We start from the raw sequence: 55,106 nt of genomic DNA on the forward strand, positions 1-55,106 counted from the left end.
GCGGCGTCGAGCAGCTTCCGCTCGGTTCCTGGACGCATCGCCATGAGAGCACCCTAGGCTCTCAAAAGTGAAACGATCGTTTTTGTTACGAGAGTCGGTGTTCGTGGGGAGCGGCCTCGGTCTGATCGCTGCGACGTACGGCTTGGTCCGGCTGGCCTACGGCCTCTTCCTGCCCGACGTCCAGCGGGACCTCGGCCTACGCGCCGACGCTGCGGGGTGGGTCTCGTCCGGAGCCTCGGCGCTGTACTGCGTCGGCGCCGTGGTCGGGTACCGCTGTGCCGGCCGCGTGCCCCGGGTCCTCGTGGCGGTCGCCGCCGCCGTGGCTGGCGCAGGTGCACTCGGCATGGCTGCGGCCGGCGCCCCCGCGGCGTTCGCGATCGCGTCGGTCGTCGGTTCGGCGGGCGCGGGGCTGGCATCGCCCGCGCTCGTCAGTCTCGTGACGACCCTGGTGCCGCAGCCGGCGCAGCGCCGAGCGCAGGCCGTGGTGAACGCCGGGACGGGCCCCGGCCTCGTCGCCGCGGGCGTCCTCGCGCTCGCGCTCCTGCCCGACTGGCGGACCGCGTGGACGTGGTCCGGCATCGCGACCCTGGTCGTCGGGGCGGCCCTCCTCGCGTCCTCGTGGTCACCCCGCCGGACGGGGGCCGGCGGGCGGACCCGCTCCGAGCGGTCCCCGGCCGCGGGGCCGGACCCGGCGTGGTGGAGGGCACACCGTGCGGTCCTCGTGCTCGCCCTGCTCTTCGGCGCCGGGTCGGCGGTCGTGTGGACCTACGGCCGCTCGGTGCTCGTCGATGCCGGCGCACCGGTCGCCGTCTCGGTGTCCGCGTGGATCGCGCTCGGCGTGGGCGGCGCCGCGGTCGTGGTGACCGCCCGGTGGACGAGTCGGCTCCACGCCCGCACGCAGTGGGCACTCACCGGTGTCGCCGTCGCCCTCGGTGTGCTGGCGCTCGGCACGGTGCCGCAGTGGACGCCCGTGGCGCTCGTCGCGTGCGCCGTGTTCGGCTGGGGGTACACCGCGGCGACCGGGGCCCTGATCGCGTGGACCACCGAGATCGACCCGGAGCGGTCCTCGGCGGGCACCGCGGTGCTCTTCGTGGCGCTCGTCCTCGGCCAGGCCGGCGGTGCCGCGGCAGCCGGAGCGGTCGTCGAGCCGCTGGGGTCGCCCGGCACGTTCGGGGCCGGGGCGCTCGTGACGGCCGTCTGCGCCGTGCTCGGTGCCCGGGTCAGAGCAGCGGGCGCAGCTCGATCTTCCGGTTGCACGCCACCGACGCCTCCTGTGCGACCCGCAGCGCGGCCTCGGCGTCCGGCAGGTCCATGACCCAGAACCCGGCGACGAACTCGGCCGGGTCCCCGACGAGCCCCGGGACGGTGGTCGGCTCGGCACGACGGGCATCGACCACGACGGCGTCCGACGGCGCCGACACCCCGGCGGCGACGACGACGGCATCACCGAGCCGTTCGTTGAGCGCGTCGACCGCGTCGGTCTCGGCCCGTGTCGCGGACGCGGTCCGACCGGCGGCCTCGGCCTGCCCGTCGTCGATTACGTTGACGAGGAACTGCACGGCGCCTCCCCTGTTCGGTTGACCGCAGGCTACTCCGACCACCGCACCCGCTACCGTGGTGCCCATGGGGACGGCGGCGGAGTGGTCACGGCTGCCGGTGGGGCGCTGTGAACACCGGCAGGACGCCCTGCTCGCGGTCGTGCTCGGCGTCGGCCTGACGATCACGACGATGCTGTACGGCTCGGCCGGCACCTACGGCGACGACCAGGCCGCGTGGTGGGTCTCGGGCCTGCTCATCGTGGCGAACGCCGCGCCGGTCGCGTTCCGCCGTCGCTGGCCGATGACCATGGCGGTCGTCTCGGCCCTCGCGTTCGCGGCGACGCAGATCCTGCACGTGCCCGAGCTCTTCCTCGTGAACTTCACGCTGTTCATCGCGCTCTACACGGTCGGCGCGTGGTGCTCGGACCGGGTCCGCGCCGAGGTCGTGCGGTGGGTGGTCATCGGGGGCATGTTCGCGTGGCTGTTCGTCGCGATCGCCTTCGGGTGGGCCGTGCCGAACGCGCTGCCGAACGACGACGGCGGACTCATCCCGCCGTACATCGCGTACTCCCTGCTCAACATCGTGATCAACGTCATCTACTTCGGTGCTGCCTGGTACGCCGGCAACCGGGCCTGGGCGTCCGCGGTGGCGAAGCACGAACTCGACCTCCGCACCGCCGAACTCGCCGCCGAGCGGGAGCGCAGCGCGGCCCAGGCGGTCACGATCGAGCGCGTGCGCATCGCTCGGGAGCTCCACGACGTCGTGGCGCACCACGTGTCCCTGATGGGCGTGCAGGCCGGGGCCGCACGCCGCGTGATCGGCCACGACCCCGAGCAGGCGACGGCGTCGCTCGGCGTCGTCGAGCAGAGCGCCCGGACCGCCGTCGAGGAGCTCCGTCGGATGCTCGGCACCCTGCGGGCCGACGGGGACCTCGGCGACGACCACCGTGCCGCGCCGAGCACCGAGGGGCTCGCCCGCATCGGCGAGCTCGCCGACTCCGCCCGCACGGCCGGCCACCCGACCGAGTACGTGGTCGTCGGCTCCACCCGTGCCGTCCCGCCGACGGTGTCCGCCGTCGCGTACCGGATCGCGCAGGAAGCGGTGACGAACGTCCTCAAGCACGCGGGTCCGAGCGCCCGGGCGGACGTCCGGGTCCGGTACCTCGACGGCGGCGTCGAGGTCGAGGTCACCGACGACGGCCACGGCGACCGGGCACCGCGGAACACCGCGGGCAGCGGACTCGGCCACGTGGGGATGCGCGAACGCGTCGCCGCGGTGGGCGGACGGATCGAGATCGGGCCGCGCGCCCGGGGAGGCTTCCTGGTGCGGGCATGGCTGCCGACGACCTGACCATCGTGCTCGCGGACGACCAGGACCTCGTCCGGGCCGGCTTCCGCGTGATCCTCGAGTCCGAACCGGGTTTCCGGGTCGTCGGCGAGGCCGCTGACGGCGCCGAAGCGGTCGAGGCGGTCCGGACGCACCGACCGGACGTGGTGTGCCTCGACGTGCAGATGCCGAACGTCGACGGGCTCGAGGCGGCGCGCCGGATCGCCGCGCTCCCGGAGCCCCCTGCCGTGCTCGTCCTGACGACGTTCGACCACGACGACGCCCTCTTCCAGGCGCTCGAGGCGGGGGCGAGCGGCTTCCTGCTGAAGAACGCCTCCCCCGAACGGCTGATCGACGCCGTCCGCACGGTCGCTGCCGGTGACGCGCTGCTCGCCCCGGACGTGACCCGTCGGGTGATCAGCCGCGCGACATCGGGGCCGGCGGCGCCCGCGGCCGCGGACGGCCACGGCGAGGACGCCGTCCAGACCGCGGGGCTCACCGAGCGTGAGACCGAGGTCCTCCGGCTGCTCGCCCGCGGGCTGAGCAACGCCGAGATCGCGACGGAGCTGTGGGTCGGCGAGGCGACCGTGAAGACCCACGTGTCGAACGTGCTGCAGAAGCTCGGACTGCGCGACCGCATCCAGGCGGTCGTGTGGGCCTTCGAGCACGGCGTGGCCGGAACCCCCGCCTAGTCCCCCGCCCGGCCCGCGCTCCCCCACGCGGCGGAGGCCGCAGTGCTCCGATCCCCGTCGCCAGCCGGAGGCGCCCGTCGCACCGCGCGCAATAGCGTCGACGCAGGCGGACCGAACCGCCACGGGAGGGGAACGAGATGCTCACCATCGACGGGGTGACCAAGCAGTACGGTGACCGCCGCGTGCTCGACGACGTGACGTTCACGGTCGGCGACGGACGCCTGACCGGGTTCGTCGGCGGCAACGGCGCCGGCAAGACCACCACGATGCGGATCCTGCTCGGCGTGCTCCAGGCCGACGCCGGCACCGTGTCGATCGACGGCTCCGTGATCGGTCCGGCCGACCGCCGCCGCTTCGGCTACATGCCCGAGGAGCGCGGCCTCTACCCGAAGATGCCGGTCGCCGAGCAGATCACGTACTTCGCCCGGCTGCACGGCGTGGACAAGCGGACCGCCACGGACCGCACCACGGACCTGCTCGACCGCCTCGGGCTCACCCAGCACGCGACCGACGCCGTCGAGAAGCTGTCCCTCGGCAACCAGCAGCGTGTGCAGGTCGCGGCGGCACTCGCCCACGACCCCGAGGTCCTCGTGCTCGACGAGCCGTTCTCCGGCCTCGACCCGATGGCCGTCGACGTCGTGCTCGCCGTGCTGCGCGAATCGGCGGCGGGCGGCGTGCCGGTCCTGTTCTCGAGCCACCAGCTGGACGTCGTCGAACGACTCTGCGACGACGTCGTCGTGATCGCCGACGGCACGATCCGCGCCGCCGGCCCGCAGGAGGAGCTGCGCAAGCACGCCGGGCCCGCCGCGTGGGAGCTGCTCGTCGACGGCGACGTCGCCTGGCTCCGCGACGAACCGGGGGTCACCGTCCGCGAGTTCGACGGCGGCTACGCCGTGTTCGAGGCCGACGACGCCACCGCGCAGCGGGTGCTGCAGCGTGCCGTCCAGCACGGCACCGTCGGGTCGTTCTCGCCGCGTGTACCGCGCCTCAGCGAGGTCTTCCGGGAGGTCGTCCGATGAACTCCTCGTTCGTTGCGTCCGTACGGCTCGTCGCCGCGCGCGAGATCCAGGCCCGCCTGCGCAGCAAGGCGTTCGTCGTGTCCGCCCTGATCCTCGTCCTCATGGTCGTCGCGTCGATCGTCGTCGGCGGCATCGTCGGCAAGGCGACGTCGGGCGACACCACCCCCGTGGCGGTCGTCACGGGCGTCGACCTGCCGACCAGCAGGGGGCTCGACGTCACCGAGGCGCCGACCACGGCCGCGGCCGAGCGACTCGTCCGGAGCGGTGACGTCGACGCGGCGGTCCTGCCGTCCGACGACCCGCTCGGCTACCGCGTCGTCGGACTGGACGACGCGCCGACCGACGTCGTGCAGGCGCTGAGCGTCTCGCCCCGCGTCGAGCTCCTCGACCCGAGCGCAATCCCCGGCGGGCTGATCTACATCGTGGCGCTGGCCTTCGGCGTCGTGTACTTCGCCTCCGCCGTGACGTTCGGCCAGTCGATCGCCCAGAGCGTCGTCGAGGAGAAGTCCACCCGCGTCGTCGAGATCCTCATGGCGGCGATCCCGGCACGGGCGCTCCTCGCCGGCAAGGTGCTCGGCAACAGCGTGATGGCCTTCGCGCAGATCGTCGCGGTGGCGATCGCGGCGGCGGTGACGCTCGCGGTGACCGGTCAGGACAACATGTTCACGGTGCTCGGCCCGAGCATGCTCTGGTTCGTCGGCTTCTTCGCGATCGGCTTCGTGCTCGTCGCCTCGCTGTTCGCGGCGGCCGCGGTGCTCGTCTCGCGCCAGGAGGACGTCGGCAGCGTCACCACCCCCGTGATGATGCTCGTGATGATCCCGTACATCCTCATCATCGTCGCGTACAGCAACCCGACGATCCTCGGCGTGATGTCCTACGTGCCGTTCAGCGCCGCGATCGGCATGCCGATGCGGATCTTCCTCGGCACGGTCGAGTGGTGGGAGCCGATCCTGTCGCTCCTCGTCGTGGCGGCCTCGGTCGTCGTCGTCGTGCTCGTCGGCGCCCGGATCTACGAGAACGCGCTGCTGCGCACCGGCGGCCGCGTGAAGCTCGCGGAGGCCCTCCGCGGCTGACGCCGCAGCACCGGACGGGAGGCGGGGGGGGGGGGGGGGGGGGGGGGCGCCCCCCCCCCCCCCCCCCCCCCCCCCCCCCCCGCCCGACCGCCGACGCTCAGGCGCTCAGCGTCGCGAACGCGGAGCGGTGCCAGACCAACGGGCTGTGCGCGAAGTCCGACATGAGCCCGAGGACCCGGAGCACGACGATGTCGTGGTCCCCCGCCGGGTAGGTGTGCTCGACGGCGCACTCGAGCCAGATCGGTGCACCCTCGAGGAACACCGAGCCCGTCTCGGAGACCGTGGTCTCCACGCCGACGAAGCGGACCGACCGGTCCTTCGACGCGAGCTGCCGGGTGACCTGCGCGTGCCCTTCGCCGAGGATCGAGACGCCGATCGTGCCGGCCTCCCGCAGGACCGGCCACGTCGACGAGGTGTGCTGCACCGCGAACATCACGAGCGGCGGGTCCTGGGACACCCCGACCGTGAAGGACGAGGCGACGAGCACGGTGGGCTCGTCGTCGACGACCGCGGCGAGCGCGGCGACCCCGCAGGGGAAGCCGGAGAACGCCTGGCGGAGGGCGGTGAGGTCGGGTGCCTCGGGCGAGTAGGGGCTGATCATGAGCGGGTTCCTTCCTGGAGGCTCGCGGCCGCACCGAGGACGACGTCACGCCACCGGGCGAGCCAGACCTCGGTCGATGCGGGCTCGGAGTACTGCTTGTCGTTGAGGTACAGGGCCGGGGCCGGGACGGTCGCGCCGAGCTCGACGAGCACGGGCTTGAGGAAGACCTCGGGGGCGAGGGCGTGTGCGGGCCCGGCGCCGAGCATGAGCGGGACGGCGGTGACCCCGGCGAGCCCGTCCCCGGTGCCGAACTGGTCGAGGAACAGCTTGAGCACGCCGGTGTAGGTCGCCTTGAAGGTGGGCGAGGCGACGACCACGAGGTCCGACGCGGCGACGGTGCGCACCGCCTCGGTGACCCCGTCGTCGCCCCAGCCGAGCAGGCCCGGGCCAAGGTCGATCACGTCGACGACGTGGTCCGGCGCACGGCCGGTGAGCCGTTCGAGCACGACGGTGGCCGCGTCGAGCGTCCGTGATGCCGGTTTGGGGTTGCCGGCGACGACGGTGGTGATCATCGTGTGCTGCTCCTGCGGTCGGGGGCGGGGTGGTCGGCGACGGGGTGCGAGTGCAGTCCATCCGTCGTTCGTTTCGCCTCCGTGGCGCCGTCGTGTCGGGTGGGTTACGCCAGCGCGCCCCCGTCGACGCGACGGGGAATGTCCTGGTCAGCGGGCAGCGGTGCGGGCCGGTTCCGCGCATTCCGCCAGCGTCGGTCGCCTCCGGGAGCGCCGACTTGTGAGAGACGCGTTACCGGAAGTCGGCGCGGGTGCGTCCGGGGTGTTTCGCCCGGGCGTCGCCGCCGCGTGATCGCGCGGATCCGCGCCGATCCGGGTGCGGGCGGCGGGAACGACCGGCCCGGAACGGCGCGCCGCGGCGGGTCGTCGAGCGTGCCGTGTCGGTGGCCTAACACCGGCGAAACAAACGCCTAACAGGACCGTTACCCCGCGGGCCCCCTCGGCCGTCCACAGCCCGTTACATTCGCATCAGCCCCACCGGAGCGGCCCCGTCACCCACGACGCATCGCCGCCGGCGGAGCGCTCTCCCACATCCCGTGCCGTGACCGGGCCCCTCGCCGTCACGCCCACCCCACCCCGCGCCGCGGGGTGTTCGGCGTCCCCGCAGCACCCGCACCCGTCACCCGTCCCCGCACCACGTCCTGGAGGTCCTCGACCGATGTCGTCCCCCGCACCCACCCGAACCAGGCTCGTCCGACCCGCGGTCCTGGCCGCCGCGCTCTCCGGCGTGCTGTTCCTGTCCGCCTGCTCCGCCACCTCGACCGCCTCGACCGGTTCGGCGGACGACTCCGCCGGGGTCGAGCACGCCTCCAGCCAGATCACGGCAGCCAGCGTCGACCCGGAGTTCACGTTCGAGGGCAAGCCCTTCGACATGTCGAAGATCGCCGGCAAGACGATCTTCAACATCCCGAACTCGTCCGCGGTGCCGTTCATCGTGTCCGTCGACGAGGCGGGGCAGCAGCTCGCCGAGCAGTACGGCGCGAAGTGGATCGAGTACACGAACCAGGGCACCCCGACCGAGCAGTCCGCCGGCATCGACCAGGCGATCAGCCGGAAGGCCGACATCATCGTCCTCGCGCAGGGCGTCAACGGCGAGCTCATCGTGCCGGCGCTCAAGCGGGCGAAGGCGGCGGGCATCCCGGTGCTGATCAGCCACACCTACCAGACCGGCGAGTCGCTCCCCGACCAGCTGCAGCCGCTCGTCGCCGCGCAGGTCACGGCCCCGTTCCACGAGGCCGCGAAGCTCAACGCCGACTGGGCGATCAAGGAGACGAAGGGCGCGGGCGACGTGCTCATCATCACCTCGTCCGAGGTCCCGCCGTCGGACGGCATCGTCAAGGCCATGCAGGAGGAGTTCGACCAGTACTGCTCCGGCTGCAAGGTGAAGGTGACGAACGTGCCGGTGGCCGACTGGGCGACGAAGATCTCGTCGACCGTGCAGTCCGCGATCCAGTCCGACCCGAACCTCGACTACGTCCTGCCCGTGTACGACTCGATGGCCCTCTTCGTCGAGGCCGGGGTGACGGCGGCCGGCAAGACCGGCCAGGTGTTCACGTCCTCGTACAACGGGACGCCCGCGGTCATGAAGATCCTGCAGCAGGGGAACGTCATGACGATGGACATCGGCGAGAACATGGAGTGGCTCGCCTACGCCACGCTCGACCAGGCCGGCCGCGTCCTCACCGACACCCCGATCGTCGAGGACGGTGACGAGAAGACGCCGCTCAAGGTCTTCACGAAGGACAACGTCGACGAGGCCGGGACGCCGCCGGCGCCGAGCAAGGGCTACGGCGACGCCTACAAGTCCGGCTACGAGGCGATCTGGGGTCCGGCGAAGTGAGCGCCACCCGAGAGGCACGGCTCGGCCCCGCAGCGCACGCTGCGGTCGCCGACGCCGGTGCGGTCTCCGCACCGGTCCTGCGGATCAGCGGGCTCACCAAGCGGTTCGGCGGCCTGACCGCGCTGGACGGCGTCGACCTCGAGGTCCGTCCCGGCCAGGTCCACGCGCTGCTCGGCGAGAACGGCTCCGGCAAGTCGACCCTCATCAAGATCCTCTCCGGCACGTACGCGCCGGACCCGGGGGCGACGATCGAGGTCCGCGGCGCCCGCCTGCCCCTGCCCGTGCCCCCCGGGTACTTCCGCCGCGTCGGCATCAGCTTCGTGCACCAGGACCTCGCGCTGGTGCCGTCGCTCGGCGTGACGGAGAACCTCCGGCTCGCCACGGTCGTCGCCGGCCGCGGGCCGTTCGTCCGCTGGGGCGCCGAGCACCGGGCGGCCGCCGAGCTCTTCGCCCGGTACGGGGTGGACATCGACCCGCGGGCCCGGATCGACGAGCTGACCGACACGCAGAAGGCCCTCGTCGCGATCCTGCGAGCCGTCGCCGAGCTGGGCGAGCACCGTGCCCTGATCGTCCTCGACGAGCCGACGGTGTTCCTGCCCAAGGAGGACGCGGACCTGCTCTTCCGCGTCGTCAAGGACCTGGTGTCCGACGGTCGCACGTCCGCGCTGCTGGTCTCGCACGACATGTCGGAGGTGCTCGAGCACGCCGACCGCGTCACGGTCCTCCGTGCCGGTCGGGTCCAGGCGCACCGCGACACCGCGACCACGACGGCCGACGAGCTCGTCTCGCTCATCGTCGGACGGGGTCTCGACACGGCGACCGCCCGCAGCCCGCGTCCGGCGACCACGGGCGACGCGGTGGTGTCGGTCCGGGACCTCCGTGCCGGTGTCGTCGACGGACTCTCGTTCGACGTCGCGGACGGCGAGGTCGTCGGCATCACCGGACTCGCCGGCTCCGGCGTCGAGGACGTGCTGCCCGGCCTGTACGGCGCGCGGGCGGCGAGCGGTTCGCTCACGCTGCGGGGCACCACCGTCGAGGTCGGCGGGACCACCCCGGCTGCTTCCGTCGCCCGGGGCGTGGTCTACGTCCCCGCCGACCGGAAGCGCGAGGGCGGCGCCCTGACCCTGTCCGTCGAGCAGAACGTGACGCTGCCGGTCCTCGGGAAGCTCCGGGGCGTGCTCGGGCTCTCGCCGGCACGGGAGCGGTCGCACGTCCAGGGACTCGTCCGCGACTGGGACGTCCGTCCGGCGGACCCGTCGGCGCTGTTCGGCACGCTCTCCGGCGGCAACCAGCAGAAGGCCGTCCTCGCGAAGTGGATGCAGGACGACCCGACCCTCGTGCTGCTCCAGGAGCCGACGCAGGGCATCGACGTCGGTGCCCGCGCGGCGATCTTCTCGATGCTCCGACGGAGGGCCGACCAGGGCGTCCCGATCCTCTGCGCCTCGACGGACTACGACCAGCTCGCCCAGATGTGCGACCGCGTCGTGGTCCTCGCCCACGGCCGTGTCCACGACGTCCTCACCGGCGACCGGATCGACCGCGACGTCATCGCGGCGGCCGTCGTCGCGAGCCTCGTCGATCCCGCCCCCTCCTCCCCCGTCGACTCCTCCCCCGTCAAGGAGACCGCCTGATGTCCACCACCGCCGAACCCGTCCTCGAGACCTCGATCGTCCGTCCCTCCCGCCCGCGCTTCTCGTGGGGGCACACCGAGCGGTACGCGCTGCTCGGCGCCTGGCTCGTCATCGTCATCGCGTTCAGCGTGGCGCTGCCGGACACCTACCCGACGCTCGGCAACCTGCAGAACATCCTCGGGTCGCAGTCGGTGCTGCTCATCCTGGCGCTCGGGTTCCTCTTCCCGCTGACCGCCGGTGAGTTCGACCTGTCCGGTGCCTCGACGATGTCGCTCTCCGCGATGGCGATCGCCGTCCTGAACGCGAAGATGGACGTGCCGCTCGTGCCCTCGATCCTCGTCGGCCTGGCGATCGGCGTCGTCGTCGGGCTCGTGAACGGGCTCCTGACGGTGGCGTTCCGGATCGACTCGTTCATCGTGACGCTCGGCACCTCGACGTTCATGATCGGCATCATCCAGTGGATGAGCGCGTCCTCGTCGGTCACCGGGATCGACGCCGCGCTCGTGAACGCCACGGTCGGCTGGCGCGGGCTCGCAGGGCTGCCGCTGGCGTTCGTGTACGGGCTCGTCGCGACGGTCGTCGTCCTCGTCGTCCTGAGCGCCACGCCCGTCGGCCGCCGTCTGCTCTTCGTCGGCACCGGCCGCACGGTCGCCGAGCTGTCCGGTCTGAACGTCCGTCGGCTCCGGGTGGGCGCGTTCGTCGGCGCCGGCTTCACCGCCGCGGTCGCCGGGGTCGTCTACGCCGGCACCCTCGGCGGGGCGGACCCGTCGAGCGGACAGTCCTTCCTGCTCCCTGCGTTCGCCGCCTGCTACCTCGGGGCGACCGCGATCATCCCCGGGCGCTTCAACGCCATCGGCACGTTCATCGCCGTGTACTTCCTGTTCTCCGGCGTCGTCGGGCTGCAGATGCTCGGCGCCGACAACTTCGTCCAGCAGCTGTTCTACGGCGGCGCGCTCATCGTCGCCGTCGCCGTCTCCCAGACCATCCGTCGACACGCCGTCGCGAGCGCCGCCAAGGCCGCCGCGAAGCAGTCCTGACCCTCCACCACACACAGAAAGCGAGTCCCCCATGGACATCGGAGTCTTCATCCCGATCGGCAGCAACGGCTGGCTCATCTCGACCACCTCGCCGCAGTACAAGCCGTCGTTCGACCTCAACCTCGAGATCGTGCAGAAGGCCGAGTCGTACGGCTTCGACTTCGCCCTGTCGATGATCAAGCTGCGCGGCTTCGGCGGTCCGAGCGGGTTCTGGGACGAGAACCTCGAGTCCTTCACCCTGATGGCCGGGCTCGCCGCACGGACGGAGCGCATCCGCCTGTTCGCCACCACCGCGGTGCTGACCATCCCGCCGGCGATCGCCGCCCGCATGGCCGCAACGATCGACTCGATCTCACACGGACGCTTCGGGCTGAACCTCGTCGCCGGCTGGCAGAAGGCGGAGTACGACCAGATGGGGCTCTGGCCGGGCGACGAGGTGCACTTCAAGCGCCGCTACGCGTACCAGACCGAGTACATGCAGGTCATGAAGGAGCTGTGGGAGGACGGCGTCAGCAACTTCCAGGGCGAGTACTTCCAGATGGACGACTGCCGGATGCTCCCGAAGCCGACGTCGCACATCCCGATCGTCTCGGCCGGCCAGTCGTCCCAGGGCATGGCCTTCGCCGCGGAGTACTCGGACTACAACTTCTCGATGGGCGTCGGCGTGAACACCCCGACCGCGTACGCCGAGCAGAACCAGGCGCTCCTCGAGGCCCGCGCGAAGACCGGCCGCGACGTCGGCTCGTACGTCCTCTTCATGGTCATCGCCGACGAGACCGACGAGGCCGCGCAGGTGAAGTGGCAGCGCTACAGCGACGGCGTGGACGTCGAGGCCATCGCCTGGATGACCGGGCAGGCGCTCACCGACACGAACGGCGAGGACGGCAACACCGCGAAGCGGATCTCGCTCCCGGAGGGCGCCGTGAACATGAACATGGGCACGCTCGTCGGCTCGTACGAGCGCGTCGCGGCGATGCTCGACGAGGCCGCCGCGGTCGAGGGCACGAAGGGCATCATGCTCGTGTTCGACGACTTCCTGCAGGGCATGGACGACTTCGGCACGAAGATCCAGCCGCTCATGCGCACCCGCGAGGGCGTCGTCTCCTCCGCACCGAGCGCGGTCACCGCATGACGGCCGACACCACGGCGCCGGTCCTCGAGGTCGCGGTCGTCCAGGCCGGGCAGATCCCCGCCGACCACGACCGGGCGCTCGACGAGCTCCTCGCCCTGTTCGAACAGGCAGCGGCGGGCGCCGACCTCGTCGTCTTCCCGGAACTCACCACGACGCCGTACTTCTGCGGCGTCCGGAACGACACCCGCAAGGCATGGGCGCAGCCGGTCCCCGGTCCGGCGACGGCCCGGTTCGCCGCGGCCGCGAAGCGACTCGGCACCGCGGTGGCCTTCGGCCTCTACGAGGACGCCGGCGACGCGCAGTACAACAGCGCCGTCCTGATCGACGCGGACGGCACCCTCGTGCACGGCACCGACGTGCACGGCGACCGCGTGCCGGCCTACCGGAAGACGTCGATCCCGACGAACGCGATCTCCGACGTCGACGAGAAGCACTACTTCGCGCCGGGGTCTGGGCCGGTCGTGTTCGACGCGCTCGGCACCCGGTTCGGCATGCTCATCTGCTACGACCGGAGCTTCCCCGAGTACTGGCTCGCCTCGCGTGCGGCCGGCGCCGAGGTGATGCTCGTGCTCGTCTCCTCGATGGGCTTCCGCGAGACGCTCTTCACGCAGGAGCTGCAGGTGCGCGCCCTCGAGACGCAGACCTGGGTCGTCGCCCCGAACCGGGGCGGCGAGGAGACCGTCGACGGCAAGACCGTGAGCTACTTCGGTCGCTCGTCGGTCGTGTCGCCCCGCGGCGAGCTCGTGGTCTCCGCCCCGGCGCACGAGGCCGGGCCGATCGTCCGGGCGACGCTCGACGTCGCCGAGGTGGCGGCAGCGCGGTCGGACTTCCCGCTCGGGCGCGACCGGCAGCCCGGGGTGTTCCGCTACCTCGCAGATGCCCACGTGGCGGCGGTGCCGGCGTGACGGACGTCTTCGCCGTCGTGCGCGGGACGATCGCGCCCCAGCTGGAGCAGGCGCTGCGGGACAGCCGCGCCAACCCGCTCCCGGCCGCGCCGTCGTCGCTCCCCGCCGAGCCGGGCCACAGCCACGCGCTGTTCGCCCGGCTCCTCGGGGCGGCGGTCGACGCCGCGCCGGCACCCGCCGCGCCGACACCAGCCGCACCGGTCCGCGCGACGACGGACACCGCGTCCGACCCCGCCGCCGCGAGCGTCACGGAGCTCCTCGCCGCCTACCGCGACGGCGCCACCACCCCCACCGCGGTCGTCGCCGCCCTCGCTCCGCACTGGACGAGCGACGCCGTGTGGTCCGACGCGGTCCTCCGACCGGTCGACGGTGCCGAGCAGGCAGCGGCGGAGTCCACCCGGCGCTGGGCCGCGGGCGACGCCCGTCCGCTCGAGGGCATCCCGTTCGCGGTGAAGGACATCATCGACGTCGCCGACACGGTCGTCACGAGCGGGTCGCTGCAGACCGGCGACCGCGTGGCCCCCGCCGACGCGACCGTCGTGGCACGACTCCGTGCCGCCGGGGCGATCCCGGTGTTCATGGCCGCGACGACCGAGTTCGCCTGCGGCGGCCCGCACAACGCCCGGTACGGCGCGGTCCGGAACCCGTGGGACCCCGAGCGGTGGACGGGCGGGTCGTCGACCGGCTCCGGCTCGGCGCTCGCCGCGCGGATCGTGCCGCTCGCCCTCGGGTCGGACACCGGCGGCTCCATCCGGGTCCCCTCGGCGCTGTGCGGCACGACCGGCATCAAGCCGACGTACGGCCTCGTCCCCCGCACCGGCGTCGCGAGCCTGTCGTGGACCCTCGACCACGTCGGCCCGATGGCCCGCACGGCCGAGGACCTCGCGCTCGTGCTCGCCGTCGTCGCCGGCGGCGACGGCGAGGACCCGACGACGCACACCGCGGTCCCGCTCGTCGAGGCCGCGCCGGACCGCGTCGTCGGACTCCGCATCGGTGTCCCGCGCGGCTGGTTCACCGAACGGGTGGACGGCGCCGTGCTCGACGCGCACGCGGCCGCGATCGACCGGTTCCGCGGCCTCGGGGCGACGATCGTGCCGATCGAGTTCGACGACCTCGAGGCGATCGACGCCGAGTGCTGGACCGTCTTCTACGGCGAACTCGCCGCCAACCAGGAGGCCAACGCCGACACCGCCGACCTGTTCGACGCCGGCACCCGGGCACGCTTCGACGTGGCGTTCACGCCGACGGCCGCGGACTACCTCCGTGCCCTCCGTCGCCGTCCGCTCGTGCAGGCCGCGATGGTCCGGCGGATGGACGAGGCCGGGGTCGACGTCGTGCTGACACCGGGGATCGGCGCCACCGCGCCGCGCCTCGACGACCTCACGATGTCGGTCGACGGGGTGCCGTACAACCTGCACGACGTCGTCCCCCGGAACACCCGGCTGTTCGACTACGTCGGCTTCCCCGCGCTCATGATGCCCGCCGGGACCGCGCCGGACGGTCTGCCGGTCGGGGTCCAGCTCGTCGCGCGCCCGTGGGACGACCGGCTCGTGCTGTCCGCCGCCGCGGCGTTCCAGGCCGTCACCGACCACCACCACCGGGTGCCGCCCGCATCCGCCACGAGAGGGTCGACCGATCAGTAACCGCACCACGGACGAGGGCGGCGCCCGCCGACGCGCGTGGCAGGTGCTCTGCGCCTCGAGCCTCAGCGTCGTCCTCGTCTTCATCTCCTCGAGCGCCCTGCTCGTCGCCCTCCCCGACGTCAGTCGCGACCTCGACGCCACCGCCCTGCAGTCCAGCTGGGTCCTGCTGAGCTACATGCTCACCACCACGACGCTCATCCTGGTGTTCGGCCGGATCGCGGACCTCGTCGGTCGCCGTCGGCTGTACATCGCCGGCATCCTCGTCTTCCTCCTCGCCTCGCTCGCGTGCGGGATCGCGCCGGACGCCGCCGTCCTGCTCGCCGCACGACTCGTGCAGGGGGTCGGTGCCGCCGCCATCGTGACGAACACCACCGCGCTCCTCACCGACGTGTTCCCGGAGTCGATCCTGTCGCTCGGCCTCGGGCTGAACGCCACCGTCGCCGCCGTCGGGCAGGTCATCGGCCCGGTCGTCGGCGGCCTCGTCGCGGAGTCGTTCGGCTGGCGCTGGATCTTCCTCGGCGGCATCCCGATCTCGCTCGCCGGCCTGGTGTGGTCCCTGCGGCTCATCCCCCGAGCGGCCCGCCCACGCTCCGGCGAGCGCCTCGACGTCCCCGGCTCGCTGCTGTCCGTCGCGGCGGTCGGCCTGCTCGTCGGTGCCGTGTCGGTCGGCGGCTCAGCCGGGTGGGCGGCGACGCCGGTCGTGGCGATGGCCTCGGGCGCGGTGCTGCTCGGCGCCGTGTTCGTGTGGACCCAGCGCCGTGTGGCGCACCCGCTCGTCGACCCGGCGATCTTCCGTGACCGGGCGACCATCACGCTGTTCTCGGCCGCCGGACTGTGCGCGCTGTCGAGCTACGCGCTCGTGCTGCTGGCGTCACTGTCGTTCCAGGCGGTCTCCGGCAAGGACGCCGTCGAGGCCGCCCTCTGGGTCCTGCCGACCCCGATCGGCACGACGGTGGCCGCCGCGAGCGCCGGGGTCCTCGCCAGGCGGGTCCCGGCCCGGACACTGTCGACCATCGGCATGCTCCTCATCGCGGTCGGTGCGGCGGTCCTTGCGGGCTCCCTCGCCGACGACGGCGACTACGCGGTCACGGCCGTCGGACTCGGTGCCGTGGGCGTCGGCACCGGCGTGTTCATGACCCCGAGCACGTCGGCGCTGATGACCCGGGTGCCGGAGCACCGCCGGGGCATCGCGAACGCCATCCGGTCCGCGCTCCAGAACGCCGGCTTCCTGTTCTCGACGGCGCTCGGCCTGGCGATCGCCACGAGCGGCCTGTCCGCGGCGCAGCAGGCCGCGGCCTACGACGGCAGCCTGCTCGGCCTGCCGGCGACCGACGTCCAGGCCTTCGTCGACGGGGTCCGCGCGGCGGCGCTCACCTTCGCCGGGTGCGCGGTCGTCGGTGCGCTCATCGTCGCGTTCGGTCCGTTCGGACCACCGGACCGGGAGGCGCCGCTCCGGCCCGGCACGTCGAGTCCCGTCCCCGGGCCGGGGACGACCGCATGACCGCCACGACGCGTGCGCGCCGCTCCGTCCGCACCGGCCGCCGGAGCGGCGGCCGACCCGACGGGGCCGCACCGCGCCTCCTGGACCACCACCGCCCCACGCACGACGGAAGCAGGACCGCATGAGCGACGACCACGACGACTACGCCTCGGCCGGGTACACCGGCGCCCTCGAACCCGGCCGGCGGGCGGCGCTCGTCGTCGTGGACCCGGTCCGGGCGTACGTCGACCCGGCGTGCGGGCTGTACGCGGGGGTCGAGGAACCCGTCGAGCGGATGCGCGAGCTCACCCGGGCGGCGCGGGCGGCCGGCGTGCACGTCGCCGTCACGACGATGGCGCTGTCGGCCGACGGGTCGAACGCCGGGGTGTTCTTCCGGAAGGTGCCCGCGCTCGCCGCCTACCTACCGGGGACCTCGACGGGCGCCTTCATCGCGGGGCTCGCCCCGGTCGACGGGGACACCCTGGTGCCGAAGCAGTACCCGAGTGCGTTCTTCGGGACCTCGTTGGCCGCGGACCTCGTGGCCCGCGGGGTGGACACGCTGTTCATCGCCGGGCTGTCGACGAGCGGCTGCATCCGGGCGACCGCGACCGACGCGATGCAGCACGGGTTCGTGCCGATCGTCGTGCGCGAGGCCGTCGGCGACCGGCTGCCGAGCGTGCACGAGGCGAACCTGTTCGACATCCAGGCGAAGATCGGCGAGGTCTGGGGCATCGACCGGGTGCTCGCGCACTGGAGCGCCGCGTGAGCACCGCGGCACCGGTCCGCGGACGGCCGCGGAGTGCGGCGGTCGACGAGGCCGTGTACGTGGCGTGCGTGGCGATCCTCGCCGAGGGCGACCCGCGGGCGTTCACGATCCGGGCGGTGGCCGACGCCGCCGGCGTGGGGGCGGCGACGATCTACCGGCGGTGGCCGAGCCGGGACGTGCTCCTCACCGAGACCGTCATCCGCCTGATGGAGGAGACGATCCCGACGGAACTCGACGCGCCGATCGACGAGGGCGTGCTCGGGCTCACGCGCGGCTGGGTGCACGCGCTCGTCGCGACCCCGGTCGGACGGGCGCTTCCGCTCATCGTGGAGGCCGCCTCGCACGAGCCCCGGGTCGCCGAGGCGGTCGCCGCGTGGCACCTCGACCGACGCGTCCGGGTGAACGCGATGCTGCAGCGCGCCATGGACGCCGGCGACCTGCGGCCGGACGTCGACCTCGGGATCGCCGTCGACCTGCTGGGCGGCCCGACCTTCTACCGCCGGGTGTTCGTGTCCATCGACATCCAGGCACCCGACTACCCGGTGCGTCTCGCCCGGGAGTTCCTCCGGTGGGCCGGGTGGACCGGCGACACCACGACCGTGGGGGTGGTCTCGTGACCGACGTCGCGCCGGACGACCGGCTGGACGAGCCGACGGGACGCCGTCCCGTGCTGCCGTGGACGGACATGGGCGTCGGCGACGTCGCGCCCGGGCACTGGATCGGGTTCAACCGACGCTCCGACGCGGCCCGGCAGGTGTCCGACCTCATCCGCGCCGACATCGTCGCCGGTCGGTTCGCCGGACCGCTGCCGTACGAGTGGGAGCTCCTCGACCTGTACGGCACGACGCGGAACGTCCTGCGCGCGGCACTGACGCTGCTCAAGGAGCAGCGGCTGCTCACCCGGGCCCCGCGCTCCGGCACGTTCGGGGTGCGCCCGGTGGCCTCGGTGAGCCTCGCCCGCACCACCGAGGAGGTCACGATCTACGGCGAGACCGCCGGCGGCAGCATCTTCGACTCGCCCCGCCTGAGCATCGTGCACCTGTGCGTGCAGCTCGTCCCGGCGCCGGAGACCGTGCGGCGGAACCTCGAGATGGACGGCAGCGCTGCGTACTTCGTCGAGAGCCTCATCTCGTTCGACGGGGAACCGAGCCGGGTGCGGACGAGCTGGGTGCCGCGCGAGCGGTTCCCGGACCTCGTGTCGGAGCCCCTCACCGAGTACGTGCCGGACGTGCTCGTCCGTCGGGTCGGGCAGCGGCCGGTCGCCCGTCGGCTCCTGCTCAGCACGGTGAACGCGGACCAGTGGACCGCCGACCTGCTCGACATCGACCCCGGTCAGGCGATCTTCCACATCGAACGGCTGATGTGCCTGGCCGACGGCACCCCGGTGGAGTACGGGTTCTCGCGGTACCGGGGCGACCGGGCGGTGATCGACTCGCGGGTGGTGTGACCGGTCGGCTAGGACCGTCGCACGGAGAACACGTCGCCCGGCTGGCAGTCGAGCGCCTCGCACAGGGCCGTGAGCGTCGAGAACCGGATCGCCCGGGCCCGGTTGTTCTTCAGCACCGACAGGTTCACGACGGTCACGCCGACCCGGTCCGCGAGCTCGGTCAGGGACATCCCACGGGCGACGAGCAGGTCGTCGAGGTGGCAGACGACCCGGTGGCCGTCCTCCTCCGGCGGCATCAGACGAGTCCGGCCTGGTCGCGCACCATCCGCTGCGACGCGGTGAGGGCGAACCGGAAGCAGGTCACCAGGAGCACGCCGAGGTAGACGGGCACGTACTGCGGGTCGACGAGCGGCGTGGGGAGCCTGCCGTCCCACCCGAGCCCGGCGACCACCCAGTTCCAGCCCATCCGGCGAACGAAGTCCGGCAGGAAACCGGCCACGATGGTGAGCCCGGCGACCCAGTCGAGCAACCGCGTGGTCCGACGGTCGAAGAGCCCGCCCCGGCTGATCTGCCACGCGACCGCGGCGACGGCGGCGATGAGGGCCGCGACGGCGACCACCTCGACGGCGTCCCCCACGCGGATGAACCCGAGGGCCCCGGCCGGGACGTCGGTCGTCCGGACGCGCATCGTGAGCTCGGTCGCCTGGACCGTCGTGCCCCCCGGCGGCTGCGGGACCCGGGTCGTCGGGTCGATGCGCACCGGCACCGTCACGACACGGTCGCGGACCGAGTGGACGAGGTCCGCGACGTACCACCACACGACCCACGCGACGCCGACCGCGCACGCGACGACGTAGGCGAGGTAGGACCGCGAGCCCCGCGGCGGCTCGTAGACGGGTGCGCTCATGTCCTTCTCCCTTGTCGATCATCGATACCATCGAACATCGATAACAACGATAAACGATGGGTCGGATCGGGGCAAGGCCCGGCAGGGGACCCGTCAGAGGAGGCCGAACACCGCCTGCGCGCCGAGGCTCGTGCCCGCGACGAGCACCCACAGCGCGATACCGAGCAGCATCGGCCGGAACCCCGCCCGTCGGAGTGCGCCGAAGTCCGTCGAGACGCCGATCGCGGCGAGGGCCACCGTGATGAGGAACGTCGCGGCGGTCGAGAACCCCGGGGCCGCAGCGGCCGGCAGCACCCCGACGGTGCGCAGGAGCACGACCACGAGGAAGCCGACGAGGAACCACGGGACCAGGCGGAACACGCCGGCTCCGCGGACGCCCCCGGCGCGACCCTGGTCGTCGGCGGACGCCTGCTGCGCACGGGAGGTGCGCCGCGCCTCCAGGCCGGCCAGCCCCAGGACGATCGGGATGATCATGAGCGTCCGGACCAGCTTCACGACCACGGCCGTGTCGGTCGCCTGGCGACCGTAGACCGTCGCCGTGGCGACGACCGACGAGGTGTCGTTCACCGCGGTCCCCGCGAAGACACCGAAGGCGTGCTGCGACAGCCCGAGCGCGTGCCCGACGAGCGGGAAGACGAACACGGCCGCGATGTTGCAGAGGAAGATCGTCGACATCGCGTAGGCGACGTCGGCACTGACCGCGCCGATCACGGGGGTCACGGCCGCGATCGCCGAGGCGCCGCAGATCCCGGTGCCCACACCGATCAGCGTGCGGAGCGCACCGGACACGCGGAGCAGCCGACCGATCCCCCACGCGGCGGCGAGGCACACGACGAGGGTCGTCAGCATCACCGGCAGGGTCTCGCCGCCGATCCGGAGCACCTCGGCGATCGAGAGCTGTGCGCCGAGCAGGACGACCGCGAGCTGCAGGACCCGGCTCGACGCGAACTTCACGCCGGGCTGGAGGACGCCGAGGTCACCACCGGCAGCCGCGCCGGTGCCGGACGCGGGGCCGCCGACCTCCTGCTGCCGGCGCCGACGCACGAGCCAGCCGACGAGTGCGCCGAGCACCACCGCGGGGACGGGACCACCGACGACCGGGACCTCGCGGCCGACGACGGTGGCGGCGAGCCCGATGAGCACGGCGAGGGCGACACCGGGCCAGACGGTGCGGAGGAACGGCATGGCGTCCAGCATGGCAGCACCCGGCGGCGGCGCGCGCTTTGCGGTCAGCCCTCCGGCGGCGTCTGCCCCGTCATCACCACGCGCCCCGCGGCCTCGTCCCACCGGAAGGTCGCGTTCGTCCGGCCGCTCTCCTCGGCCGTCGTCTCGTCGGGCTTCGCGTAGTGGTAGGTCACCGCGATGGTCGACGCGTCGGTCCGGCTGATGTCGGGGACGAACCCGTACTGCTCCTTCGTGGCGGTGCCGAGGTACCGGCCGTCGTGGAAGAGCAGGATCGCGACGGGCGAGCTGCCGGTGGCTCGCTCGACGCTCACCGTCACCCAGGACAGCGCTGCGCAGGCGTCGTACCCGGCGGTGTCGGCGTTCGCCGCGTCCCACCTCGCGTCCTCGAGCCCGGCGGGCAGCGGCAGGTCGGCGATCGGGCCGGCAGCGGCCTCGGCACCGCTCGACGGACCGCAGGTCGGCGTCGGGGTGGGGGTCGACGACGGCGGCGACGACGGGCTCTCCGCCACGGCCGTCGGCGTCGCGGTCACGGTGCGGGTCGTGGTGGCGGTCGGGTCCGCATCCTCCCCGCCGCTGCACCCGGCCAGGACGACGGCCAGGACGGCGGCGAACAGGATCCCCCCGGTGGTGTGCAGAGTGCGCATCCGGTCAGGTTCCTCCTCGCCCCGCGCATCATTCTCGGCGTATTCTTGGGTTCGGGAGCAACGACGATTCCGGCCATGCCTCGTCGTGTCGTACTCCCCGACCCCGACGGGCCCACGACCCGACCAAGAGCCCGCGTGTCTGAACACCTCATCGAGTACGTCGCCCGTGACCGAACGGGCATCACCGCCGTCGTGACGACCACCAGCGTCATCGACGTCGACACCGTGATCCAGCACATCCACGCCGGCCACGCCGGGTACTACGTCGCAGCCGACTCGTGGAAGCGCACGCCGGTGCGGAGCCTGTCGTTCCTCGGTGGCGCGTACCTGTTCGCGAACTGGGACGGCTCGAAGCGGAACATGCTGCACGACCTCGCGCTCCGCGCCCCGACCCGCTCGATCGAGACGAAGCCCGTCCGCCCGCGTCCGCGGTTCGCCCGCGTGCTCGACGCGGTCCTCGGCCGCCGGCGGTCCCACCGCCTCTGACCGCACGGACGACGGACGGGAGGCGCGGTGCCGGCTGGCACCGCGCCTCCCGTCCGTCACCGGTCGCGGTGCAGGCCGCGATCGCCCCGGCGCGCGACCTCAGTCGTCGTCGCGCCGCGACCTCGTGCGGCGGAACCGCTTGCCGGTCTCCTCGTCGACCGCGATGCTGCCGGTCGGCAGATTCGAGAAGTCGGGTGCGATGACGGTCGGTTCCGGGACGGCACCCGGGACGTCGAGGACGAGGATGTTGCTCGTGCTCGTGAGGGTCCGCCCCCGGAAGAAGTCCGGCGACCGGACCCACCAGACGACCATCAGCACGACCCCGATGAGGATCGCGCCGACACCGACGACGGCGACGGCACCGATGCCGAGGATCGTGACGTCCTTCCCGTCGTCGCCCTGCAGCCAGTCGGGTTGGGCGAACTGCACGAGGCCGTAGACGAACGTGACCGCGAGGGTCAGCCCGCCGAGCAGCGGGACGAGGCCCCGCATGACGAAGTTCCGGACCGTGCTGAACAGCGTGCGCCGGTAGACCCAGACGCACGCGAAGCCGGTGAGCCCGTAGTAGAACGCGATCATCAGACCGACGGAGCCGATCAGGGCGGTGAGGAGGTTCGTCGAGATGACGGTGAAGAGCACGTAGAAGCCGATCGACGCGACGCCCATCCCGATGGTCGACCAGGTCGGGGTGAGGAAGCGGCGGTGGATCCGGGCGAAGTGGGACGGCAGGGCCTTGTAGACCGCCATCGAGAGCGAGGTGCGGGCGGTCGGCATGATCGTGGTCTGCGTCGAGGCGGACGCCGACGTGAGGATCGAGAACGACAGCAGCGCCATCGCCGCGTGCCCGAGGAACGAGTTGCCGAAGAGCGCCGGGCCGATCGCCGAGAACACGTCGTCGGCGTTGCCCTGTGCCCCGAGGCCGATGCCCTTCGTGCCGACGCCGGCGAACGCGATCGCCGCGATCGAGACGAGGGCGTAGATGACGAGGAGCAGGACCGTGCTGATGACAGCCGCGCGACCGGGGGTCTTCTCCGGGTCCTTCGTCTCCTCGTTGAGCGAGACGGCCGTGTCCCACCCCCAGTAGATGAAGATCGCCGTGAGCATGGCGGGCGCGATGACCGACCCGAAGTCCATGCCGCTCGGCCACAGCCACGACAGCGACGGGGTGATCGAGCCCTCGACGCCGTTGCCGGTGGCGACCCGGACGAGCGCGACGGCCGCGAACATCACCAGGACGAGCACCTCGACGCCGAGCAGCACGTACTGCAGGCGGGCCGACACCTCGACGCCGACGTAGCAGATGAACGTCATGATCGCGATCCAGGCCACCCCGGCCACGGTCGACCACAGCGTGCTGTTCCCGAGGGCGCTGATCGCCGGGTCGTTCGTCAGGACGCCGACGAACGAGTACCCGTACGAGCCGGCGATCTGGGCGAGGTTCGCCATCACGATGACGTCCGCGGCGATGATCCCCCACCCGCCGAGCCAGCCGGTCACGGCACCGAACGCGCGGGTCGCCCACGTGAAGGTCGTGCCGCAGTCGGGGTCCTCGCGGTTGAGCTCCTGGTAGGCCACCGCGATCATCCACATCGGGATGAACGCGAGCAGCATGATCGCCGGCGCCTTCACCCCGGCCAGCAGGGCACCGCCGCTCGCCACGACCAGTCCGAGACTCGCCGCCAGGCTGTAGGCGGGCGCGGTGGACGAGATGCCCATCACGACGCTGCCCACCAACCCGATGGCTCCCGGACGCAGCCCCTTCTCGGTACCGACCGTCTCGGTCGACACCGTCACGACCCGTTCGTCTCGCATGACCACCACGCTCTCTCGATGGCGGGCGACGGAAACCGTCGCCGTTGCTCCACGACTCTGTGGATACGAGCACTGAAACTAGACCCTGGCGACGATTTCCGCACCTGGCTGTGTCAATCTTGATCCAGTCCCGAGAGGAGCACCAGCATGGAGGAGACCGAGGTCGTCGTGATCGGTGCCGGCGTCGCCGGACTCACCGCCGCTCGGCTGCTCGCCGGAGCCGGGCGTCGGGTCGTCGTGCTCGAGGCCCGCGACCGGATCGGCGGACGCGTCCACACCGACCGGACCGACGGGCTCGTGACCGACCTCGGTGCGTCGTGGATCCACGGCGTCGAGGACAACGCGGTCGCCGACGCCGTCGCCGCGTTCGGGATCCGCACCGTCGAGTTCACGGTCGGCGGGTACCAGGTCGACAGCCGGCCGATCGCGTACCACGGGCCGGACGGCCGTCGGCTCGACGCCGGCGCAGCCGCCCGGTTCGCCGCCGACGTGCACACCGTCGACCGCGACCTGGTCGACGAGATCGAGCGGTCCGCTCCGGACGACTCGTACCGCGACGTGGTCGCCCGGGCGATCGCGGCACAGGGGTGGGACGGCGAGCGGGCCGAGCGGGTGCGCGAGCACCTCGAGCACCGGAGCGAGGAGCAGTACGGGGTCGCGAGCGACGAACTCGCCGCGCACGGGCTCGACGACGACACGATCGCGGGCGACGAGGTCGTGTTCCCGGACGGGTACGACGCCCTGCCCGCGCACCTCGCAGCGGGGCTCGACGTCCGGCTCGGACACGTCGTCGCGCGGGTCGACCACGGCGACGACGGCGTCGTCGTGACAAGCAGCCGGGGCACCGTCCACGCCGACGTCGTCGTGGTGACGGTCCCGGTCGGGGTGCTGCAGGCCGGTGACCTGGTGCTCGAGCCGCCGCTGCCCGGACGCCACCGCGAAGCACTCGGACGACTGCGGATGAACGCCTTCGAGAAGGTGGTCCTGCGGTTCCCGGAGCGGTTCTGGGACGAGGACGTCTACGCGATCCGGCAGCTCGGGCCGGCCGGGCACCGGTGGCACTCCTGGTACGACCTGACGCGGCTCGACGGCGTCCCGACGCTGCTCACCTTCGCCGCCGGGCCCGCCGCGAGGGCGATCCGCGGCTGGAGCACGGAGCAGGTCGCTGACTCGGTGCTCGAGCAGCTCCGCCGGTTGTACGGCGATGCCGTGGGAACACCGACCTCGGTGCTCGTCACGGCGTGGCAGGACGACCCGTTCGCCCGGGGCTCGTACGCGCACATGCTGCCGGGGTCGACGACGGACGACCACGACGACCTCGCGACACCGATCGCGGGGCGCGTGCACCTGGCGGGCGAGGCGACCTGGACGCTCGACCCGGCGACGGTGGCCGGAGCGCTGTACTCGGGGCACCGCGCGGCCGTGGCGGTGCTCGGCCACGACGTCCCGATCGACCGGCTCTGGGCGGACACCCCCGCCGGGTGACGTGTGCGAGGATCGTCGCGCACGCCGGGACGAGGGGTTCGTCCCGGCACGACAGGCCGGCGATGGGCCGGCGATGGTCCGGAGATGGTCCGGTACGAGGGGGAGCGCATGCTCGCGAGCAATGTGACGAACGTGCGGTTCGCACCGACGAAGTGGCGCGAAGGGTACGACCAGGGCGAGGTCGACGACTTCCTCGACCGGGTCCGGGCGACCCTCGCCGGGTACGAGTCCGGACGTCCGGTCGACCCCCTCACGCCCGAGGACGTCACCCTGGCGCGCTTCCGGCCGACCAAGTTCCGCGAGGGCTACCGCCAGGACGAGGTCGACGACTTCCTCGACCGTGTGGTGGTCGCCCTGCGGGAGCACGTCGGCCGCGGCTGACCGGCCCCGGCCGTCGCCGGCCGCGCTCCGGCGGCTGACCGGCCCCGTCAGGCGCTGACCGCGTCGGCCGCCTCGCCGATCCGCAGTCCGGTCTCCACCAGCCGCACGACCGCCGGGTTCCGCCGTCCCGCGGGCCACCCGAGCACCGTCGTGGCGACGGGCGCGTCGAGCACCGGCACCGCGGTGTGCTCCGGCCACTGCCAGGCGCGACTCGACCGGGGGATCACGAGCAGCGTCCGGCCGAGGGCGACCAGCTGCGCCAGCTGCGACTGCGAGTGCACCTCCGGGCCGGGCCCGGGCGGGTAGGTCCAGTCGGCGAGCGGCCACCTGGCCATCGGCAGGTCCGGGACCGACGACACCTCGGCCATCATGAGCGATCGACGATCGGCCAGCGGGTGTGATGCGGGGACGATCGCGACCTGCGGCTCGGAGTACAGGTCGACCGCGTCGATGCCCGCGAAGTCGTCGAACGGCCGGTGCATGAGGGCGACGTCGGCGGTCCCGTCGAGCAGGAGCCCGGCCTGCTCGCCGATCTCGCACAGGACCACGTCGATCGGCACGTCCGCCGGAGCGGCGTCGAGCAGCGCCTGCAGGAACTCGTGCGACGACCCGGCCTTCGTCGCGAGGACGAGGCGCTGCTCCGGCATCCCGGCGCGGCGGGCCCGTCGGACGGCCGCGCGCACGGCGTCGAGGGCGACGGGAGCGTCGCGCAGGAGCACCGATCCGGCCTCGGTGAGTGCCACCCCGCGGCGGTCACGGTCGAACAGCCGGACGCCGATCCGCTCCTCGAGCTGCCGGATCGCCCGGGACAGCGGGGGCTGGGCCATGCCGAGCCGGGCGGCTGCGCGACCGAAGTGCCGTTCCTCGGCGACGGCCACGAAGTACCGGAGCTCCCGCGTCTCGACGTCGTCCATGCCCGGATCCTACGCCGTCCGATACCCGGCGAGTATCACCACCCACCCGATCGGTGTTGGACGTCGCCGACGCTCCGGGCGGACGATCGAGCCATGGATGACGATGTGACCACCGCGCTGGTGACCGGCGCGAACAAGGGGATCGGGTACGCGATCGCCGAGCATCTCGGCGCGAGGGGGATGCGGGTGCTCGTCGGGGCACGGAGCGACGCCGGTCGCGACAAGGCGGTCTCCCGGCTCCGCGCGAGCGGCGTCGACGCGCACGGGGTCCGGATCGACGTGACGGACGACCGGAGCGTGGCGCAGGCGGCCGCCGAGGTCGAGGAGCGCTTCGGTCGACTCGACGTGCTCGTGAACAACGCCGGGGTCTCCGGCCCGTTCGACCCGGTGACGTGGACGCAGGACCCGACGACCCTCGACCTCGACGTCGTCCGGCAGGTCGTCGACGTGAACGTGTACGGGGTGGTCCGGGTGACGAACGCGATGCTGCCGCTCCTCCGGCGCTCCCCCGCCCCGCGGATCGTGAACGCGTCGAGCAGCATGGGCTCGCTCGGACGCCAGCCGGGCCCGGTGATGGCCGCCTACGCGCCGTCGAAGACGTTCCTGAACGGGATCACGACGCAGTACGCCCGTGCGTTCGCGGACACCCCGATCATCGTCAACGCGGCGTGCCCGGGACTCGTCGCGACGGACTTCAACGACTTCGCCGGCGACCGGACGGCGGCCCAGGGCGCGGCGACCGCGGTCCGGCTGGCGACCCTGCCGGACGACGGCCCGCGGGGCGGGTTCTTCGAGGACGCCGGCGTCGTCCCCTGGTGACGACGGACGGCGTCCGGTGACGGACCGGAGGCGCTGCTCGCGTTCCGCACGCAACGGAACGTGAGCAGCGCCTGCTGTCGCGCACCGGCGCGGGTCAGACGGCGGCCGGCTCCGTGGCGAGCGTGCGGGCGAACGGGTCGAAGTCCTCCGCCAGCGATGCGATCGGCGCCACGGTGGACGCGACCTCGACGAACGCACGGCGCTCGACGGACTCCTCCACCGCGACCATCGCGTCGAGCACGTGGTACCCGACCTCGCCCGTCGCGATGTGTGCGCCGCCGCCGCGGATCGCCCGCGCCATGTCGAGCACGCCGAGTCCCCGGCCGGCCGTGGGCTCGGCGTCGAGGACGGTCTCCCACTCCTGCTCGAACGGGAACGACACGTCCTTCGACAGCCGCCGAGCGATGCGGATCGGGTGGCCGCCACCGAAGGTGTTCGGGTCGGGCAGGACGATCGTGCCCTCGGTGCCGTTGACCTCGAAGACGCCGTGCCGGAACAGCGGGGTGTCGAACGAGAGCAGGGACTGCGCGTTGCCGCCGTGCTCGAACGACGTCAGCACGGAGAGGTGCGTGGGGACCTCGACCGGGAACTCCTGGCCGGCGTTCGGCCCGACGACCAGCTGCCGGGTGTCCCGCGAGCGGGAGCCGGTCGCGACGACCGAGGCGATCGGCCCGAGCAGGTGCACGAGCGCGGTGAAGTAGTACGGCCCCATGTCGAACAGCGGGCCGGCGCCCTTCGCGTACAGGAACGACGCGTTCGGGTGGAAGACGTCGGGGCCCTGCCACTGGAAGCTGGTGACCGCGGTCAGCGGTGTGCCGATCGCGCCGGCCTCGATCGCCCGCTTGGCGGTCTGCCACCCGGTGCCGAGCACGGTGTCGGGTGCGATGCCGAGCCGCAACCCGAGCGACTCGGCGAGTGCGACCAACCCGGCTGCGGACTCGCGGTCGACCCCGATCGGCTTCTCGCTCCACACGTGCTTGCCGGCGCGGAGCGCGGCGGTGGAGACCTCGACGTGCGTCGCCGGCAGCGTGAGGTTGATCACGATCTCGACGTCCGGGTCCGCGAGGACCTCGTCGCCGGTACCGGACGCTGCGACGCCCCACTTCGCGGCCGACGCCGCCGCGCGCTCGGTGTCGATGTCGCCGATCCGGACCACCTCGACGTCGGGGAACCGCGTGAGGTTCGACAGGTACTGCTCGCTGATCATGCCGGCGCCGATGAACCCGATGCCGACCGTGCCCGTGCGGGTCATGCGGAGACCGCCTCCGTGCTCAGGGTGGCGCGGAGCCACCGGTAGGACTGTTCGACGCCGTCGAAGACGTCGCCGTCGTAGCCGTCGAACTCGATGACGGCGTACTCGAGGGCGGGCGCCGCGGCCAGCGCCTCGGCGAGCCGGACGTCGCCCTGGCCGGCCGGGGTCTGGTCGGTGGGGATCGTCGCGGTGGAGATGCCCTCGCGCATCGGGCCGTCCTTGACGTGCACGGCGACGATGCGGTCGCCGAGCTCCTGGATGAACGCGACGACGTCGATGCCGGCGGCAGATGCCCAGTAGAGGTCGAGTTCGAGTACCACGCCCGGGTCGAGGAGCGAGGCGAGCACCTGCAGCGCGGGCTGGCCGTCGATCTGCGGCCGGAGCTCGTGGTCGTGGTTGTGGTAGCCGACGCGCAGACCGTGCTCGGCGGCTTCCACGGCGGCGGCGTTGAGTCTGGCAGCGATGCGTTCGACGCCCTCGCGGGTGGTCCAGTGGTCGGGCCCGACGAACGGGTCGATGACGATCTCGAGGCCGAGCTCCTTCGCGGCGGCGAACGTGTCGGCGTGCGACGGGGCGGTCATGACGCTGCCGTCCGGCAGCGGGATGGTCTCCTCGACGAGGAAGGCGTGCCCGGTCGTCGCGGTGATGCCGTGGGCGTCGAACGCCTGCTTGAGCTCGGCGGATCGACCGACGAACGCGAACGCCTCGACGGTGTCGAAGCCGATCTCGGCGAGGCGGCGGACGCCGCCGTCGAGGTCGGGCTCCAGCGCGGCGTTCACCGTGTAGAGCTGCAGGGAGATGACGGGAGCCATGGTGGGTCCTTTCTGCCCGCGTCGTCGCGGGGTGGCGGTGACGGCCTGGAGGCGCGGCTCGCGTTGCGGACGCGGGTCGCGCCTCCAGGCTGCTGACGCACTGAGTGCGCTACTTGACCGACTTGATGGGGAGGATGACGAGGGCCCCGAGCAGGACCGCGACGCCGGCGCCCCAGAGCATGAGCGTGTAGTTCTGTCCACCGCCGATGCCGAGGAGGAACAGGCCGACCGCGGGGGCGAGCGACTGGGGCAGGGCGTTCGCGATGTTGATGACGCCGAGGTCCTTGCCGGGACGCTCCGGGTCGGGCAGCACGTCGACGATGAGCGCGGTGTCGATCGCGGCGTAGATGCCGAAGGCGAAGCCCATCACGATCTCGGCGAAGTAGAACCCGCCGACCGTGTCCACGTGCGCCAGGATGACCAGGCCGACCGCGGTGAGGGCGGTGGAGCTCCAGACGAACACCTTGCGGCGGCCGACACGGTCGGACACCCAGCCGGAGAGCGCGGCGCTGGCGAGGAGGGCGACGGTGTAGAGGAGCACACCGAACGCGACGACCCCGACGGCCTCCTTCTGCGGGAGCCCGATCCGGTCCTCCATGTAGAGGAGGCGGTACGTCGTGAACATGAAGGTGCCGAAGGTGATGAGGAAGCGGCCCCACCAGGCGAGCCCGAAGTCGCGGTGCTTGATCGGGTTCGTCCAGAACGAGCTGATCAGGTTGATCCAGCTGAACGGCTTGATCGGCGTGGTGGGCAGGTCGTCACGGGCGATGACGGCGTAGACCACGATCGCGATGATCGCCAGGATGCCCGGAGCGATGAAGAGGACGGGCAGGTTGCCGACGAGGTAGACGGCCAGGTACAGCCCGGCGAGGATCGCGATGTTCTGGGCGAGGGCGATGACGCTCGACGCCTTGCCGCGCTGGAACTCCGGCACGTTGTCGGCGAAGCTCGCGGTCAGCGTGGCGAGCACGGCGTTGGCGGTGACCTGCGCGAGGACCCACGCCAGGGTGAGCTGCAGCTGGTTCGGCGAGAAGGCCAGCCAGGCGAGTGCGCCGACGAAGACGACGACGCCGCCGATCATCCACGGGCGACGACGACCCCAGCGGGTGCGGGTGCGGTCCGAGATGGCTCCGAAGAGCGGGTTCGCCAGCAGGGCACCGAAGGCGCCGAACGGCAGGACCGATCCCACGACCGACTCCGGGTTGCTCGGGTTGAGCTCGCTCGCCTTGATCGACATGCTCACGAACACCGGCGTGAGCAGGGCGACGAACAGGCCGAACTGGGCGAAGCTCAGGCCCCAGAGGTAGCCGCGGCCGACGCGCACGGAGCTGACGGCCTGGGTGATGCCCTCGACCGAGAAGGCGCGGGAGGCTGCTGCCTCGTCCGTCGCGGTGGCGCCGGCGGCTGCGGTGACCGCGGGGGACGCGGTCCCGGCGATGCCGCGAGTGGGTTCTTCCTTCGACGTCGGTGTCGACATGACTCCTCCTCGAGTCACAGGGGCTTCGGGGCCCGTCTGAATCCCTAGTCCTACTAGGTGATCGGGACAGTAGCACCCAAAACCTCCGACCGGAAGTTTTTGTTGCGGTACTTTCCGCTCGTTCTTCGGCAACGCAGGGCTGCCGGTAGGTTTGGCCGCGTGACCTCCACCGACGGAAGCAGCAGCCGCGGCCCGTACGCCAAGGGCGTGCAGCGTCGGCAGGAGATCCTCGACCAGACGCTCGAGGTCGTGGCATCCCGTGGCATCGACGGCACCTCGCTCCGGGCGATCGGCGAGGCGATCGGTGTCTCGCACGCCGCCCTCCGGCACTACTTCTCGTCGCGGGAAGCCCTGCTCGTCGAGGTGCTCCGGGAACGCGACGAGGCGTCGAACCGGGCACTCGGCGACACCGCAGGCGTGTTCACCAGGCTCGAGTTCGTCGCGCACCGCAACGTCGTCGAACCCGCGCTGGTGACGCTCTACACGACCCTCCTCGGGACCTCGGTCGAACCCGGGAACGAGACGGCACGGTCGTACTTCGCGGGGCGGTTCGCGACGGCCAGGGCCGAGCTCGCCGGCCAGCTCCGCGACGAGCTCACGGCGTCCGGCCGGCACAGCGACGTGGACCTCGACCAGGTGGCGTCACTCATCATCGCGGCGTTCGACGGCCTGCAGGTGCAGTGGTTGCTCGACCGGGACGTCGACATCGCCGGGACGCTCCGGCTGCTGGAGCGGGTGCTCTAGTCTCCGAGCGTCTCCGAGCTCACCGTCCGGTGCGGCCCGCACCTCGGGCCGTCAGTCGAGTCGGACCTCGGCGACACCGCTCCCCCGGCACTGCAGGGGCGCCCCGAAGCCGTAGTCCGTCCAGGCCAGGTCGACCCCGCGCTCGTCGAGCCTCGCACCGTGGGCGTCGAAGAGCGCCACACGGCCGCGTTCGTCCTGCGTCTGCTCGACCGGGACCGTCCAGGTCGTGCCGTCGACCTCGGACGTCGCCGACTCCCGCTCCGGCGTGCAGTCGGCACCGACGCACACGGCGACGGACTCGACGGCGGTCGCGAGGTGGTCGGGCACGACCACGTCCACCGTGTTGCCCTGCCCGTAGTCGGCGCAGGCCGACCCGGGCGAGGAGCACCCGGCGAGCGCCAGCACCAGCCCGATCCCGATCGTGGCGGTGACCAGCGTGCCCCGGCGATTCCCCATGCTCGATCGTCCCAGGTCACCCGCCGGTCGGCCACCCCGCGCCGCGCTCACTCCGTGCCGTCGTCCTCCTCGGGGTTGAAGTGCGAGTCGTCGCCCGCGTGTCCGGCGGCGAGGCCGTCGGGCTCGTTGGGGATGGTGCCGTCCTCGCCGAGGCCGTCCGGCTTCGGCGTGCCCTCCGGGTCGTTCTTCGGTGCGGTGCCGTCGGTGTCGCTCATGGTGTGCTCCCGTGCAGTGTCGGTGCGGGACCGCCGTGGTCCCGGTGGTGTCGGAACGTACCGACCCCGCCTCGGAGAAGCCCGCCGGACGCGGCCCCGACCACGCCTTCCGGATGCCCGCGCGGGCGGCCAGCGCCTAGGCTGACGGCGTGAACCCGGCGCGCCAGCAACTGTCCGCGCTCGTGGCTCCCGGTGCCGCCCCGCTCGTGACGGGCATGCCCGAGGCGAGCGCCTCACGCAACGCCGCCGTCCTCATCCTGTTCGGCGAGCTCGACGACGTCCCGAGCGACCGTCCGGCCGCCGACGCCGCGGTGTCCAGGGGACTCGACGTCCTGCTCCTCGCCCGTGCCGCCACACTCCGGGCACACCCCGGCGAGGTTGCGTTCCCCGGCGGCCGGGTCGACCCGGGGGACACCGACGCGGTCGACGCGGCGCTCCGCGAAGCGCGCGAGGAGACGGGTCTCGACCCCGCGGGCGTGGACGTCCTCGGCACGGTCGCCCCGGTGCCGCTCGCGTTCTCGAGGCACCTCGTCACCCCGGTGCTCGGTTGGTGGCGCGAGTCCTCCCCCGTCCGGGTCGTGGACCGGGCCGAGTCCGCCGCGGTGTTCCGCGCCCCGGTCGCCGACCTGCTCGACCCGGCCCACCGGGGTGTGACGGTGATCCGACGCGGCGGCCAGGAGTGGCGCGGCCCCGCCTTCACCATCGACGCCGACGGGACCGAGCACGTCGTCTGGGGCTTCACCGCGATGCTCCTCGACGCGCTCTTAGACCGCCTCGGCTGGGCCGAACCGTGGGACGACCGTCGCGAGGTCGCCCTGCCGCGCACGCGCGCCTGACCGCGTCGCTGCACGGGCGGTCGCGGGTGCGGCCGGGCCCGCTCCCGGACGGGAGGCGCGGTGCGGGCCCGACCCGCGCCTCCCGTCCGCCGTCGGCGCACGTCGACACCCTGCCCCTACGCTGGGGACGTGGGGGCACGCGAGGACTGGTGGGACGATCCCGGTGACGACCTGGAGCTGCACCCCGAGCGACCCGTCGAGCGACCCGCACGGCCGGCGCCGGGCGTGGGCGACCTCGTCGCCACCGTCCTGCTCCTCGGCGCGGCCGTCCTCGTGAGCCCGGCGGCGTGGTTCGCGGTCCTCGTCGGCCAGCTGGCGTTCGCCGCCTGCGCGCAACCCACACCGGGGTGCGCCGCCGGCGACGGGGACGTCGGCACGACCATCGAGGCCTGGCACCTCGTCCTCACGGCGGTCGTCCTCGTCGTGGGGATCGCCGGGTCGGTCGCACGCCGCGGCCGACGACGCACGGGGTGGCCCGTCGCGCTGACGACGCTCGTCGGCGTGCTGCTCGTCTTCGCCGGGGCGGTCGTCGCGCTGCAGGTCGCCAGCGGCGGCAACCTGTTCTGACCGACCCGGCCGACGGCGCTCGGACTACCGACGCGTCGCGCCGATCGCCCAGACACGCGGCGGCTCGACGCCGTTCACGGCGTGGTCGCCGATGATGCGCGCCTTGAACACCCACGGGTTGTGGCTGCCAGCGGTGCGGGCGTTGCGCCAGTGCCGGTCGAGGTTCTTCGTCGTGCTCACGCCGGACGCGGCGAGGGCGTCGAACAGGTGGCTCGTCGCCGTCGTCGCGAGGGAGGTGAGCGCGACCTGCGCCTGCGCCGTCGCGAGCTCCGCGCGGTCGTTGCGCCGCTCGTCCTCGGCGGTGTCGAGGGCGGTGCCCTCGTACGCGGCCTGCAGCGCCTCCGCTGCCCGGTCGACGATCGCCGACGCGGCGAAGCCGGCGGCGGAGACCTCACCGACGACCTGCAGGATCTGCGGGTCGGCCGCGAAGGTGTCGGCGTTGCCGTGCGAGAACACGCGGTTGCGGCTCCGGACCTGCAGGGCGATCTCGCGTTCGGCGGCGACGACCGAGCCCGCCAGCACCGTGAGGAGCACGGCCTGGTAGTAGGCGGTCTGGTACTTGAACCGGTCGTCGAACGGGATGACCGCGTCGGCGGCGACGACCGCGTCGGTGAAGGTGCTGGTGCCCGAGCCGGTGGTGCGCTGGCCGAAGCCGTCCCAGTCGTCGCCGTGGGTCACACCCGGCTGGTGGGCGTCGACGATCGCGATGACCCGTTCCCCGGTGTCGGTGCGCTCGGCGTACGTGTCGATCCAGTCGGCGAAGATGCTGCCCGTCGAGTAGTACTTCTGGCCGCTGATCCGGAACGTACCGTCGTCCTGCGGGGTCACCTTCGTGATGACGTCACCGATCTGGACGGCACCGACCTCGGTCCAGGAGTTCCCGGCGATCTCCCCGCGGCCGAAGCGCTCGAGCCACGCGTCGCGCTCCCCCGTGCGGGCGACGAGTCGGTCCTCGACGAGGGCGAAGTGGCCGCGGAGGGCCTGCGGGATGTTGCTGTCGGCGGCGGCGAGTTCGGTGAGCAGGCGGAACACCTGCGGCAGCGTCGCACCCGCCCCACCGAACCGGACGGGGACGCGCACGGCGCCGAACCCGGCGGCGGCGAGCTCGCGGATCTCGTCGAAGGGCAGGCGGCGCTCCTGCTCGCGGGCGCTGGCACCGGCGGCGATGCGGTCGAAGATCGGTCGGAAGCGGGCGGCGAGGGTCTCGTAGTCGACGGCGTCGTCGGTCGCGGGACGGGCAGCGGTGGTGTCGGTCATGGTGGTGTGCCTTCCGGTACGGGGTCGGGCGGTGGGGGCGGGGTTCGGGGTCGGGCGATGGGGCGGGCTTCGGGGTCGGGGTCGCTGTCGCGGCGCTGTCGTCAGACGGCGGCGGTCGGCGCGGCGACCACGTGCTCGACCGGGGTGGCACCGTCGACGCCGGCCGCGGCGGTCGACCGGGGCGATGCCCGTCGTGCGAGGACCGCGGCGCCGACGAACACGGCGATCGCGACCACGACCGCTCCGGTGGTCCACCAGCCCCCGGCGGGCCACCGTCCGGCGAGTCCGAGCAGCGCCGGCACCGTCGTGGTGGTCTGGCTCGCGAGGACGAGCGCCCAGGCGGTGAACCGGCCGACGTCACGACCCAGGGCGAGCAGCAGGAAGAACAGCGTCCAGAGCCCGGCCCACGTCGCCCAGAGGACGGCGAGCACCGGGTCGACCGCGACGTTCGTGGCGGCGAACGCGACGGCGACCGCCGCGACGAAGCCGCAGAACCAGCCCAGTCCGGTCGCCCCGAGGCCGGCGAGGGCATCGAGACCGACGTACAGGTAGGTCAGGCCGAACAGGAACGTCCCCGTGATGGACAGCAGGGCGGGGAGGGAGCCGTCTGCGGCGACGGCGACGGCGATGCACAGCAGGAGCTGGAGGCCGCCGATGAGGACGTTGAACACGCCGCTGTCCCGGCCGGGGACGCGTCCGAGGAGCGTGAGGCCGTTGACCAGGAGCGCTGCGCCGGAGAGGAGCAAGCAGATGTACGCCATGCGGAGAACCGTGGCACCGCGCCGTGCCCGCCGGAAGGGTTGTGTCGCACCGTGTCCGTCCGTGACGCGCGGTGACGGAGCGGCCGCGGCTCGTTGCTCCGCGTGACCGACGGGCCACCGGTGCCCCGTGCACGGACGGATCGAGGGACGGGCCGGAGCGGTGTGTCGGCGCGGTGAGCCGGTGCGGTGGGCCGGTGGACCGTGGGCCGGTGGACCGTGGGCCGGTGGACCGTGGGCCGTGATGTCAACCGCTGGACGGACGATCCCCGACCGTGCCCGCTCCTATCCTGGGACGGCCGCGCAGCGCACCGCGCAGCGCACCGCGACGAGGGGAGGACGACGTGCTCGAGAACCTGGGTGGGACGCACGTGCTGGTGGTGCTGGTCCTGCTGGCGCTGGACGTGATCGCGCTGGTGCAGGTGTGGCGGGACCGACGGCGGAGCGACGTCGTGAAGGTGCTCTGGACCGTCGTGATCCTCGCGCTGCCGGTCATCGGTGTGCTCGGCTGGGCCGTGAACTGGCTCCTGGGACGAGCAGCCGATCGGCTCGACCGGGCGAACGGCCCGCGCTCGTGAGCGTCGTCCGCCCGTTCCGTGCTCGTCGGGGCGCGTGACGCGGTGACGAGCGAGCGCCACGCCGAGCTGATCGCCGGCCTCGAGTCGGCCGCGTCGGACGAGTGGGGTCCGCGCGCACTCCTCGCCTGTCTGCGGAAACTGCGCGACGGCGGCCCGACCGAGGGCCGCTCCGTGGTGGTCCACGACGCCTGGGCGACCGAGGACGGGTTCCGGGTGGTCTACGAGGCACCGTTCGGCGGTCCGCGGGTCGGTGTCATCCGCGACCGCGGCACCTCGGTCGACTGGCTCGACGTGTACACGACCGGCGACGAGCCGACGCCCGAGGAGTTCGGGTGGGAGGTCGCGGACCACAACATCGGCGAACCGCTCGGTCGGCACATCGACGACCTCGACCTGGACGCCGACGGGCTCGGCTGGTGGGGTCACCGGCCGCTGCGCCGTCCCGGTCGGCGGGGCTGACCCACCGCACCGGGGCCGCACATGGGGCATGATGCAGGTCGACCCGAGGAGGCCCCGTGCACCAACCGTACGACGCCGTCCTGCTCGCCGGTGGGCGGGCAGCGCGACTCGGCGGCATCGACAAGACGGCGCTGCGCGCTCGCGGCACGACGCTCCTGGACCACGCGGTCGCGGCTGCGGCGAGCGCCGTCCGGGTCGTCGTGGTCGGACCGCGTGACGCCGACGCGCTGCCCCCGCGGGTGGTCCGTGCGCGTGAGGACCCGCCGTTCGCTGGTCCCGTGGCCGCGATCGCCGCCGGGCTGGAGGCGGTGTCGGTGCACGCGCCGCTCACCCTCGTCCTGGCGTGCGACCTGGTCCACCCCGAGGCGGCGACCGCACGGCTGGTCGAGGCGGCGGCCGCGCGTTTGATCGAGGCTGCGAGCGCGACGGCGACCGACGGACTCCGGGACGGCGTCGTCGCTGTCGACGACGACGGCCGACGCCAGCCGCTGCTCGCGTTGTACCGGACGGCCGCGCTCCGGGACGCGGTGGAGTCGGTGCGAGCGGACGCCGGGACGCTGGCGGGCACGTCGATGCGGCGGCTCCTCGCTCCGCTCGACCTGGTCGAGGTCGCCGTGCCCTCGGCGCTCTGCGCGGACGTCGACGATCCGGATGCCGCAGCCCGTCTCACCGATCCTGCTTGACTGGCCCCATGACCACAGACGACGTCCTGGCCGGATGGACCGCAGAGCTCGCCGCGGCGCTCGGGTTCCCCGCCGACTTCGAGCTCGACGTCGACGTCGTGCTCGACCTCGCTCGTGACGCGGCGCACGGGGTGGCGCGGCCGGCCGCACCGCTGACGACGTTCCTGGTCGGGTACGCGGCGGGGCTCCGCGGTGGCACGACGGCCGACGTCACCGAGGCCGCGGCCACCGCGACCCGGCTCGCCACCGCGCGGGGCGAGCAGTCGGACGCGTGACGGGCTCACTCCTGCCCTGGCTGGACGCCCGGGACGCGGCGCACCGGCAGGGCCTCCAGCTCCTCGGCGTGCCCGAGACGATCGCGCTCGACGGGGCCGTCGGTCGCACGCTCGCGGCGCCGCTCGACGCTCCCGGCGACGTCCCCGGGCACGACGGTGCCGCGATGGACGGCTGGGCCGTGGCGGGCGACGGACCGTGGCGGGTCGGTGCGCCGATCGTCGCCGGGGCTGCGCCGTCGGTCGAACCCCTGGTTCCCGGCACGGCGCGTCCGATCACCACGGGGGCGCCCGTCCCCTCGGGCACGTCCCTGGTGGTCCGCTCCGAGGACGCCGGACTCGACGCGACGGGGCTGCTCGTCCGGCACACCGCCTCGCACCGTCGACACGTCCGGCCCGCTGCGGAGGAGGTCGCACGGGGCGAACTGCTGTTCGGGTCCGGGCAGGTCCTGACCCCGCCGCGGATCGCCCTCGCCGCTGCGTCGGGCGTCGACGAGGCGCGCGTCGCCCCGGCTCCGACCGTCCGGGTGGCGGTGCTCGGCGACGAGGTCGTCGGGCGCGGCGTCCCACTCCCGGGTCGTGTCCGCGACGTCTTCTCCCCCACGCTGCCCGCCGTCCTCCGGTCGATGGGCGCCGATCCGACCGTGGCCGTCCACGTGCCGGACGGCGCGGACGAGACGGCCGCCGCCCTCGGCGACGCCCCGGAGCGCCTCGTGGTGAGCACCGGCGGGACGGCCGGTTCGTCGACCGACCACGTCCGCGGTGCGCTCGCACGGATCGGTGCGGAACTCGTCGTCGACCGCGTCGACGTCCGGCCGGGCCGACCGGTGCTGCTGGCTCGCCGGGGACGCACGCTCCACCTGTGCCTGCCCGGCAACCCGATGGCCGCCATGGTCGGGATGGTGCTGTTCGGCGGGCCGCTGGTGGCCGGGCTCCTGGGGCGCCCGGTCGATCAGCCATCGGTGGTCCGGCTCGGCGTCGACGTGCCGAACGAGCGGTCCGGCGCCCTCGTCCTGGCGTACCGGTCCACGGGTGCGGGTGCGGTCCCAACGACGCACCAGAGCTCGGCGATGCTGCGCGGGCTGGCCGAGGCCGACGGGCTGCTCGTCGTCCCCGCCGGCGGACGACGAGCCGGCGAGACCGCCGCGGCCGTCCCGCTGCCCTGGGACTGACGACCCGACGGGGTGACGACCCCGACGGGATGACGACCCCGAGGCTGGCCCCGATCCGCACTCCGACGGGCGAGCCCCTTGGTGGTCGCAGCCGCCGGTGGTAGACCCGAACCATGAACCGGATCACCGCCCGGAAACGCGTCACCCGCATCACCGTCGGAACGTCCCGGGCGGTCCGGGACGACCTGCTCGCCGTCGAGGAGCCCCTGGAGATCCGCGTCGGCGGCACCGCACTCGCGATCACGATGCGCACCCCGGGGAGTGACTTCGACCTCGCCGCGGGCTTCCTGGTGTCCGAGGGCGTCATCGCCCGGGGCGACGACTTCGCGGCCGCCCGGTACTGCGCGGGCGCCACGGCCGAGGGGTTGAACACGTACAACGTCCTCGACGTCACCCTCGCGCGGGGCGTCCCCGCGCCGGACCCGAGCCTCGAGCGGTCGTTCTACACGACGAGCTCCTGCGGGCTCTGCGGCAAGGCGAGCATCGACGCGGTCCGGACGCAGTCGCAGCACGCCGTCCTCCACGACGACCTCGTCGTCGACCCGGCGCTCCTGGCGACCTTCCCCGACCAGCTCCGCGAGGCCCAGGCCGTGTTCGAGAAGACCGGCGGGCTGCACGCCGCAGCGCTGTTCGACGGCCGCACCGGTCGCATGCTCGTCCTGCGTGAGGACGTCGGGCGGCACAACGCCGTGGACAAGGTCGTCGGCTGGGCCGTCAAGGAGGACCTGCTCCCCCTGACCGGCACGGTCCTCATGGTGTCGGGGCGCGCGAGCTTCGAACTGACACAGAAGGCGTCGATGGCCGGCATCCCCGTGCTCGCGGCCGTCTCCGCGCCGTCGTCGCTCGCGGTCGACCTGGCCACCGAGGTCGGCGTCACCATCGTCGGCTTCCTCCGCGGGCAGAGCATGGTGGTCTACAGCCGACCGGACCGCATCGCCGAAGCACGAGCAGCAGCAGCAGAAGCCGAAGCAGAAGCTGAAGCTGAAGAACAAGCAGCAGCAGACCCCGCCTCCCACCCCCGAACGACCGTGAGCGCCTCATGACCGAAGAACCCCCCGTCGCCGACGTGACCGACGCCGACCTCACCGTCGGCGAGCCGAAGGACTGGGCAGCCGGCGTCCCCGGGGTGCTGCACTCGATGGGTCCGGCGATCCAGCAGCTCGGCGTCGCACGCACGCTGAAGCTCATGACGTCCCTGAACCAGAAGGGCGGCTTCGACTGCATGAGCTGCGCCTGGCCGGACCCCGACCACCGCAAGGTCGCGGAGTTCTGCGAGAACGGCGGCAAGGCGGTCGTCTGGGAGGCCACGCCCGTGCTCGTGCCGGAGACGTTCTGGGCCGAGCACTCCGTGACCGACCTCGCCGAGAAGACGGAGTACTGGCTCGGCATGCAGGGTCGGCTGACGGAGCCGGTCTGGAAGCCGAAGGGCTCCGACCACTACGAGACGGTCAGCTGGGACCGCGCGTTCGAGATCATCGCGGACAAGCTGCGGAGCCTCTCGAGCCCCGACGAAGCGTCGTTCTACACCTCCGGGCGCACCTCGAACGAGGCCGCCTTCGTCTACCAGCTGTTCGTCCGGGCCTTCGGCACGAACAACCTGCCGGACTGCTCGAACATGTGCCACGAGTCGACGAGCCTCGCCATGGCCGAGACCGTCGGCATCGGCAAGTCCACCATCGCGTACGACGACTTCGAGCAGACCGAGCTCATCATCGTGATGGGCCAGAACCCCGGCACCAACCACCCGCGGATGCTCACCGCCCTCGAGGACGCCAAGAAGAACGGCGCCGAGATCGTCGCGGTCAACCCGCTGCCCGAGGCGGGGCTCCGCCGGTACAAGAACCCGCAGAAGGTCCGGGGCGTCGTCGGGACGGGGACGCAGATCGCCGACCAGTTCCTGCAGATCCGTCTCGGTGGGGACATGGCGCTGCTGCAGGCCGTCGCGAAGCGGGTCGTCCTCGCCGAGCAGGCGGCACCGGGCACCGTCGTCGACCACGCCTTCATCGCCGAGCACACGAGCGGGTACGACGCCTTCGTGGAGCACATCCTGCAGGTGGACGACGACGAGGTCGTCCGCGCCACCGGCCTGACGATCGACGAGATCGACGAGCTCGCCGACCGCTACCTGCGGTCCGAGCGCACGATCATCACCTGGGCGATGGGCATCACGCAGCACACGAAGGCCGTCGACACGATCAAGGAGATCATCAACCTCCTGTTGCTGCGCGGGAACATCGGCCGCCCGGGTGCCGGCGCCTCGCCGATCCGGGGTCACAGCAACGTGCAGGGCGACCGGACGATGGGCATCTGGGAACAGATGCCGGACAGCTTCCTCGACGCCCTCGCCGCCGAGTTCCACTTCGAGCCGCCGCGCGAGCACGGCGTCGACGCGCTCAAGGGCATCCACGCGATGCGTCGCGGTGACATCCGGTTCTGGATGGGGATGGGCGGCAACCTCGTCGCCGCGATCTCGGACTCGCAGCTGGCCGAACAGGCCTTCCGTGGCACCGAGATGACCGTGCAGGTGTCGACCAAGCTGAACCGGTCGCACGCGGTCGTCGGTGAGGAGGCGCTCATCCTGCCCACCATGGGCCGTACCGAGATCGACGTCCAGGCGTCGGGCCCGCAGTTCGTCTCCGTCGAGGACACGGTGTGCTCGGTGCACGGCAGCCACGGCCAGGTGCCGCCGGTCGCCCCCGGCCTGCTCTCCGAGGTCGCGATCGTGTGCGAACTCGCGAAGGCCACGCTGGGTGACCGGGTCGCGATCGACTGGCAGCGCATGCGCGACGACTACGACGTGATCCGCGACCACATCAGCCACGTCGTGCCCGGCTTCGACGACTACTCGCGTCGCGCCGGCAGCAAGGAGGGCTTCGTCCTGCCGAACGGTCCCCGGGACTCGCGCACCTTCGCGACGGCGACCGGCAAGGCGATGATCACGGTCAACGAGCTCGAGCACGTCGACCGACCGGCGGGCACGCTGCTCCTGCAGACCCTGCGCTCCCACGACCAGTACAACACGACGATCTACAGCCTGAACGACCGGTACCGGGGCATCAAGAAGGGGCGGCACGTGGTCTTCGTGAACCCCGACGACCTCGCCGAGCTCGGTCTCGAGGACGGCCAGCACGTCGACGTCACCACGGTCTGGGACGACGACGTCGAGCGCGTGCTGCGCGACCAGCGCATCGTCGCCTACCCGAGTGCGAAGGGCTGCGCGGCCGCCTACTTCCCCGAGGCGAACGTCCTCGTGCCGCTCGACAGCGCGGCGAAGGGCAGCAACACCCCCGTCTCGAAGGCGGTCCCGGTCCGGCTCACGCCGACCGCCGCCACCCGGTCCGCGTAGGTCGCCAGGCGCTCCGGACGTCGCGCCCGTGGGCCGGGAGGCGCGGTGCGGGCCCGCACCGCGCCTCCCGTCCCACGGACGGTCACGTCCGCTGCCCGCGGAACGTCACGACGAGCGCGTCGACCACCAGGAAGAGGAGCAGGCCGACCCCGAGGGTCGGCAGCACGGCGCTGAGCGCGAGCGCCGCCGCGACCACGGCCGCGACGCCCCACCACGGCGCACGGGCCAGCGCCCCGCCGGTCGGCGCACGCCCGACCCGACCACCGGGCGGACGGCGCTGCCACCACATGCCGTACCCGAACACGACCATCGCGGCGATGCCGAGCGCCGTGACGAACAGCAGGACCTGGTTCGGCAGGCCCCACATCGTGCCCATGTGTGTGTCGATGCCCCACCGGGTGAGCTTGGCGGGGACCGAGAACGTGTCGAAGTCCGTCCGGGACACCACGCTCCCGTCCCGTGGGTCGATCGCCACCGAGTCCACCGCCGTCGGGTACGAGCGCTTGATCTCGGCGACGGTCCAGGCCTGGTCGGCCGTCGTCGGCGGGGTGATCTGCACCTCGGCGGCGTCGATGTTGACGGCCTTCGCCGCCGCGAGCACCTCGTCGAAGCGCTCCGGGGTGACCGTCGGTGCGCCGGCACCGGTCGCGGCGGACCCGTGGTGCCCGGCGTGCTCGTCCGCCGGAGCGGACGACGGCCCGAGCGACGTGGTCAGCGACGGCGTCTGCCAGCCCCATGCGGCGCGCAGCGCACCGACGTTGGCGCCGCCGAACTGCGACCAGGTGATGCCGGTCGCGGACAGGAAGAGGGCGCCGACGAGCAGCCAGATGCCGGTCGAGGCGTGCCACGAAGCCAGGCGGCGGTGTCCGCTGACGCCTCGGGCGGGGCGCACGAGGTCCCGTCGGCGACGGGCTGTCCGTGCCCGGGCGATCCAGAGCGCCAGGCCGGCGAGCGCCACGACCCCCAGCCACGACGCCGCGGTCTCGCTGTACACGCGCCCGACGTCGCCGAGGAACAGCGTGCGGTGGAAGGTGCTGATCCACGTCCGGATCGGCAGGGCACCCGAGGTGCCGTAGACGAGCAGGTCGCCGCGGACCTCGGCCGTGCCGGGGTCGACGAACACGGCGCGGGACTGCGACTCGAGCAGCCCGTCCTCGGCGAACATGACGCGCGTCGTGTCACCGGCCGTCGGCGCCGGACGCACCGCGGACAGCGTGTCCTCGGGGTGGTGCTCGTCCGCGTACGCCTGCGCGGCCGCGACCTGGTCGGCGAGCGGCAGGGGTGCCGCACGCGACGGTGTCGTGAGCTCGTGCGCGTACACGGCCGACTCGATCGAGGGGGCGAGCGCGTACGCGGCGCCGGACAGCGCGGCGATCAGGACGAACGGCCCGACGAACACGCCGGCGGTGAAGTGCAGCCGGAGCAGGAGCTGCAGGAACCAGCCGCGTCGGCGGTCGGGCGTCGGCTCGGGTCGGGTGGGCGGGGTGACGGGACGATCGTCCAGGGCGGTCATCGGGTCCTCGGTGGCCGGGGTCGGGCCGGGTGCCGCGACGAGAAGCACTCTACAAGTTGTAGAACCGTTGATGCACGGACTCGCGGGGAGCCGTGCCGCCGAGCGCAACCGGCCAGCCGGAACCCGTACCGGAGCGCGACCTTGAACGGATCCGAATCGACTGCCGACGCCCGGGCCGGATACGGTCTGCCGCATGACGATCGACCCCCGGAACGGAAGCGGCGCCGGCGCCTCCTTCAGCGAGCTCGTCCCCGCCGTGGAGTGGCTCTGGTTGGTGGTCGGCCTGGTCTGGCTCGTCGTGGCGATCACCGGCGACCACCTCACCGACCGGCTGCGCGGCGCAGGAGCGCCGGGCAGCGGACGGCGCCCCGGATCCGCCCGGTCCCACTGATCCGAGGCCGTCGCCGCACCGGGGACTCGACGAGCCGGACGCCGGCTGACCACGCCGGAGCCCCCGGCGCGGCGAGCGTTGCCGCACCGGGGACGTCCGTCGATCAGTTGTAGGAAGCCAGCCGGTTGGGGGCGGTGTTCCCCGCCGGCGTCGGCACCGCTCCGCCGACCCCGTTGATCACGCTGGAGATCGTGCCCGTGTCACCGAGCGACACCGTGACGAGCCCGTGCGCGCGGACACCGGCGGTCTGCGGGACCTCGAACGCCCGGTCGGCGTGCACCGCGGGGTTCGTGTTGAAGAAGCAGTAGACACCGCCGCCCCAGATCTCGTGGCTCGTGACGTTCGCGGCGACCTTGTACGCCGCGTAGCCGGCGCCGGTCGGGCTCTGCCACGACGCGTTGTCCGGCACGTCGTACGGCATCTCGTTCTGGAAGAAGATCGTCCGTCCGTTGTTGCCGTTCCACCGCACTTCGTACTTCTGGTAGTGCTCGACGAACAGACCGGTCGCGAGGACGTCGTTGCCGTTCACCTCGACACCGGTCGCGCCGGTGTTGACCGCCCACCCGGTGGCGGCCCCACCGTGGTCGGCACGCCAGGCCCAGATGTGGTCGACCAGGGTGTCGTCCGCGTTGACCTGCAGGGTCGTCGTCGCCTTGCCCTGGATGCTCGAACCGACGCGGAAGAAGACGTCCTGGACGCTCTGCGGGTCGGCGGCGTGGTCGACGTGCGAGCCACTCGTGCCGAGTCGGACGAGCTGGGCGCTGTTCTGCGAACCGGCGTCGACGACGAGGTTCGACACGTTCACGCCGGCGACGTCGGTCGAGGTGAGCACCGCGTTGCCCTGCGTCGGCACGAGCGTCGGGAAGCCGATCCCGGTGACGACCGTGTCAGGACGGGTGATCGCGATGGGCGCGTTCAGCTGGTAGGTGCCGGGCGTGAAGAACAGGTTGAGTCCCTGCGACAGCGCGCTGTTGATCGTCGCCGCCGAGTCGCCCGGGTGGGCGACGTAGAAGTTCCGCATCGGGATGTCCGTGCCGGCGGTGTCCGGCCAGGTCACACCCGACGAGTTCTGCCGCAGCGACGGCACGAACACGTGGTACTTGTTCGACGAGTCGACGTACAGGTACGGCTTCTCGCGGGTCGTCGGCGTGGTCGCCAGGGTCGTGTAGCTCTTCGAGAAGTCGTTCGCCGGTGCACCCTGCACGCCCGAGAACGTCATGTTCCAGTTGCCGCCCTGCCAGGACCCGATGGACGAGTTGCGGGTGTACCACTGCTGCTGCGAGCCGGACGTGACCGTCCCGTCGACCTTCGTGTCGGCGATGTACCCACCGGACGAGTACCCCTGGCCGCCGTCCTGGTTCGAGGGTCCCATCGTGAGGTTCCCCTTGATGTGCACCCGGCGCATCGGCGCGGCCTGGGACACCGCCCAGCGATCGGTCCCGCCCTCCGGGACGATCGCCACGTTCTCGACCGACCGCCAGAAGTTCTGCGTCGCGTTCTTCTCGTCACCGGCGTTCCACCCGGAGTCGACGTTCACGGCACCGTTGATGGTGACGTCGTCGGGGTTCTTCCCGAGGCCGGCGACCGTCGTGTAGAACCCGAGGTTCGCCCACACCCGTCCGTAGGAGCCGGGCTTGAACAGGAACGCGTACCGCTGGCTCCCGAACTGCGCGCTCGTGCTCCGGAGCTGGGAGTCGAACGCTGCGTCGACGTCGGCCTGGATCGTGGACGTCGGCGTGGAGGAACTGTAGATCTTGACGTTGCTCCCGAAGTCCGGGGTGTCGCTCGTGGTGACCGCCTGGGCGGAGACCGAGGGCAGCACTGCCCCCACGACACCGACGCTCAGCGCGATCGCGACGAGGTGCTTCATCCGTCGTTGCATGATGCTCGATTCGTCATCGTGCGGCGTCGTTGCCGCACGCAACAGACGGTAGACCCGACCGCGCCCGGGAGCAGTCCGACGATCGGAGGACCAGGACGTGCCCCGGACAGCCCAGCGTGCGCCTTCGTGCTCGGCCCGCCCGGCGAGCAGCGATGTCAACCGCTGGACTGACGAACCGCCCGCCGCGCCCTCCTATCGTTGGACCGCCGCACAGCGCACCCCTGCGCCGCGGCGGACGAGGGGAGAACGACGTGCTCGAGAACCTGGGCGGCGCACACGTGACGGTCCTGCTGGTCGTGCTGGCGCTGGACGTCCTCGCGCTGGTGCAGGTGTGGCGGGACCGACGTCGGAGCGACCTCGTGAAGATCGTCTGGACCGTCGTGATCGTCGCGGTGCCGGTCATCGGCGTGGTCGGGTGGGCCGTGAACTGGCTCCTCGGACGTGCGGCCGACCGGCTGAACCGGACGAGCGGTCCGAGCGCCTGACGCGGAGCGTGGCCGAACTCGGAGCAGCAGCGTCGGACGAGTGGGGTCCGCGGGTCGTCGGCCCGGTAGCCGTGGACGCGACCACGGCTCGACCAGGAGGCGCGGTGCGGCACCGACCCGCGCCTCCCGACCCACGGTCGCTGCGTTTCAGAGCCGCTTCGCGTACCAACGGTCCGAGTAGGGGTCTTCGGTGAAGGCGGGCACGCGCTCGAACCCGAGCCGCTCGTAGAGCGCACAGGCCTCGGCGAGTTCGGCACGGGTGTCCAGCCGGAGCACGCCGATCCCGCGGTGACGGCACATCACCTCGACCTCGCGGACGAGCCGGGCCGCCGTGCCCCGCCCACGCGCTTCAGGCAGGGTGAAGACCTTCGTGAGTTCGGCGACACCGAGACCGAAGCGCGCTCCAGCACAGGCGACGGCCCGCCCCTGCTCGACGGCGACGAGGAACACCCCGGACGCGCCGTGCAGGTCGTCGTACGGCTCGTCGCGCAGCGCCTGGGCGACCTCGTCCTCGGTCGCCGGGCGTCCGTACCAGCGCGACGCGACCTCGGCGAGGTACGCCCGCACGATCCCGTCAGCCACCGGGTCACCGGGGTGGACCGCCTCGACGGCGACGCTCGACCCGTCTCTGATCCGTCCGTCCACGATCCTCCCTGAAGCCCACTGCGACCGTACCGGTGGAGCGGTGTCGAGCGCAGTCCAGCTCCGCAACGGAGGAACCTTGCGCGGTGCGATCAGTTAGGAGCGCGGGGCCGCCGGATGCGCACGATTCCGCCGGAGATGGGCAAGATTGCGTCCCCCGATCCTGCCTAGGCTCGATGCACCAGCGCACCCGCAGCCAGCCCAACGACGGGAGGTACGACATGTCGCAGTTCGTCCAGGAGTTCTCGAAGGACGCCATCGTCGGAGAACCCGAGGTCGTCGAGGACCGCCTGTCCGTCCGCGAGGTCGCCGCCCACCCGGCCTGGCTCCGGCTGAAGGACGCCGTCACCGCGCTGCAGACCGTCCAGGTGCAGGACGGCTCCGTGCCCGAGCCGGCCGACCACGCTGCCGCGACCGAGCACGTCGCGACGATCGTCCCGGCCATCGCCGAGCTCGCCCCGCACTTCCCGCACGATGCCGCGTTCCTCGACGCCGTGCAGGACGACTTCGCCCGGTGGCGCGACGAGGGGTTCGGGGTCCCCGACTTCCTCGACTCCCTGACCGCGTTCCAGCCGCAGCAGCACCGCGTCGACGGGATCGGCCACCTCGTCGTGTTCCCGATGGTGACGCAGAACGGCAGCTCCTCGCGGTTCGTCGAGGCCGTCCTGGTCGAGGTCATCTGGCCCGAGTTCATCGCCGAGCTCGAGGCCGGGGACTACGGCAACGCGCTCTTCGTCGCGCTGCGCTTCGTCGACTTCACCCCCGGGTACGACACCAACTCGGCCGTGCTCTTCCCCGAGACCGTCGCGATGCGCGAGCTGCCGACCTTCACCTGGGGCGCGATCTTCCAGGACCGCGAGGCCGCCCGCTACCGCCGGGTCGTCCGCGCAGCCGCCGAGATCACCAAGCTCGACCTTCCTGACGACGCCCGCGCGATGCTCGACGACCAGGAGCTCACCGAGCGGGTCTTCGTGATGTGGGACATCATCCACGACCGGTCGCACATGCGCGGGGACCTGCCGTTCGACCCGTTCATGATCAAGCAGCGCATGCCGTTCTTCCTCTACTCGCTCGAGGAGCTGCGCTGCGACCTCACCGCGTTCCGCGAGTCGGTGCGGCTGGAACGCACCCTCTCGGCGCTGCCGGATGCGAGCCTCCAGGACGCGCAGCGCGCGATCCGCGACCACGCGCGCCTCGTGCAGTACGCCGTCGTGTTCGACCGGATCTTCCGGTTCGCGATCACCGGCAGCCGCGTCCGGAACTACGACGGGCTCGGCGGGCAGCTCCTCTTCGCGTGGATGCACCAGCACGACGTCCTGCACTGGACGGACACGCAGCTCACCATCGACTGGGAGGCCGTGCCGGACGTCATCATCGCCCTGAGCGACCAGATCAACGAGCTGTACCGGCGCTCGATCGATCGGCCGAAGGCGGCGCACTGGCTCGCCGCCTACGAGATGCTCACCCGGACGCTCACCCCGCACCCGGCCTCGGCGTGGGCGCGCGGACTCCCGACCGAGACGCTCGCCGGGCCACCGAGGGGCTACACCGACGCCGTCCTCGACGACGAGTTCCCGCTGTCGATGTTCTACGAGGCGCTCGACAAGAAGATGGCCGCGGTGATCGAGTCGACCGCGGGCATCACCGGGACGAGCGACGACGCACGGGCCGCCGCCGCGTGAGCGACGGCAGCCTCGACGGCCGCACGGTGCTGGTCGCGGGGGCGACCAGCACCAGCGGCCTCGCCGTGTCACGGGCACTGGTCGCCGCCGGAGCGACGGTGGTGGCCGTGGGCACGAGGGCGGCGGGCCTGGAGGCGCTCCGCACCGCCGTCCCGGGCGTCACCACCCACGCGTGCGACCTGTCGTCGCGTGCCGACGTCGACGCGCTGGTCGCGCGGATCCACCGGGACACCGGGCCGGTCGACGGGCTCGTCCACCTGGTCGGCGGCTGGCGCGGGGGCGGCAGCATCGCCGGGCAGACGGACGCGGACTGGGACTTCTTCGACCGCGGGTTCCGCACCCTCCGCAACACCACCCGAGCGCTGGTCGACGACCTCGTCGCGTCACCGGCCGGGCGACTCGCGTCCGTGTCGTCCACCGCCGTCGACGCCCCCACCGCCGGCGCAGCGAACTACGCGGCCGCCAAGGCGGCGGCGGACGCCTGGGTGCGCGCCGTCGCCCAGGGGTTCCGGAAGGACGCCCCCGACACCGCAGCAGCGGCCGTGTTCGTCGTCCGGAGCCTGGACGGCCTCGAGGACCGCCTCGGCGACGAGGTCGTCCGCCTCTGGGACGTCGATCCGGCCACCGTGAACGGCACCCGACTCCCCCTCGACCCCTCCCTAGGATGAACCAGTGACCCTTCGACTCCACGACCTGGACCTGCGGGGCTTCGCCTCGGACAACTACGCCGGCATCCACCCCGAGATCCTCGACGCGATCGCAGCGGCCAACGACGGCCACCAGATCGCCTACGGCGAGGACGTCTACACCGCCCGCCTCAACGAGGTCGTCGCCGAGCACTTCGGCGCGCAGGCGCAAGCGTTCCCGGTGTTCAACGGCACCGGTGCGAACGTCGTCGGCCTGCAGTCGATGCTCCCACGGTGGGGCGCCGTCGTGTGCACCTCGACCGCGCACATCCACACCGACGAGGCCGGTGCCCCCGAGCGCGTGGGCGGGATCAAGCTGCTGCCGGTCGAGACGCCCGACGGCAAGCTCACCCCCGAGCTCATCGACAAGGAGGCCTGGGGCTGGGGCGACGAGCACCGCGCCCAGCCGCTCGTCGTCTCGATCACCCAGACCACCGAGCTCGGCACCGCCTACACGGTGGACGAGGTCCGCGCGATCGCCGACCACGTCCACCCGCTCGGCATGACGCTGCACATGGACGGCGCCCGCATCTCGAACGCAGCCGCGAGCCTCGGGCTCCCCCTGCGCGACTTCACCACCGACGCCGGCGTCGACGTGCTGAGCTTCGGCGGGACGAAGAACGGGATGCTCTACGGCGAGGCGATCGTCGTCCTGAACCCCGACGCGTCCGAGGGCCTGCACTACCTCCGCAAGCTCAACATGCAGCTCTCGTCGAAGATGCGCTTCGTCTCGGCACAGCTCATCGCCCTGCTCACCGACGACCTGTACCTCCGGTCGGCCGGGCACGCGAACGCCATGGCCCAGCGGCTCCGCGGCGCGCTCGAGGCCGGGATCGCCGACGGCAGCATCCAGGGCGTCGAGTTCAGCCAGGACACCCAGGCGAACGGGGTCTTCGCGACCCTGCCCGCCGGGGTGGCCGACCGCCTCCGCGAGCACTTCCGGTTCTACGACTGGGACGCCAGCCGGAACGAGGTGCGGTGGATGTGCTCGTTCGACACCTCGGAGCAGGACATCGACGCGTTCGTGGCGGCGCTGACGAGGGAGCTCGCCGCCGTCTGACGACCGTACAGCGGACGGGAGGCGCGGGGCGGGGCCGCACCGCGCCTCCCGACCGTCAGCCGGTCACGTGACGGTCCGCACCAACTCGACCAGGCGGAGCGACGGGGCGTCCCGCCCCTGCCCCAGCAGGCGGAATTCGCGGGAGCGACCGCTCGGGCGGAACCCGCGACGCTCGTAGAAGCGACCAGCAGGCACCGCCTGGTCGTACACCTCGAGTCGGAGCCGGTCCCCGTGCTCCGCTGCCCACCCGACCACGTGGTCGAGCAGCGCATCCGCGACACCGTTCGCCCGGCCGCGGGACGACGGCGTGACGTACACGCCGGTGAGCACGGGATCGTTGCCGGATGCGTCGCCGACCTGGCCGCTCATCATGCCGATCCAGCGGCCCGTCGGGTCGACCGCCACCACACTCGTCGTCTCGGTCCCCTCTCCACGTCGCGCGCGGAGCCGCCAGTCGTCCTCGCTCATCGCGAGCGTGTACTCGAGCGTCGCACCGTAGGAGATCGGGTCGTCGGTCGCGTTCTCGATGCGGAGCGACCGCACCTGCTCCCAGTCGCGCTCGGTCGTGGTCCGGATCGAGAACGCAGCCTGCACGACTCCACGGTACGACCCGCGCTCTGGGGTGTCCGTCACGGCCCACCCGACGGGTGCCTCCTTTCGAATCCTCGGCACGCATCCACCCGAGGATCGGAGTCCGTCGTGCCCCTGCACGCCCCCACCACCGTGTCGCCACCGTCCGCGGACCCCACGGCGTTCGCATCCGTCGTGCGGCGGCACACGCCGCTGGTGCGCGCGACCGCGATGCGCCTGCTGCACTGCCGGGCGGACGCCGACGACGTCGTGCAGGAGACGTTCCTCGCGGCGTGGACGCACCTGGAGTCGATCGTCGACCCGGAGGCGATCGGCGCGTGGTTGGTGACGACCGCGCGGCGACGGAGCTACGACCGGCTGCGTCGGGGCGGGTCGTCGGCGATCCGGTGGGTCGACGAGTCGACGCCGGCGACCGAGGACCACGCCCCGACCGGGGTCGCCGAGCGGTCGTCGCTGGCGGACGCGGCGAGCGCCGTCCTCGCCACGATGCCGGCCGTGCAGCGCCGGTGCTGGGAGCTCCGGCACCTCGACGAGCTGCCGTACCGCGAGGTCGCCGCCGCGGTCGGCCTGCCGGTCTCGACGGTGCGCGGGATGCTCGTGCGGGCCCGGTCGACGCTCGCGCGGGAGCTGGCCGGGTGGCGGTGACGTCGGGGCGTTGCTGTCGGCCGGCTCCGCCGTCCCGGGCGGGAGGCACGTGGCGGGCCCGCACCGCGCCTCCCGACCGGATCGGGTCGCGCCGGCGACCCTCGACCGCGCCGGGCTGCCCGCTCGCGTCGATCGGGTACAACGGCACTCGGCTCGCACGCCGACGCCGCGCGCAGGATGGCGCGGTGTTCATCCCCACGCGAGCCGCCGGCCTCGACGCACTCCACGAGTTCGTCCCGCGAGCCGGCGCGGACTACCGACGCGACCGCAACCACGACCTCGGACCGGCGCGGACGAACGTGTCCGGACTCTCTCCGTACATCCGGCACCGGCTGGTGACCGAGCAGGAGGTCGTCGCCGCCGTCCTCGACCGACACAGCCTGCACGCCGCCGAGAAGTTCGTGCAGGAGGTGTTCTGGCGGACCTACTGGAAGGGGTGGCTCGAGCAGCGTCCCGAGGTGTGGCGCCGGTACCGGACCGACGTGCGGGACCTGCTCGACGGCGACCTGCCGGACGGCTACGAGGACGCGGTCGCGGGTCGGACGGGGATCGACGCGATGGACGCCTGGGCGCGGGAGCTCGTCGACACCGGGTACCTGCACAACCACGTCCGGATGTGGTTCGCGAGCATCTGGGTGTTCACGCTCGGGCTGCCGTGGCAGCTCGGCGCCGACTTCTTCCTCCGGCACCTCCTCGACGGGGACGCGGCGTCGAACACGCTCTCGTGGCGGTGGGTCGCCGGGCTGCAGACGCGTGGGAAGACCTACCTCGCGACGGCGGACAACATCGCGCGGTACACGGACGGACGGTTCTCGCCGACGGGGCTCGCCACGCGTGCCGTCGCGCTCGACGAGGACCCCTTCCCGCCGGCCGCGCCGATCCCGGACGACGACGACCCGGCCGCGATCGGTCCGCGCTCGGGTCTGCTGCTGCACGACGAGGACCTCGAGCCGGTCTCGTTGCTCGCTCTGCTCGGGGGCTCGGTCCCGTCACTCGCCGCGACCGCGGTCGTCGGGGCCGCCGCTGCCCGGTCGCCCGCGGGGGCGTCGACGCTCGTCGAGGAGTTCACGGCCGGTGCCCTCGACGACGCGGCGTCACGGTCGCTCGACGCCGACGGGCGAGCGGCCGAGGTGCTCGACCCGTCCGACGTGGCCGCCGTCGTCGACTGGGCGACCTCGGAGCGGCTCGACACCGTCGTGGTGCCGTACGCCCCCGTGGGGCCGGCCGAGGAGCGCTTGGACGCCCTGCGGTCGGCACTCGCCGAGACGGACACGGGGCTGGTGACCGTGCGGCGTCCGTGGGACAGTCGAGCGTGGCCGTTCGCGTCGCGCGGCTTCTTCCCGTTCAAGGAGCGCATCCCGGGGCTCGTGCGCGGGCAGTAGCCGACGGGTCCGGCGGTGGCTACGGCAGCATCTGCTGGAAGGTCACGACGGCACGGCCGATCCCGACGACGAAGCCGAGCACGGTGACGGCGATGGCCACCCAGAGCGGCCACATCCCTCGCCCTGGTGCCACCTTGCGGACCACGACGTACCGGCCGATGACGTAGACGACCGGCGACAGGAACGCCCACGGCCAGGGGAACGGGCGGACCACACCGCGTCGGCGGAGCACGCGGTGGTCGAGGAACGCGAGCACGACGTTCGCGGCGTACAGGAGCACGCTGAACCCCTGCAGCGCGAAGTACCCGGCCGTGTAGATCGACCGTGGGTCGACCGTCCGGACGCCCGGTCCGACGACCTCGTACCGGATCTGCGGCTGGTACAGGAACGAGATCGGCAGCGCGAGGAGGGGAAGCAGCGCGAGGACCCAGACGAAGACGGTGTCGGTCGGCACGTGGTCGGCGAGGCGCGGGCGCGGCATCTGTGCCCGCGGCGGGCCGACCTGCGCGGTCCACCCGGTGCCGTCCCACCACCGACTGCCGTGCTCCCCCGAGGGGTCGGGGTACCAGCCAGGGGGCGTCGTGGACATCGGTGCTCCTCGAGGGTCGTCGGGAGCGGACCGCCCCCGCGTCCGACCGTAGGGCAGCGCGGCGCGGTCTGCTCCGATCCGGAGCTGACGAACCGTTCAGGAACGGTGTCACGCCCCCGACGGTGCGTGCTTGCGTTGATGGTCCGCCACCACGACGGACGGGAGGCGCGGTGCCGGTCGGCACCGCGCCTGGCGTCCCTGTGTGGTCGCGACGTCACCCCCAGATGGACCGCAGGGTCCAGGCCGTCAGGTCGTCCACCCGGGCGGTGCCACCCGTGGCGAAGGCGCTGACGCCGGTGCTGGTCGGGTCCGGGAAGACCTGGTCGGTGAGGACGACCTGCCCGTCGTCCGCGAACACCTCGATCGAGGACCTGTCGACCAGGATGCGGAGGTCCAGGCCGCCGCGGGTCAACGGCAGGGGTGCTTCGCTGCGCGAGGGGAAGGCGCTGCTGAACCCGACGTTCCCCGAGTGGGTCCGGTCGATGAAGACCTTCCCCGTCGTCGTGTCGTACCCGACCTGCGTGGACTGTCCGGCGCCGGTCCGCACGGCGAGCCCGAAGGTCTTCGCCGATCCTCGGGTGAGGTGGGCCCGCAGGTCGAGCGTCTCGCCCCGCACGGGGAGCACCGTCGTCGTGTTCGCGACCGGGACGTTCCGCGCCCGGACGGGACGACCGGAGTGCAGCCGGTCGATGCCGTCCACGGGTTGCTCGACGATGCGGACCTTCCCGTCGATGGTCCGCAGTGACAGGGAGCGTGGGAACGTCTCGGCGCCCTGCCACGGTGTGGTGGGCACGTTGGAGGCGTAGGCCCAGTTGTTCATCCACGCGATCGCGATGCGTTGACCGCCCGGGGCGTTCTCCCACGTGTTCTCCGCGTAGAAGTCCTCGCCGTGGTCGAGCCAGTCCGCCCGCTCGTACTGGTTCAGTGCCGGGGCGTCACTCTGGGTGAACGCGTCGGCGAGGATGTGCCCCCACCCACCGGTGCCCCGGTCGACGATCTGGACCTGCGCGTCCTCACCCCGGAACTCCGCGATGTCCCACGAGGTCCAGTCGAGGACCTCGCTGTTCGACCCGGTCGCGCTCCGGACGACCTTCCCGCCGACGAGGAGGTTCACCGTGGTCTGCGTGTCCCACGGCGCGGCCTCGTGGTCCGCCGCGATGATCTGCCCGACCATCAGGTGGCCCCAGCCACCCGTCCCGTCGTTGTCGTCGACGATCTGGACCTGGGCGTCCTCGCCCCGGTACGCGGAGGCGTCGAGGCTCGCCCACCGGAGCGTGCCGGTGCCGTCACCGGTGACCGACTGCACGACCTTCCCGCCGACGACGAGGTTGACCGCCGTCGGGTGCGACTGCCCCCACGGGTGGTCCCCGCCCGCGATCTGCAGGTCGACGTACGGCTTCGTGATCGTGAACGTCGGCGATGTGATCGTCCCCGTCCCGGTGTCGCCGGCAGGCGTGAAGG

At 72.5% G+C, this 55,106-nt stretch carries 58 protein-coding genes and 2 pseudogenes (2 of these 60 cut by a window edge); 37 read left to right on the top strand and 23 right to left on the bottom strand.

Annotated features, from left to right (window positions below; translation table 11 throughout):
- A protein-coding gene (locus ACIQUC_RS13635; RefSeq protein WP_402267828.1) for a TetR/AcrR family transcriptional regulator crosses the window boundary here: on the bottom strand, positions 1–44 show its 5' end (the start). Its footprint begins 547 nt before the window's first position; only the first 44 of its 591 coding nucleotides appear in the window; the start codon lies at positions 42–44; its stop codon lies off the left edge, out of view.
- A gap of 23 nt (positions 45–67) precedes the next feature.
- Here ACIQUC_RS13635 and ACIQUC_RS13640 point away from each other — a divergent pair, with 23 nt between their 5' ends.
- Positions 68–1,315 (top strand): MFS transporter, encoded by a 1,248-nt coding sequence (locus tag ACIQUC_RS13640; RefSeq protein WP_402267831.1) that lies wholly within the window; start codon positions 68–70, stop codon positions 1,313–1,315.
- On the opposite strand, the gene ACIQUC_RS13645 is transcribed toward ACIQUC_RS13640, so the two are convergent.
- On the bottom strand, positions 1,221–1,559 hold the full coding sequence (locus tag ACIQUC_RS13645; protein WP_402267834.1) for a YciI family protein: 339 nt from the start codon (positions 1,557–1,559) through the stop codon (positions 1,221–1,223). The genes ACIQUC_RS13640 and ACIQUC_RS13645 overlap by 95 nt on opposite strands.
- 64 nt (positions 1,560–1,623) lie before the next feature.
- On the opposite strand from ACIQUC_RS13645, the gene ACIQUC_RS13650 reads away from it, so the two are divergent.
- The 4 genes from ACIQUC_RS13650 (at position 1,624) to ACIQUC_RS13665 (ending at position 5,649) form a co-directional block, all read left to right on the top strand.
- On the top strand, positions 1,624–2,889 hold the full coding sequence (locus ACIQUC_RS13650; RefSeq protein ID WP_402267836.1) for a sensor histidine kinase: 1,266 nt from the start codon (positions 1,624–1,626) through the stop codon (positions 2,887–2,889).
- Complete coding sequence (locus tag ACIQUC_RS13655) at positions 2,871–3,557, top strand: response regulator (protein ID WP_402267839.1); 687 nt, start codon at positions 2,871–2,873, stop codon at positions 3,555–3,557. Before ACIQUC_RS13650 ends, ACIQUC_RS13655 begins: the two co-directional genes overlap by 19 nt.
- A gap of 137 nt (positions 3,558–3,694) precedes the next feature.
- On the top strand, positions 3,695–4,576 hold the full coding sequence (locus ACIQUC_RS13660) for an ABC transporter ATP-binding protein (protein ID WP_402267842.1): 882 nt from the start codon (positions 3,695–3,697) through the stop codon (positions 4,574–4,576).
- Positions 4,573–5,649, top strand: coding sequence for an ABC transporter permease (locus tag ACIQUC_RS13665; RefSeq protein WP_022906827.1), 1,077 nt, complete (start codon positions 4,573–4,575; stop codon positions 5,647–5,649). The genes ACIQUC_RS13660 and ACIQUC_RS13665 overlap by 4 nt, the downstream gene beginning before the upstream one ends.
- 97 nt (positions 5,650–5,746) lie before the next feature.
- Here the strand turns inward: ACIQUC_RS13665 and ACIQUC_RS13670 are convergent, their stop codons facing one another.
- Positions 5,747–6,250 (bottom strand): flavin reductase family protein, encoded by a 504-nt coding sequence (locus ACIQUC_RS13670; RefSeq protein WP_022906826.1) that lies wholly within the window; start codon positions 6,248–6,250, stop codon positions 5,747–5,749.
- On the bottom strand, positions 6,247–6,762 hold the full coding sequence (locus ACIQUC_RS13675; protein ID WP_402267846.1) for an NADPH-dependent FMN reductase: 516 nt from the start codon (positions 6,760–6,762) through the stop codon (positions 6,247–6,249). The genes ACIQUC_RS13670 and ACIQUC_RS13675 overlap by 4 nt, the downstream gene beginning before the upstream one ends.
- A gap of 655 nt (positions 6,763–7,417) precedes the next feature.
- On the opposite strand from ACIQUC_RS13675, the gene ACIQUC_RS13680 reads away from it, so the two are divergent.
- The 10 genes from ACIQUC_RS13680 (at position 7,418) to ACIQUC_RS13725 (ending at position 18,640) form a co-directional block, all read left to right on the top strand.
- Positions 7,418–8,599: a sugar ABC transporter substrate-binding protein gene (locus ACIQUC_RS13680; RefSeq protein ID WP_022906824.1), complete on the top strand. Its 1,182-nt coding sequence runs from the start codon at positions 7,418–7,420 to the stop codon at positions 8,597–8,599.
- A complete protein-coding gene (locus ACIQUC_RS13685) occupies positions 8,596–10,230 on the top strand; it encodes a sugar ABC transporter ATP-binding protein (RefSeq protein WP_402267849.1) in 1,635 nt (544 codons plus the stop codon). The genes ACIQUC_RS13680 and ACIQUC_RS13685 overlap by 4 nt, the downstream gene beginning before the upstream one ends.
- Positions 10,230–11,267 (top strand): ABC transporter permease, encoded by a 1,038-nt coding sequence (locus ACIQUC_RS13690; RefSeq protein ID WP_022906821.1) that lies wholly within the window; start codon positions 10,230–10,232, stop codon positions 11,265–11,267. The genes ACIQUC_RS13685 and ACIQUC_RS13690 overlap by 1 nt, the downstream gene beginning before the upstream one ends.
- Positions 11,268–11,298: 31 nt before the next feature.
- The gene (gene rutA, locus ACIQUC_RS13695) at positions 11,299–12,399 is read left to right on the top strand and encodes a pyrimidine utilization protein A (protein ID WP_402267852.1); all 1,101 of its coding nucleotides are present in this window, start codon (positions 11,299–11,301) and stop codon (positions 12,397–12,399) included.
- Positions 12,396–13,304, top strand: coding sequence for a carbon-nitrogen hydrolase family protein (locus ACIQUC_RS13700; RefSeq protein WP_402267855.1), 909 nt, complete (start codon positions 12,396–12,398; stop codon positions 13,302–13,304). The genes rutA and ACIQUC_RS13700 overlap by 4 nt, the downstream gene beginning before the upstream one ends.
- A complete protein-coding gene (locus tag ACIQUC_RS13705; RefSeq protein ID WP_022906818.1) occupies positions 13,301–14,947 on the top strand; it encodes an amidase in 1,647 nt (548 codons plus the stop codon). Before ACIQUC_RS13700 ends, ACIQUC_RS13705 begins: the two co-directional genes overlap by 4 nt.
- A 43-nt stretch (positions 14,948–14,990) precedes the next feature.
- Positions 14,991–16,448: an MFS transporter gene (locus ACIQUC_RS13710; RefSeq protein WP_402267858.1), complete on the top strand. Its 1,458-nt coding sequence runs from the start codon at positions 14,991–14,993 to the stop codon at positions 16,446–16,448.
- 121 nt (positions 16,449–16,569) lie between these two features.
- Complete coding sequence (locus ACIQUC_RS13715; protein ID WP_402267861.1) at positions 16,570–17,193, top strand: isochorismatase family protein; 624 nt, start codon at positions 16,570–16,572, stop codon at positions 17,191–17,193.
- Complete coding sequence (locus ACIQUC_RS13720; protein WP_022906815.1) at positions 17,190–17,810, top strand: TetR-like C-terminal domain-containing protein; 621 nt, start codon at positions 17,190–17,192, stop codon at positions 17,808–17,810. Before ACIQUC_RS13715 ends, ACIQUC_RS13720 begins: the two co-directional genes overlap by 4 nt.
- On the top strand, positions 17,807–18,640 hold the full coding sequence (locus ACIQUC_RS13725) for a GntR family transcriptional regulator (protein WP_402267864.1): 834 nt from the start codon (positions 17,807–17,809) through the stop codon (positions 18,638–18,640). Before ACIQUC_RS13720 ends, ACIQUC_RS13725 begins: the two co-directional genes overlap by 4 nt.
- An 8-nt stretch (positions 18,641–18,648) precedes the next feature.
- Here the strand turns inward: ACIQUC_RS13725 and ACIQUC_RS13730 are convergent, their stop codons facing one another.
- The 4 genes from ACIQUC_RS13730 to ACIQUC_RS13745 all read right to left on the bottom strand — a co-directional run bounded on the left by ACIQUC_RS13730 (position 18,649) and on the right by ACIQUC_RS13745 (position 21,316).
- Positions 18,649–18,876: a helix-turn-helix transcriptional regulator gene (locus ACIQUC_RS13730; protein ID WP_022906813.1), complete on the bottom strand. Its 228-nt coding sequence runs from the start codon at positions 18,874–18,876 to the stop codon at positions 18,649–18,651.
- On the bottom strand, positions 18,876–19,487 hold the full coding sequence (locus tag ACIQUC_RS13735; protein ID WP_402267867.1) for a hypothetical protein: 612 nt from the start codon (positions 19,485–19,487) through the stop codon (positions 18,876–18,878). The genes ACIQUC_RS13730 and ACIQUC_RS13735 overlap by 1 nt, the downstream gene beginning before the upstream one ends.
- Positions 19,488–19,580: 93 nt before the next feature.
- Positions 19,581–20,672, bottom strand: coding sequence for a YeiH family protein (locus tag ACIQUC_RS13740; RefSeq protein WP_402267870.1), 1,092 nt, complete (start codon positions 20,670–20,672; stop codon positions 19,581–19,583).
- 44 nt (positions 20,673–20,716) lie between these two features.
- Positions 20,717–21,316 (bottom strand): LppP/LprE family lipoprotein, encoded by a 600-nt coding sequence (locus tag ACIQUC_RS13745; RefSeq protein ID WP_402267873.1) that lies wholly within the window; start codon positions 21,314–21,316, stop codon positions 20,717–20,719.
- A 135-nt stretch (positions 21,317–21,451) separates the two neighbouring features.
- Between ACIQUC_RS13745 and ACIQUC_RS13750 the strand changes: the two genes are divergently transcribed.
- Positions 21,452–21,802 (top strand): hypothetical protein, encoded by a 351-nt coding sequence (locus ACIQUC_RS13750; protein ID WP_402267875.1) that lies wholly within the window; start codon positions 21,452–21,454, stop codon positions 21,800–21,802.
- Positions 21,803–21,901: 99 nt separating this feature from the next.
- On the opposite strand, the gene ACIQUC_RS13755 is transcribed toward ACIQUC_RS13750, so the two are convergent.
- Positions 21,902–23,614, bottom strand: a complete 1,713-nt coding sequence (locus ACIQUC_RS13755; protein WP_402267878.1) for an APC family permease — start codon at positions 23,612–23,614, stop codon at positions 21,902–21,904.
- 147 nt (positions 23,615–23,761) lie between these two features.
- Here ACIQUC_RS13755 and ACIQUC_RS13760 point away from each other — a divergent pair, with 147 nt between their 5' ends.
- From ACIQUC_RS13760 to ACIQUC_RS13770, 3 genes and pseudogenes are all read left to right on the top strand, one after another.
- Positions 23,762–25,099: a flavin monoamine oxidase family protein gene (locus tag ACIQUC_RS13760; protein WP_402267881.1), complete on the top strand. Its 1,338-nt coding sequence runs from the start codon at positions 23,762–23,764 to the stop codon at positions 25,097–25,099.
- A gap of 108 nt (positions 25,100–25,207) precedes the next feature.
- Positions 25,208–25,303, top strand: a pseudogene (locus ACIQUC_RS13765) (DivIVA domain-containing protein); the annotation flags it as partial.
- A gap of 66 nt (positions 25,304–25,369) precedes the next feature.
- Positions 25,370–25,459, top strand: a pseudogene (locus ACIQUC_RS13770) (DivIVA domain-containing protein); the annotation flags it as partial.
- A 68-nt stretch (positions 25,460–25,527) separates the two neighbouring features.
- On the opposite strand, the gene ACIQUC_RS13775 reads toward ACIQUC_RS13770, so the two are convergent.
- Entirely contained in the window at positions 25,528–26,394 is an 867-nt protein-coding gene (locus tag ACIQUC_RS13775) for a LysR family transcriptional regulator (protein WP_402267884.1), read from the bottom strand.
- A 93-nt stretch (positions 26,395–26,487) separates the two neighbouring features.
- Between ACIQUC_RS13775 and ACIQUC_RS13780 the strand changes: the two genes are divergently transcribed.
- Positions 26,488–27,213, top strand: a complete 726-nt coding sequence (locus ACIQUC_RS13780) for an SDR family NAD(P)-dependent oxidoreductase (RefSeq protein ID WP_402267886.1) — start codon at positions 26,488–26,490, stop codon at positions 27,211–27,213.
- A 94-nt stretch (positions 27,214–27,307) separates the two neighbouring features.
- Here ACIQUC_RS13780 and ACIQUC_RS13785 read toward each other — a convergent pair whose 3' ends face one another.
- The 3 genes from ACIQUC_RS13785 to ACIQUC_RS13795 form a co-directional block, all read right to left on the bottom strand.
- Complete coding sequence (locus ACIQUC_RS13785; protein WP_402267889.1) at positions 27,308–28,465, bottom strand: Gfo/Idh/MocA family protein; 1,158 nt, start codon at positions 28,463–28,465, stop codon at positions 27,308–27,310.
- Positions 28,462–29,277: a sugar phosphate isomerase/epimerase family protein gene (locus ACIQUC_RS13790; protein WP_402267892.1), complete on the bottom strand. Its 816-nt coding sequence runs from the start codon at positions 29,275–29,277 to the stop codon at positions 28,462–28,464. The genes ACIQUC_RS13785 and ACIQUC_RS13790 overlap by 4 nt, the downstream gene beginning before the upstream one ends.
- A 109-nt stretch (positions 29,278–29,386) precedes the next feature.
- Positions 29,387–30,754 carry an MFS transporter gene (locus ACIQUC_RS13795; RefSeq protein WP_022906503.1) on the bottom strand — a complete coding sequence of 456 codons (1,368 nt, stop codon included), beginning with the start codon at positions 30,752–30,754 and terminating at the stop codon, positions 29,387–29,389.
- 159 nt (positions 30,755–30,913) lie between these two features.
- Between ACIQUC_RS13795 and ACIQUC_RS13800 the strand changes: the two genes are divergently transcribed.
- Positions 30,914–31,498, top strand: a complete 585-nt coding sequence (locus ACIQUC_RS13800; protein ID WP_402267895.1) for a TetR/AcrR family transcriptional regulator — start codon at positions 30,914–30,916, stop codon at positions 31,496–31,498.
- Between the two features lie 51 nt (positions 31,499–31,549).
- On the opposite strand, the gene ACIQUC_RS13805 is transcribed toward ACIQUC_RS13800, so the two are convergent.
- On the bottom strand, positions 31,550–31,954 hold the full coding sequence (locus tag ACIQUC_RS13805; protein ID WP_402267898.1) for a hypothetical protein: 405 nt from the start codon (positions 31,952–31,954) through the stop codon (positions 31,550–31,552).
- Between the two features lie 47 nt (positions 31,955–32,001).
- Positions 32,002–32,169 (bottom strand): hypothetical protein, encoded by a 168-nt coding sequence (locus ACIQUC_RS13810; RefSeq protein WP_022906506.1) that lies wholly within the window; start codon positions 32,167–32,169, stop codon positions 32,002–32,004.
- A gap of 215 nt (positions 32,170–32,384) precedes the next feature.
- On the opposite strand from ACIQUC_RS13810, the gene ACIQUC_RS13815 reads away from it, so the two are divergent.
- Both ACIQUC_RS13815 and ACIQUC_RS13820 read left to right on the top strand, forming a co-directional pair.
- Entirely contained in the window at positions 32,385–33,005 is a 621-nt protein-coding gene (locus ACIQUC_RS13815; RefSeq protein ID WP_402268023.1) for an NUDIX hydrolase, read from the top strand.
- Between the two features lie 129 nt (positions 33,006–33,134).
- Positions 33,135–33,572, top strand: coding sequence for a hypothetical protein (locus tag ACIQUC_RS13820; protein WP_402267901.1), 438 nt, complete (start codon positions 33,135–33,137; stop codon positions 33,570–33,572).
- Between the two features lie 24 nt (positions 33,573–33,596).
- Here ACIQUC_RS13820 and ACIQUC_RS13825 read toward each other — a convergent pair whose 3' ends face one another.
- Together ACIQUC_RS13825 and ACIQUC_RS13830 are read right to left on the bottom strand one after the other, a co-directional pair.
- On the bottom strand, positions 33,597–34,829 hold the full coding sequence (locus tag ACIQUC_RS13825; protein WP_402267903.1) for an acyl-CoA dehydrogenase family protein: 1,233 nt from the start codon (positions 34,827–34,829) through the stop codon (positions 33,597–33,599).
- Positions 34,830–34,930: 101 nt separating this feature from the next.
- Positions 34,931–35,590, bottom strand: coding sequence for an AmiS/UreI family transporter (locus ACIQUC_RS13830; protein WP_402267906.1), 660 nt, complete (start codon positions 35,588–35,590; stop codon positions 34,931–34,933).
- 341 nt (positions 35,591–35,931) lie between these two features.
- On the opposite strand from ACIQUC_RS13830, the gene ACIQUC_RS13835 reads away from it, so the two are divergent.
- The 7 genes from ACIQUC_RS13835 (at position 35,932) to ACIQUC_RS13865 (ending at position 42,097) form a co-directional block, all read left to right on the top strand.
- Positions 35,932–36,165, top strand: a complete 234-nt coding sequence (locus ACIQUC_RS13835; protein ID WP_402267908.1) for a PLDc N-terminal domain-containing protein — start codon at positions 35,932–35,934, stop codon at positions 36,163–36,165.
- 42 nt (positions 36,166–36,207) lie between these two features.
- Positions 36,208–36,624: a hypothetical protein gene (locus ACIQUC_RS13840; protein ID WP_402267910.1), complete on the top strand. Its 417-nt coding sequence runs from the start codon at positions 36,208–36,210 to the stop codon at positions 36,622–36,624.
- 56 nt (positions 36,625–36,680) lie between these two features.
- The gene (locus ACIQUC_RS13845) at positions 36,681–37,307 is read left to right on the top strand and encodes a molybdenum cofactor guanylyltransferase (protein WP_402267913.1); all 627 of its coding nucleotides are present in this window, start codon (positions 36,681–36,683) and stop codon (positions 37,305–37,307) included.
- 8 nt (positions 37,308–37,315) lie between these two features.
- Complete coding sequence (locus tag ACIQUC_RS13850; protein ID WP_031262690.1) at positions 37,316–37,582, top strand: DUF6457 domain-containing protein; 267 nt, start codon at positions 37,316–37,318, stop codon at positions 37,580–37,582.
- The gene (locus tag ACIQUC_RS13855) at positions 37,579–38,751 is read left to right on the top strand and encodes a molybdopterin molybdotransferase MoeA (protein WP_402267916.1); all 1,173 of its coding nucleotides are present in this window, start codon (positions 37,579–37,581) and stop codon (positions 38,749–38,751) included. Before ACIQUC_RS13850 ends, ACIQUC_RS13855 begins: the two co-directional genes overlap by 4 nt.
- 113 nt (positions 38,752–38,864) lie before the next feature.
- The gene (gene fdhD, locus ACIQUC_RS13860; protein WP_402267918.1) at positions 38,865–39,794 is read left to right on the top strand and encodes a formate dehydrogenase accessory sulfurtransferase FdhD; all 930 of its coding nucleotides are present in this window, start codon (positions 38,865–38,867) and stop codon (positions 39,792–39,794) included.
- The gene (locus tag ACIQUC_RS13865; RefSeq protein WP_022907412.1) at positions 39,791–42,097 is read left to right on the top strand and encodes an FdhF/YdeP family oxidoreductase; all 2,307 of its coding nucleotides are present in this window, start codon (positions 39,791–39,793) and stop codon (positions 42,095–42,097) included. Before fdhD ends, ACIQUC_RS13865 begins: the two co-directional genes overlap by 4 nt.
- Before the next feature lie 82 nt (positions 42,098–42,179).
- Here ACIQUC_RS13865 and ACIQUC_RS13870 read toward each other — a convergent pair whose 3' ends face one another.
- Positions 42,180–43,610, bottom strand: coding sequence for a PepSY-associated TM helix domain-containing protein (locus tag ACIQUC_RS13870; protein ID WP_402267922.1), 1,431 nt, complete (start codon positions 43,608–43,610; stop codon positions 42,180–42,182).
- A 193-nt stretch (positions 43,611–43,803) separates the two neighbouring features.
- On the opposite strand from ACIQUC_RS13870, the gene ACIQUC_RS13875 reads away from it, so the two are divergent.
- Entirely contained in the window at positions 43,804–44,001 is a 198-nt protein-coding gene (locus ACIQUC_RS13875) for a hypothetical protein (RefSeq protein ID WP_402267925.1), read from the top strand.
- A 103-nt stretch (positions 44,002–44,104) separates the two neighbouring features.
- On the opposite strand, the gene ACIQUC_RS13880 is transcribed toward ACIQUC_RS13875, so the two are convergent.
- Positions 44,105–45,883 (bottom strand): hypothetical protein, encoded by a 1,779-nt coding sequence (locus tag ACIQUC_RS13880; protein WP_402267928.1) that lies wholly within the window; start codon positions 45,881–45,883, stop codon positions 44,105–44,107.
- Between the two features lie 251 nt (positions 45,884–46,134).
- Here ACIQUC_RS13880 and ACIQUC_RS13885 point away from each other — a divergent pair, with 251 nt between their 5' ends.
- A complete protein-coding gene (locus tag ACIQUC_RS13885) occupies positions 46,135–46,368 on the top strand; it encodes a PLDc N-terminal domain-containing protein (protein ID WP_402267931.1) in 234 nt (77 codons plus the stop codon).
- Positions 46,369–46,515: 147 nt separating this feature from the next.
- On the opposite strand, the gene ACIQUC_RS13890 is transcribed toward ACIQUC_RS13885, so the two are convergent.
- Entirely contained in the window at positions 46,516–47,013 is a 498-nt protein-coding gene (locus ACIQUC_RS13890) for a GNAT family N-acetyltransferase (RefSeq protein WP_402267934.1), read from the bottom strand.
- 218 nt (positions 47,014–47,231) lie between these two features.
- Between ACIQUC_RS13890 and ACIQUC_RS13895 the strand changes: the two genes are divergently transcribed.
- Genes ACIQUC_RS13895 through ACIQUC_RS13905 form a run of 3 tightly spaced genes read left to right on the top strand, consistent with a single transcriptional unit; the run spans position 47,232 to position 50,438 of the window.
- A complete protein-coding gene (locus ACIQUC_RS13895; RefSeq protein WP_402267937.1) occupies positions 47,232–48,692 on the top strand; it encodes a DUF6421 family protein in 1,461 nt (486 codons plus the stop codon).
- A complete protein-coding gene (locus ACIQUC_RS13900) occupies positions 48,689–49,360 on the top strand; it encodes an SDR family oxidoreductase (RefSeq protein WP_022907406.1) in 672 nt (223 codons plus the stop codon). Before ACIQUC_RS13895 ends, ACIQUC_RS13900 begins: the two co-directional genes overlap by 4 nt.
- Positions 49,361–49,364: 4 nt before the next feature.
- Complete coding sequence (locus ACIQUC_RS13905) at positions 49,365–50,438, top strand: low specificity L-threonine aldolase (RefSeq protein WP_022907405.1); 1,074 nt, start codon at positions 49,365–49,367, stop codon at positions 50,436–50,438.
- A gap of 63 nt (positions 50,439–50,501) precedes the next feature.
- Here ACIQUC_RS13905 and ACIQUC_RS13910 read toward each other — a convergent pair whose 3' ends face one another.
- Positions 50,502–51,032: a GNAT family N-acetyltransferase gene (locus ACIQUC_RS13910; RefSeq protein ID WP_022907404.1), complete on the bottom strand. Its 531-nt coding sequence runs from the start codon at positions 51,030–51,032 to the stop codon at positions 50,502–50,504.
- Between the two features lie 105 nt (positions 51,033–51,137).
- Here ACIQUC_RS13910 and ACIQUC_RS13915 point away from each other — a divergent pair, with 105 nt between their 5' ends.
- Both ACIQUC_RS13915 and ACIQUC_RS13920 read left to right on the top strand, forming a co-directional pair.
- A complete protein-coding gene (locus tag ACIQUC_RS13915; protein WP_402267942.1) occupies positions 51,138–51,674 on the top strand; it encodes an RNA polymerase sigma factor in 537 nt (178 codons plus the stop codon).
- A 185-nt stretch (positions 51,675–51,859) separates the two neighbouring features.
- The gene (locus tag ACIQUC_RS13920) at positions 51,860–53,056 is read left to right on the top strand and encodes an FAD-binding domain-containing protein (protein WP_402267945.1); all 1,197 of its coding nucleotides are present in this window, start codon (positions 51,860–51,862) and stop codon (positions 53,054–53,056) included.
- A gap of 19 nt (positions 53,057–53,075) precedes the next feature.
- On the opposite strand, the gene ACIQUC_RS13925 is transcribed toward ACIQUC_RS13920, so the two are convergent.
- Both ACIQUC_RS13925 and ACIQUC_RS13930 read right to left on the bottom strand, forming a co-directional pair.
- Positions 53,076–53,645: a DUF2510 domain-containing protein gene (locus ACIQUC_RS13925; RefSeq protein ID WP_402267948.1), complete on the bottom strand. Its 570-nt coding sequence runs from the start codon at positions 53,643–53,645 to the stop codon at positions 53,076–53,078.
- A gap of 214 nt (positions 53,646–53,859) precedes the next feature.
- Positions 53,860–55,106 carry the 3' portion of a GH32 C-terminal domain-containing protein gene (locus ACIQUC_RS13930; protein ID WP_402267951.1) on the bottom strand. Its footprint extends 1,240 nt past the window's final position, so only the last 1,247 of its 2,487 coding nucleotides appear in the window; the start codon falls outside the window, past its right edge — the gene reads right to left on this strand; its stop codon occupies positions 53,860–53,862.

Source organism: Curtobacterium sp. NPDC098951 (genome assembly GCF_044759965.1).
In the GTDB taxonomy this organism is placed as follows: Bacteria; Actinomycetota; Actinomycetes; order Actinomycetales; family Microbacteriaceae; genus Curtobacterium.

Coding starts and splice junctions, on each gene's coding strand:
- ACIQUC_RS13650 (WP_402267836.1), top strand. CDS start 1,624: ATGGGGACGGCGGCGGAGTGGTCACGGCTGCCGGTGGGGCGCTGTGAA.
- ACIQUC_RS13655 (WP_402267839.1), top strand. CDS start 2,871: ATGGCTGCCGACGACCTGACCATCGTGCTCGCGGACGACCAGGACCTC.
- ACIQUC_RS13660 (WP_402267842.1), top strand. CDS start 3,695: ATGCTCACCATCGACGGGGTGACCAAGCAGTACGGTGACCGCCGCGTG.
- ACIQUC_RS13665 (WP_022906827.1), top strand. CDS start 4,573: ATGAACTCCTCGTTCGTTGCGTCCGTACGGCTCGTCGCCGCGCGCGAG.
- ACIQUC_RS13670 (WP_022906826.1), bottom strand. CDS start 6,250: ATGATCAGCCCCTACTCGCCCGAGGCACCCGACCTCACCGCCCTCCGC.
- ACIQUC_RS13675 (WP_402267846.1), bottom strand. CDS start 6,762: ATGATCACCACCGTCGTCGCCGGCAACCCCAAACCGGCATCACGGACG.
- ACIQUC_RS13680 (WP_022906824.1), top strand. CDS start 7,418: ATGTCGTCCCCCGCACCCACCCGAACCAGGCTCGTCCGACCCGCGGTC.
- ACIQUC_RS13690 (WP_022906821.1), top strand. CDS start 10,230: ATGTCCACCACCGCCGAACCCGTCCTCGAGACCTCGATCGTCCGTCCC.
- rutA (WP_402267852.1), top strand. CDS start 11,299: ATGGACATCGGAGTCTTCATCCCGATCGGCAGCAACGGCTGGCTCATC.
- ACIQUC_RS13700 (WP_402267855.1), top strand. CDS start 12,396: ATGACGGCCGACACCACGGCGCCGGTCCTCGAGGTCGCGGTCGTCCAG.
- ACIQUC_RS13715 (WP_402267861.1), top strand. CDS start 16,570: ATGAGCGACGACCACGACGACTACGCCTCGGCCGGGTACACCGGCGCC.
- ACIQUC_RS13730 (WP_022906813.1), bottom strand. CDS start 18,876: ATGCCGCCGGAGGAGGACGGCCACCGGGTCGTCTGCCACCTCGACGAC.
- ACIQUC_RS13735 (WP_402267867.1), bottom strand. CDS start 19,487: ATGAGCGCACCCGTCTACGAGCCGCCGCGGGGCTCGCGGTCCTACCTC.
- ACIQUC_RS13740 (WP_402267870.1), bottom strand. CDS start 20,672: ATGCCGTTCCTCCGCACCGTCTGGCCCGGTGTCGCCCTCGCCGTGCTC.
- ACIQUC_RS13745 (WP_402267873.1), bottom strand. CDS start 21,316: ATGCGCACTCTGCACACCACCGGGGGGATCCTGTTCGCCGCCGTCCTG.
- ACIQUC_RS13755 (WP_402267878.1), bottom strand. CDS start 23,614: ATGCGAGACGAACGGGTCGTGACGGTGTCGACCGAGACGGTCGGTACC.
- ACIQUC_RS13760 (WP_402267881.1), top strand. CDS start 23,762: ATGGAGGAGACCGAGGTCGTCGTGATCGGTGCCGGCGTCGCCGGACTC.
- ACIQUC_RS13775 (WP_402267884.1), bottom strand. CDS start 26,394: ATGGACGACGTCGAGACGCGGGAGCTCCGGTACTTCGTGGCCGTCGCC.
- ACIQUC_RS13780 (WP_402267886.1), top strand. CDS start 26,488: ATGGATGACGATGTGACCACCGCGCTGGTGACCGGCGCGAACAAGGGG.
- ACIQUC_RS13785 (WP_402267889.1), bottom strand. CDS start 28,465: ATGACCCGCACGGGCACGGTCGGCATCGGGTTCATCGGCGCCGGCATG.
- ACIQUC_RS13790 (WP_402267892.1), bottom strand. CDS start 29,277: ATGGCTCCCGTCATCTCCCTGCAGCTCTACACGGTGAACGCCGCGCTG.
- ACIQUC_RS13795 (WP_022906503.1), bottom strand. CDS start 30,754: ATGTCGACACCGACGTCGAAGGAAGAACCCACTCGCGGCATCGCCGGG.
- ACIQUC_RS13805 (WP_402267898.1), bottom strand. CDS start 31,954: ATGGGGAATCGCCGGGGCACGCTGGTCACCGCCACGATCGGGATCGGG.
- ACIQUC_RS13810 (WP_022906506.1), bottom strand. CDS start 32,169: ATGAGCGACACCGACGGCACCGCACCGAAGAACGACCCGGAGGGCACG.
- ACIQUC_RS13815 (WP_402268023.1), top strand. CDS start 32,385: ATGCCCGAGGCGAGCGCCTCACGCAACGCCGCCGTCCTCATCCTGTTC.
- ACIQUC_RS13825 (WP_402267903.1), bottom strand. CDS start 34,829: ATGACCGACACCACCGCTGCCCGTCCCGCGACCGACGACGCCGTCGAC.
- ACIQUC_RS13830 (WP_402267906.1), bottom strand. CDS start 35,590: ATGGCGTACATCTGCTTGCTCCTCTCCGGCGCAGCGCTCCTGGTCAAC.
- ACIQUC_RS13850 (WP_031262690.1), top strand. CDS start 37,316: ATGACCACAGACGACGTCCTGGCCGGATGGACCGCAGAGCTCGCCGCG.
- fdhD (WP_402267918.1), top strand. CDS start 38,865: ATGAACCGGATCACCGCCCGGAAACGCGTCACCCGCATCACCGTCGGA.
- ACIQUC_RS13865 (WP_022907412.1), top strand. CDS start 39,791: ATGACCGAAGAACCCCCCGTCGCCGACGTGACCGACGCCGACCTCACC.
- ACIQUC_RS13870 (WP_402267922.1), bottom strand. CDS start 43,610: ATGACCGCCCTGGACGATCGTCCCGTCACCCCGCCCACCCGACCCGAG.
- ACIQUC_RS13875 (WP_402267925.1), top strand. CDS start 43,804: ATGACGATCGACCCCCGGAACGGAAGCGGCGCCGGCGCCTCCTTCAGC.
- ACIQUC_RS13880 (WP_402267928.1), bottom strand. CDS start 45,883: ATGCAACGACGGATGAAGCACCTCGTCGCGATCGCGCTGAGCGTCGGT.
- ACIQUC_RS13895 (WP_402267937.1), top strand. CDS start 47,232: ATGTCGCAGTTCGTCCAGGAGTTCTCGAAGGACGCCATCGTCGGAGAA.
- ACIQUC_RS13925 (WP_402267948.1), bottom strand. CDS start 53,645: ATGTCCACGACGCCCCCTGGCTGGTACCCCGACCCCTCGGGGGAGCAC.